The sequence below is a fragment of the Cellulomonas sp. PS-H5 genome, assembly GCF_019265565.1.
In the GTDB taxonomy this organism is placed as follows: Bacteria; Actinomycetota; Actinomycetes; order Actinomycetales; family Cellulomonadaceae; genus Cellulomonas.
In genome coordinates, this window is record NZ_JAHVCI010000022.1 from 1 (window position 1) to 57,285 (window position 57,285).

Annotated in this window: 48 protein-coding genes and 2 tRNA genes (1 of these 50 only partly in view); 20 read left to right on the forward strand and 30 right to left on the reverse strand. The window is 76.2% G+C overall.

Features of this window, described 5'->3' with window-relative positions:
* Nucleotides 1-108 precede the first annotated feature (108 nt).
* Complete coding sequence (locus J5O08_RS10500) at nt 109-657, forward strand: M48 family metallopeptidase (protein ID WP_218706849.1); 549 nt, start codon at nt 109-111, stop codon at nt 655-657.
* 22 nt (nt 658-679) lie between these two features.
* On the opposite strand, the gene J5O08_RS10505 is transcribed toward J5O08_RS10500, so the two are convergent.
* The gene (locus tag J5O08_RS10505; protein WP_218706797.1) at nt 680-2,143 is read right to left on the reverse strand and encodes a zinc-dependent metalloprotease; all 1,464 of its coding nucleotides are present in this window, start codon (nt 2,141-2,143) and stop codon (nt 680-682) included.
* A 126-nt stretch (nt 2,144-2,269) separates the two neighbouring features.
* Here J5O08_RS10505 and J5O08_RS10510 point away from each other — a divergent pair, with 126 nt between their 5' ends.
* Nucleotides 2,270-3,403, forward strand: coding sequence for a PDZ domain-containing protein (locus J5O08_RS10510; RefSeq protein ID WP_308281537.1), 1,134 nt, complete (start codon nt 2,270-2,272; stop codon nt 3,401-3,403).
* A 14-nt stretch (nt 3,404-3,417) separates the two neighbouring features.
* On the opposite strand, the gene J5O08_RS10515 is transcribed toward J5O08_RS10510, so the two are convergent.
* Entirely contained in the window at nt 3,418-3,990 is a 573-nt protein-coding gene (locus tag J5O08_RS10515) for a PPA1309 family protein (RefSeq protein WP_218706798.1), read from the reverse strand.
* A 259-nt stretch (nt 3,991-4,249) separates the two neighbouring features.
* On the opposite strand from J5O08_RS10515, the gene J5O08_RS10520 reads away from it, so the two are divergent.
* From J5O08_RS10520 to J5O08_RS10540, 5 genes are all read left to right on the forward strand, one after another.
* On the forward strand, nt 4,250-7,186 hold the full coding sequence (locus J5O08_RS10520; protein WP_374225969.1) for a UPF0182 family protein: 2,937 nt from the start codon (nt 4,250-4,252) through the stop codon (nt 7,184-7,186).
* Between the two features lie 251 nt (nt 7,187-7,437).
* Nucleotides 7,438-7,511: transfer RNA gene (locus tag J5O08_RS10525), tRNA-Met, on the forward strand.
* Between the two features lie 182 nt (nt 7,512-7,693).
* A tRNA-Met gene (locus J5O08_RS10530) sits at nt 7,694-7,767 on the forward strand.
* 256 nt (nt 7,768-8,023) lie between these two features.
* Nucleotides 8,024-8,572 (forward strand): type IV toxin-antitoxin system AbiEi family antitoxin, encoded by a 549-nt coding sequence (locus J5O08_RS10535; RefSeq protein ID WP_218706799.1) that lies wholly within the window; start codon nt 8,024-8,026, stop codon nt 8,570-8,572.
* Nucleotides 8,569-9,327: a nucleotidyl transferase AbiEii/AbiGii toxin family protein gene (locus J5O08_RS10540; protein ID WP_218706800.1), complete on the forward strand. Its 759-nt coding sequence runs from the start codon at nt 8,569-8,571 to the stop codon at nt 9,325-9,327. The genes J5O08_RS10535 and J5O08_RS10540 overlap by 4 nt, the downstream gene beginning before the upstream one ends.
* A gap of 92 nt (nt 9,328-9,419) precedes the next feature.
* Here the strand turns inward: J5O08_RS10540 and gap are convergent, their stop codons facing one another.
* The 3 genes from gap to J5O08_RS10555 all read right to left on the reverse strand — a co-directional run bounded on the left by gap (nt 9,420) and on the right by J5O08_RS10555 (nt 12,637).
* The gene (gene gap / locus J5O08_RS10545) at nt 9,420-10,424 is read right to left on the reverse strand and encodes a type I glyceraldehyde-3-phosphate dehydrogenase (protein ID WP_218706801.1); all 1,005 of its coding nucleotides are present in this window, start codon (nt 10,422-10,424) and stop codon (nt 9,420-9,422) included.
* A 125-nt stretch (nt 10,425-10,549) separates the two neighbouring features.
* The gene (locus J5O08_RS10550) at nt 10,550-11,506 is read right to left on the reverse strand and encodes a helix-turn-helix domain-containing protein (RefSeq protein WP_308281538.1); all 957 of its coding nucleotides are present in this window, start codon (nt 11,504-11,506) and stop codon (nt 10,550-10,552) included.
* A gap of 36 nt (nt 11,507-11,542) precedes the next feature.
* A complete protein-coding gene (locus J5O08_RS10555) occupies nt 11,543-12,637 on the reverse strand; it encodes an epoxide hydrolase family protein (protein ID WP_218706802.1) in 1,095 nt (364 codons plus the stop codon).
* A 305-nt stretch (nt 12,638-12,942) separates the two neighbouring features.
* On the opposite strand from J5O08_RS10555, the gene J5O08_RS10560 reads away from it, so the two are divergent.
* Nucleotides 12,943-13,527: a GNAT family N-acetyltransferase gene (locus tag J5O08_RS10560; protein WP_218706803.1), complete on the forward strand. Its 585-nt coding sequence runs from the start codon at nt 12,943-12,945 to the stop codon at nt 13,525-13,527.
* Between the two features lie 77 nt (nt 13,528-13,604).
* Nucleotides 13,605-15,182 carry a CYTH and CHAD domain-containing protein gene (locus J5O08_RS10565; RefSeq protein ID WP_218706804.1) on the forward strand — a complete coding sequence of 526 codons (1,578 nt, stop codon included), beginning with the start codon at nt 13,605-13,607 and terminating at the stop codon, nt 15,180-15,182.
* Nucleotides 15,183-15,255: 73 nt separating this feature from the next.
* Here J5O08_RS10565 and J5O08_RS10570 read toward each other — a convergent pair whose 3' ends face one another.
* The gene (locus J5O08_RS10570) at nt 15,256-16,890 is read right to left on the reverse strand and encodes a methyl-accepting chemotaxis protein (RefSeq protein WP_218706805.1); all 1,635 of its coding nucleotides are present in this window, start codon (nt 16,888-16,890) and stop codon (nt 15,256-15,258) included.
* A gap of 173 nt (nt 16,891-17,063) precedes the next feature.
* Here J5O08_RS10570 and ligD point away from each other — a divergent pair, with 173 nt between their 5' ends.
* Complete coding sequence (ligD, locus tag J5O08_RS21345; RefSeq protein WP_308281539.1) at nt 17,064-18,716, forward strand: non-homologous end-joining DNA ligase; 1,653 nt, start codon at nt 17,064-17,066, stop codon at nt 18,714-18,716.
* 152 nt (nt 18,717-18,868) lie between these two features.
* Here ligD and J5O08_RS10580 read toward each other — a convergent pair whose 3' ends face one another.
* The 11 genes from J5O08_RS10580 to J5O08_RS10630 form a co-directional block, all read right to left on the reverse strand.
* A complete protein-coding gene (locus tag J5O08_RS10580; RefSeq protein WP_218706806.1) occupies nt 18,869-19,033 on the reverse strand; it encodes a hypothetical protein in 165 nt (54 codons plus the stop codon).
* Between the two features lie 307 nt (nt 19,034-19,340).
* On the reverse strand, nt 19,341-20,879 hold the full coding sequence (locus tag J5O08_RS10585) for an ATP-dependent DNA ligase (protein ID WP_218706808.1): 1,539 nt from the start codon (nt 20,877-20,879) through the stop codon (nt 19,341-19,343).
* 176 nt (nt 20,880-21,055) lie between these two features.
* The gene (locus J5O08_RS10590; protein ID WP_218706810.1) at nt 21,056-22,636 is read right to left on the reverse strand and encodes a Na+/H+ antiporter; all 1,581 of its coding nucleotides are present in this window, start codon (nt 22,634-22,636) and stop codon (nt 21,056-21,058) included.
* A 101-nt stretch (nt 22,637-22,737) separates the two neighbouring features.
* Complete coding sequence (locus J5O08_RS10595; protein ID WP_308281542.1) at nt 22,738-24,354, reverse strand: family 1 glycosylhydrolase; 1,617 nt, start codon at nt 24,352-24,354, stop codon at nt 22,738-22,740.
* Nucleotides 24,351-26,930, reverse strand: coding sequence for a glycoside hydrolase family 2 protein (locus J5O08_RS10600; protein WP_218706812.1), 2,580 nt, complete (start codon nt 26,928-26,930; stop codon nt 24,351-24,353). Before J5O08_RS10600 ends, J5O08_RS10595 begins: the two co-directional genes overlap by 4 nt.
* Nucleotides 26,931-26,985: 55 nt before the next feature.
* Entirely contained in the window at nt 26,986-29,028 is a 2,043-nt protein-coding gene (locus J5O08_RS10605) for a beta-galactosidase (protein WP_308281543.1), read from the reverse strand.
* Nucleotides 29,021-29,953, reverse strand: a complete 933-nt coding sequence (locus tag J5O08_RS10610) for an ABC transporter ATP-binding protein (protein ID WP_218706813.1) — start codon at nt 29,951-29,953, stop codon at nt 29,021-29,023. Before J5O08_RS10610 ends, J5O08_RS10605 begins: the two co-directional genes overlap by 8 nt.
* On the reverse strand, nt 29,950-30,843 hold the full coding sequence (locus J5O08_RS10615; RefSeq protein ID WP_218706814.1) for an ABC transporter ATP-binding protein: 894 nt from the start codon (nt 30,841-30,843) through the stop codon (nt 29,950-29,952). Before J5O08_RS10615 ends, J5O08_RS10610 begins: the two co-directional genes overlap by 4 nt.
* Nucleotides 30,843-31,853 carry an ABC transporter permease gene (locus tag J5O08_RS10620; RefSeq protein ID WP_254630944.1) on the reverse strand — a complete coding sequence of 337 codons (1,011 nt, stop codon included), beginning with the start codon at nt 31,851-31,853 and terminating at the stop codon, nt 30,843-30,845. Before J5O08_RS10620 ends, J5O08_RS10615 begins: the two co-directional genes overlap by 1 nt.
* A gap of 12 nt (nt 31,854-31,865) precedes the next feature.
* The gene (locus J5O08_RS10625; protein ID WP_147794172.1) at nt 31,866-32,855 is read right to left on the reverse strand and encodes an ABC transporter permease; all 990 of its coding nucleotides are present in this window, start codon (nt 32,853-32,855) and stop codon (nt 31,866-31,868) included.
* 89 nt (nt 32,856-32,944) lie between these two features.
* Entirely contained in the window at nt 32,945-34,660 is a 1,716-nt protein-coding gene (locus tag J5O08_RS10630) for an ABC transporter substrate-binding protein (protein WP_218706815.1), read from the reverse strand.
* A gap of 120 nt (nt 34,661-34,780) precedes the next feature.
* Here J5O08_RS10630 and J5O08_RS10635 point away from each other — a divergent pair, with 120 nt between their 5' ends.
* Together J5O08_RS10635 and J5O08_RS10640 are read left to right on the forward strand one after the other, a co-directional pair.
* Complete coding sequence (locus J5O08_RS10635; RefSeq protein WP_218706816.1) at nt 34,781-36,094, forward strand: ROK family transcriptional regulator; 1,314 nt, start codon at nt 34,781-34,783, stop codon at nt 36,092-36,094.
* A 40-nt stretch (nt 36,095-36,134) separates the two neighbouring features.
* Complete coding sequence (locus tag J5O08_RS10640) at nt 36,135-38,309, forward strand: alpha-galactosidase (RefSeq protein ID WP_218706817.1); 2,175 nt, start codon at nt 36,135-36,137, stop codon at nt 38,307-38,309.
* 51 nt (nt 38,310-38,360) lie between these two features.
* On the opposite strand, the gene J5O08_RS10645 is transcribed toward J5O08_RS10640, so the two are convergent.
* The gene (locus J5O08_RS10645; protein ID WP_218706818.1) at nt 38,361-39,254 is read right to left on the reverse strand and encodes a LacI family DNA-binding transcriptional regulator; all 894 of its coding nucleotides are present in this window, start codon (nt 39,252-39,254) and stop codon (nt 38,361-38,363) included.
* A gap of 59 nt (nt 39,255-39,313) precedes the next feature.
* On the opposite strand from J5O08_RS10645, the gene J5O08_RS10650 reads away from it, so the two are divergent.
* Complete coding sequence (locus J5O08_RS10650; protein WP_218706819.1) at nt 39,314-40,537, forward strand: ROK family transcriptional regulator; 1,224 nt, start codon at nt 39,314-39,316, stop codon at nt 40,535-40,537.
* Nucleotides 40,538-40,624: 87 nt separating this feature from the next.
* Here J5O08_RS10650 and J5O08_RS10655 read toward each other — a convergent pair whose 3' ends face one another.
* Nucleotides 40,625-42,079 (reverse strand): lipase maturation factor family protein, encoded by a 1,455-nt coding sequence (locus J5O08_RS10655; RefSeq protein ID WP_218706820.1) that lies wholly within the window; start codon nt 42,077-42,079, stop codon nt 40,625-40,627.
* Between the two features lie 264 nt (nt 42,080-42,343).
* Here J5O08_RS10655 and J5O08_RS10660 point away from each other — a divergent pair, with 264 nt between their 5' ends.
* Nucleotides 42,344-43,066 (forward strand): PadR family transcriptional regulator, encoded by a 723-nt coding sequence (locus J5O08_RS10660; RefSeq protein ID WP_218706821.1) that lies wholly within the window; start codon nt 42,344-42,346, stop codon nt 43,064-43,066.
* Nucleotides 43,067-43,160: 94 nt separating this feature from the next.
* Here J5O08_RS10660 and J5O08_RS10665 read toward each other — a convergent pair whose 3' ends face one another.
* The 4 genes from J5O08_RS10665 to J5O08_RS10680 all read right to left on the reverse strand — a co-directional run bounded on the left by J5O08_RS10665 (nt 43,161) and on the right by J5O08_RS10680 (nt 45,377).
* Nucleotides 43,161-43,541 (reverse strand): VOC family protein, encoded by a 381-nt coding sequence (locus J5O08_RS10665; protein WP_218706823.1) that lies wholly within the window; start codon nt 43,539-43,541, stop codon nt 43,161-43,163.
* 76 nt (nt 43,542-43,617) lie between these two features.
* On the reverse strand, nt 43,618-44,406 hold the full coding sequence (locus tag J5O08_RS10670) for a YoaK family protein (protein ID WP_218706824.1): 789 nt from the start codon (nt 44,404-44,406) through the stop codon (nt 43,618-43,620).
* A gap of 135 nt (nt 44,407-44,541) precedes the next feature.
* On the reverse strand, nt 44,542-45,030 hold the full coding sequence (locus J5O08_RS10675; RefSeq protein ID WP_218706826.1) for an SRPBCC domain-containing protein: 489 nt from the start codon (nt 45,028-45,030) through the stop codon (nt 44,542-44,544).
* Nucleotides 45,027-45,377: a metalloregulator ArsR/SmtB family transcription factor gene (locus J5O08_RS10680; RefSeq protein WP_218706828.1), complete on the reverse strand. Its 351-nt coding sequence runs from the start codon at nt 45,375-45,377 to the stop codon at nt 45,027-45,029. Before J5O08_RS10680 ends, J5O08_RS10675 begins: the two co-directional genes overlap by 4 nt.
* A 75-nt stretch (nt 45,378-45,452) precedes the next feature.
* On the opposite strand from J5O08_RS10680, the gene J5O08_RS10685 reads away from it, so the two are divergent.
* Nucleotides 45,453-45,839 carry a DUF1304 domain-containing protein gene (locus tag J5O08_RS10685; RefSeq protein ID WP_217616236.1) on the forward strand — a complete coding sequence of 129 codons (387 nt, stop codon included), beginning with the start codon at nt 45,453-45,455 and terminating at the stop codon, nt 45,837-45,839.
* A 27-nt stretch (nt 45,840-45,866) separates the two neighbouring features.
* On the opposite strand, the gene J5O08_RS10690 is transcribed toward J5O08_RS10685, so the two are convergent.
* The 3 genes from J5O08_RS10690 to J5O08_RS10700 are packed head-to-tail and all read right to left on the reverse strand — an operon-like array spanning nt 45,867 to nt 48,935.
* Entirely contained in the window at nt 45,867-46,733 is an 867-nt protein-coding gene (locus J5O08_RS10690; RefSeq protein ID WP_218706829.1) for an ABC transporter permease, read from the reverse strand.
* The gene (locus J5O08_RS10695) at nt 46,720-47,706 is read right to left on the reverse strand and encodes an ABC transporter ATP-binding protein (protein ID WP_218706830.1); all 987 of its coding nucleotides are present in this window, start codon (nt 47,704-47,706) and stop codon (nt 46,720-46,722) included. The genes J5O08_RS10690 and J5O08_RS10695 overlap by 14 nt, the downstream gene beginning before the upstream one ends.
* Complete coding sequence (locus J5O08_RS10700) at nt 47,703-48,935, reverse strand: hypothetical protein (protein WP_218706832.1); 1,233 nt, start codon at nt 48,933-48,935, stop codon at nt 47,703-47,705. Before J5O08_RS10700 ends, J5O08_RS10695 begins: the two co-directional genes overlap by 4 nt.
* Nucleotides 48,936-49,030: 95 nt before the next feature.
* On the opposite strand from J5O08_RS10700, the gene J5O08_RS10705 reads away from it, so the two are divergent.
* Entirely contained in the window at nt 49,031-49,684 is a 654-nt protein-coding gene (locus J5O08_RS10705) for a response regulator transcription factor (protein WP_218706834.1), read from the forward strand.
* Nucleotides 49,681-51,099 (forward strand): HAMP domain-containing sensor histidine kinase, encoded by a 1,419-nt coding sequence (locus tag J5O08_RS10710; RefSeq protein ID WP_218706836.1) that lies wholly within the window; start codon nt 49,681-49,683, stop codon nt 51,097-51,099. Before J5O08_RS10705 ends, J5O08_RS10710 begins: the two co-directional genes overlap by 4 nt.
* Nucleotides 51,100-51,102: 3 nt before the next feature.
* Here the strand turns inward: J5O08_RS10710 and J5O08_RS10715 are convergent, their stop codons facing one another.
* On the reverse strand, nt 51,103-51,585 hold the full coding sequence (locus tag J5O08_RS10715) for an NUDIX domain-containing protein (RefSeq protein WP_308281544.1): 483 nt from the start codon (nt 51,583-51,585) through the stop codon (nt 51,103-51,105).
* Nucleotides 51,586-51,664: 79 nt separating this feature from the next.
* Between J5O08_RS10715 and J5O08_RS10720 the strand changes: the two genes are divergently transcribed.
* Both J5O08_RS10720 and J5O08_RS10725 read left to right on the forward strand, forming a co-directional pair.
* Nucleotides 51,665-52,072, forward strand: a complete 408-nt coding sequence (locus J5O08_RS10720) for a peptidase inhibitor family I36 protein (RefSeq protein WP_218706840.1) — start codon at nt 51,665-51,667, stop codon at nt 52,070-52,072.
* 19 nt (nt 52,073-52,091) lie between these two features.
* A complete protein-coding gene (locus J5O08_RS10725; protein WP_218706841.1) occupies nt 52,092-52,697 on the forward strand; it encodes an RNA polymerase sigma factor in 606 nt (201 codons plus the stop codon).
* 1,205 nt (nt 52,698-53,902) lie between these two features.
* Here the strand turns inward: J5O08_RS10725 and J5O08_RS10730 are convergent.
* Both J5O08_RS10730 and J5O08_RS10735 read right to left on the reverse strand, forming a co-directional pair.
* Entirely contained in the window at nt 53,903-54,769 is an 867-nt protein-coding gene (locus J5O08_RS10730; protein WP_218706842.1) for an NAD(P)H-hydrate dehydratase, read from the reverse strand.
* Complete coding sequence (locus J5O08_RS10735; RefSeq protein ID WP_218706843.1) at nt 54,762-55,478, reverse strand: histidine phosphatase family protein; 717 nt, start codon at nt 55,476-55,478, stop codon at nt 54,762-54,764. The genes J5O08_RS10730 and J5O08_RS10735 overlap by 8 nt, the downstream gene beginning before the upstream one ends.
* 163 nt (nt 55,479-55,641) lie before the next feature.
* Here J5O08_RS10735 and adhP point away from each other — a divergent pair, with 163 nt between their 5' ends.
* Nucleotides 55,642-56,661 (forward strand): alcohol dehydrogenase AdhP, encoded by a 1,020-nt coding sequence (gene adhP / locus J5O08_RS10740; RefSeq protein WP_218706855.1) that lies wholly within the window; start codon nt 55,642-55,644, stop codon nt 56,659-56,661.
* Nucleotides 56,662-56,955: 294 nt separating this feature from the next.
* On the opposite strand, the gene J5O08_RS10745 is transcribed toward adhP, so the two are convergent.
* A protein-coding gene (locus tag J5O08_RS10745; protein ID WP_218706844.1) for a flavodoxin family protein crosses the window boundary here: on the reverse strand, nt 56,956-57,285 show its 3' portion. It continues 276 nt past the right edge of the window; only the last 330 of its 606 coding nucleotides appear in the window; the start codon falls outside the window, past its right edge — the gene reads right to left on this strand; the stop codon is at nt 56,956-56,958.

A 57,285-nucleotide genomic window follows, 5' to 3' on the forward strand; every position in this document is an offset into this window, starting at 1 on the left:
GCCGCCGCCCCGCGCCCCGCCTCCGCCGCCCACGCCGCGAGCGGGCCCGCCGCGACCCCCGCGCCCGACGGCGCCGCCGACGGCGACCCGCGGCTCGGCCCGGTCGAGGTGCGCCGTTCCCGCCGCCGGTCCCGCACCGTCACCGCCTACCGCGAGGGCGGCCGGACGATCGTCGCCATCCCCGCCCGGTTCACCCGGGCGCAGGAGCGCGAGTGGGTGCGCCGGATGCTCGACCGGCTCGCCACCCAGGAGCAGCGGCGCCGCCCGTCCGACGACCAGCTCGTGCGCCGTGCCGCCGAGCTCAGCCAGCGCTACCTGGGCGGCCGCGCCGTGCCGTCGAGCGTCCGGTGGTCCGGCAACCAGGGACGGCGCTGGGGCTCGTGCAGCGTCGGGGACGGCAGCATCCGGCTGTCCGACCGGCTGCGCGGCATGCCCCCGTGGGTCACCGACTACGTGCTGCTGCACGAGCTCGCCCACCTGCTGCACGCCGGCCACGGCCCGGAGTTCTGGGCCGAGCTCGAGGCCTACCCGCGCACCGAGCGGGCGCGCGGGTTCCTCGAGGGCTACTCGTTCGCGGAGCGCGCGCCGGGGGAGGGCGGCGACGCCGGGGAGGCACCCGGCGCCGAGGAGGACGTGGCGGACCCCGAGGCGGACTGACCGCCCCGGGGTCCGGACCGGCTCAGCGGGCCGGCTGGTCGCCGCCGGGGGGCGTCCCCGGCTCGCCGTCCGCCGGACCGCTCGCGGCACCGTCGTCGCCGGGGCCCTCGCCGAGGATCTCCGCCAGCGCCCGGTCCAGGTCCGCGTGCTCGCCCTCGGCCGCGGCCCGCCGCCCGGCGTACCCCGCCGGGTCGTCGAGGTCCTCGGCGGTCGGCAGCAGGTCGGGGTGGTCCCACACGGCGTCGCGCGCCTCCGGCCCCTGCTCGCGGGCGATGCGCGCCCACAGCGCGGCGGCGTCCCGCGACCGGCGGGGCCGCAGCTCCAGGCCGACCAGGGTCGCGAACGTCTGCTCGGCGGGCCCGCCGGCGGCGCGGCGGCGACGGATCATCTCGCGCAGGGCGACGGCGTGCGGCAGGTGGGGGAGCGCGGCCGTGGCGACGACCTCGTCCACCCAGCCCTCGACCAGCGCGAGCGCGGTCTCCAGCCGGGCGAGCGCGGCCTGCTGCTCCGGCGTGGTCTGCGGGGCGAACACCCCGGACGACAGCGCGCCCTGGAGGGCGGCCGGGTCCGTCGGGTCGATGGCCCGCACCGACTCCTCGAGGCTCTCGACGTCGATGGTGATGCCGCGGGCGTAGGCGTCGACGGCCGCGAGCAGGTGGCCGCGCAGCCAGGTGACGTGGGTGAACAGCCGGGCGTGCGCCGCCTCGCGGAGCGCGAGGAACAGCCGCACCTCCTCGAGCGGGATCTCCAGGCCGTCGGCGAACGCGGCGACGTTGCCCGGCACCAGCGCGGTCGCGGGCTCGGCCACCAGCGGCAGGCCCGCGTCGGTGAGCCCGAACACCTCGCGGGACAGCGAGCCGGCCGCCTGGCCGACCTGCATGCCGAACACGAGCGCGCCGAGCTGGCGCATCATCGCGGCGGGGTCGAGGCCGCCGGCGCCGAACCCCGGCGGGAGGTCCATGCCCTCGGGCAGCTGGTCGGCGAGCGTCGCGGCCAGGGCCGTCGACATCGACGTCGCCACCGGCTCGGTCAGCGTGCGCCAGGTCGGCAGGGTCTGCTCCACCCACTCGGACCGGGACAGGGCGCGGACGTGCCCGCCGGCGGGCGGGAGGTCGGTGGCCGCGTCCAGCCACAGCTCCGCGACGCCGAGCGCCTCGGTCGCCTGGCGCTGCTCGGCCGGGCTGAGGGTCGGGTCGCCGCCGCTGACCGCCTGCTGCCGGGCCATGTCGTGGGCGACGTCCCAGTTCACGGGGCCGTCGCCGCTGGACGACAGCATCCGCTGGACCTGGGCGATCACCTGGTTCATCAGCATCGGGTCGTCGGGCAGGCCGGACGCGCGGGCCATCTCCGCGGGGTCGAGGCCCTGCTCGCGCATCTGGCGCAGCGCCTCGTCCGCGCCCGGGCCGAACATCTGGCGCAGCATCTGCTCCCAGGCGGCGCCGTCGGAGGGCTCGCCGGGCTGGCGCGCGGTGGGGTCGTCGGTCATCTCGGTGCTCCCGGGCTCGTCGTGGTGCCACCGTAACCACACCCCCGCGCACCGGGACCCGGTCGTCACCCCCGGTTCGCTGAGGGCGCACGCCACCCTCACGGGTCCGTGCGGCATGATCGTCCGGTGCACGCCCAGCCCGGAACCCCCTCGGACCCCGCCGCGTCGACCGAGGACGTCGCCGAGCCCGCCGCGCCGGTGACCCGGCGCGCCGCGCTGCTGTCCGGCGGCGTCCTGCTCACGGCGGTGCTGCTCGTGGTGCTGCTGCTGATGCCGGTGCCGTACGCGGTCAACTCGCCCGGTCCGACGCTCGACACCCTCGGCGAGCACGACGGCCAGGCGCTCATCACGGTCGACGGCGCCGAGACCTACGACTCGACCGGGCAGCTGCGGCTCACCACCGTGTCCACCACCGGGGGCCCGGGCTACCCGTCCAGCGTGCTGGGCGTGCTGCAGGGCTGGCTGAGCCCCTCGCGGCGGGTGCTGCCGGTCGAGTCGGTGTTCCCGCAGGACGCGACCCAGGAGCAGCTCGACCAGCAGAACGAGGCGCAGATGGTGTCCTCGCAGGAGAACGCCACGGTCGCCGCGCTCGAGGAGCTGGGCTACACCGTCCCGGTCACGCTCACGGTGCACGACGCGGTCGAGGGCTCGGGCGCGGAGGGCGTCGTCGAGGAGGGTGACGTCCTCCTGTCCTACGACGGGACGGCCCTCACCTCGTACGGCCAGCTCATCGACCTCCTCGACGAGACCGACCCCGGGACGACGGTCACGCTCGGCGTGCAGCGCGACGGCTCGGAGGTCGACCTCGACGTCGTCACGGGCGCCCGCGAGGACGGCTCCGGCAGCCAGCTCGGCGTGTACATCGACCCGACGTTCGACCCGCCGGTGGACGTGTCCATCCGGATCGACCAGATCGGCGGTTCAAGCGCGGGCACGATGTTCGCGCTCGGGATCATCGACAAGCTGACGCCCGAGGACGAGGCGAACGGCCAGGTCATCGCCGGCACCGGGACCATGGACCTCAACGGCGCGGTCGGCCCGATCGGCGGCATCCGGCAGAAGATGGCCGGCTCGCTCCGGGACGGGGCCGAGTGGTTCCTCGCGCCCGCGGACAACTGCGACGAGGTCGTCGGGCACGTCCCGGACGGGCTGACGGTGGTCAGGATCGCGACGCTGCACGAAGCGCGCGAGGCCGTCGAGGCGATCGGCGCGGGGGAGGCCGGCGACCTGCCGACCTGCACGGCGGCGGACGCGGGCTGAGCCCCCCGGGGGACTCAGGCGAACGTCGCCCGCAGCCCCTCGACCAGCCCGGGCACGACGTCCTCGCCCTGGCCCACGGCGTCGTCCCGGTCCTCGGCGCGCTGGCGCACCGCGCACCACGACGGCCCGCCGCGCAGCACGCCGACGGCGAGCCGCACGTCCTGCCGCTGCGGGTGCGCGAGCAGCGCCGCCAGCGCGGCGTCGGGGTCCTCGGGCAGGCCCTCCTCGGCCTCCGGCGGCAGCACGATCCGCTCGACCGTGAGCGCGGCGCCGTCGACGCCCTCGGGCCAGGCGATCGCGCCGAGCAGGCCCTCCAGGTCGTCGCTCGCGGGCAGCCCCTCCTGCTCCACCGAGGTGAGGTGGTCGGGGTCGGCGGCCGCGGCGGCCAGCACGTCGGGCGGCAGCTGCGAGGCGAGCGCGGGCTCCGCGTCGAGGGCGGCCTGGGTCCGGACCAGGGCGAACACCCGCACGGGGCCGTCCCAGCCGCCGGTGGCGACGTGCCGCTCGATCTCGACGACCGCCGCCGCGAGGGCGCGCTGGGCGGGGGTGCTGGCGGGGGTGTCCGGGGTCTGCGTCACGGGCGCCATCCTCGCACCCGCGCGCCGCGGTGCCGTCGGCACCCGGCACGGGTGCGTGGGGCGCGGGCTGTGGGAAACTGGGGCCCACCTGGCGCGTTGTGCTGATCGTGCGCGTGCTGGAAGGCGCGTGCACGCGCGATCCGTACCCGACGACGAGGACCTCAAGGCCGTGACCTTCGCCAACCCGTCCGCCCGCCAGCCCCGGGGGCCACGTCCGCCCCGGCCACCGAGAGGCGCCGCCGGCCGTCGTCGGCCCAGCCCGCTCGCGATCACCGTCGTGGTGCTCGCCCTGGTCGTGGTGGCCGTGCTGCTGCTCGCCCAGTTCTGGACCGAGGTCCTGTGGTTCGACCAGCTGGGCTTCTCCCAGGTGCTCTGGACCCAGTGGCTCACCCGCGGCGCGCTGTTCGTCGCCGGCCTGCTCGTCATGGGCGGGGCCGTGTTCTCCAGCCTCGCCATCGGCTACCGCACCCGGCCCGTCTACGCGCCGTCCAACCAGGAGCAGGCCAGCCTCGACGCGTACCGCGAGGCCGTCGAGCCGCTGCGCCGCGTCGTGCTCGTCGCCGGTCCCGCGGTGCTCGGCCTGTTCGCCGGCATCGCGGCCTCCCAGCAGTGGAGCTCGATCCAGCTCTGGATGAACAGCACCGAGGTCGGTCGCGAGGACCCGCAGTGGGGCCTCGACCTGTCGTTCTACATGTTCCAGCTGCCGGGCATGCGGTTCATCGTCAGCTTCCTCATGGCCGTCACGGTGCTGGCCGGCATCGCCGCCGTCGCCACGCACTACCTGTACGGCGGGTTCCGGGTCGGCGGGTCCTCGGGCACCCCGCGCATGACGCGCGCCGCCCGGGTGCACCTCTCGGTGATCGCCGCCGTCCTCATGGTGCTGATCGCGGCCAACTACTTCCTCGACCGCTACTCGATCCTGACGCAGGAGGGCGACCGGTTCGCCGGCGCCTCGTACACCGACGTCAACGCGGTCATCCCCTCCAAGAGCATCCTGGCGGGCGTCGCGCTCCTCGTGGCCGTCATGTTCGTCGTCACCGCGGTGCGCGGCACCTGGCGGCTGCCGGCCATCGGCGTCGGCCTGATGATCGTGAGCGCGGTCGCGATCGGCGGGATCTACCCGGCGGTCGTCCAGCGGTTCCAGGTGAACCCGAACCAGCAGGACGCGGAGTCGGAGTTCATCCAGCGGAACATCGACGCCACCCTCGCGGCGTACGGCCTCGAGGACGTGGAGACCAGCGACTACAACGCCAGCGTCACCGCCGAGCCGGGCGCGCTGCGCGAGGACGCGGAGACCACCGCCTCGATCCGCCTGCTCGACCCGCAGGTCGTGTCGGACTCGTTCCGCCAGCTCGAGCAGATCCGCGGGTTCTACTCGTTCCCCGACACCCTGTCCGTCGACCGGTACGACGTGGCCGACGAGAGCCGCGACACCGTGATCGCGGTCCGCGAGCTCGACCTGGACGGCCTGGACGCCCAGCGCCGGAACTGGACGAACGACGCGACCGTGTACACCCACGGGTTCGGCGTCGTCGCCGCGTACGGCAACACCACCACGTCGAGCGGCGCGCCCGAGTTCTGGGAGGGCGGCATCCCGTCGTCCGGCGAGATGGGCGAGTACGAGCCGCGGATCTACTTCGGCCAGAGCTCGCCGAGCTACTCGATCGTCGGCGCGCCCGAGGGCTCCGAGTGGGAGCTCGACTACCCGGACGACGAGTCGGGCGGCGCGGTGAACACCTCGTTCCCGACCGACGAGGTCTCGGCGGGCCCGGAGATCGGGACGTTCTGGAGCAAGCTGCTCTACTCGATCAAGTTCGGCTCCGAGCAGATCCTGTTCTCCGACCGCGTGACGGCCGAGTCGCAGATCCTCTACGACCGCGACCCCGTCGACCGCGTCCAGAAGGTCGCGCCGTACCTCACGCTCGACGGCCGGGTGTACCCCGCGGTCGTCGACGGGCGGGTCAAGTGGATCGTCGACGGCTACACGACGTCGAACCAGTACCCGTACGCCGCGGCGCAGTCCCTCGAGGACGCCACGGTGGACTCGCTCACCGAGACGTCGACCACCATCGCGGCCCTGCAGCCCGAGAAGGTCAACTACATCCGCAACTCGGTGAAGGCCACGGTCGACGCCTACGACGGCAGCGTCACGCTGTACGCCTGGGACGCCTCCGACCCGGTCCTGCAGGCCTGGAGCAACGTCTTCGACACCTCGCTGGAGCCGGTGTCCGAGATCAGCTCCGAGCTCATGAGCCACATCCGGTACCCCGAGGACCTGTTCAAGGTGCAGCGCACCCTGCTCGGCACCTACCACGTGACCGACCCGGGCCAGTTCTTCTCCGGCAACGACGCGTGGCGCACCCCGAACGACCCGACGGCCTCCGGCCAGAGCGTCGCGCAGCCGCCGTACTACCTGACGCTCGAGATGCCGACGCAGGACGCGGCCACGTTCTCGCTGATGTCCACGTACGTGCCCGCGGGCGGCAACGCCCGTGACGTGCTCACGGGGTACATCGCCGTGGACGCCGAGGCCGGGTCGGCCGAGGGCGAACCGGCGGAGGGCTACGGCAAGATCCGGCTGCTGGAGCTGCCACGCGACTCCACGGTCCCGGGCCCGAACCAGATGAACAACAACTTCTCGTCCAACCCGGACGTGTCGAACGAGCTGAACATCCTGGCGCGCGGCGACTCGCAGGTCATCCGCGGCAACCTGCTCACGCTCCCGGTCGGCGGTGGCCTGCTCTACGTGCAGCCCGTGTACGTCCAGGCGGCGAGCGGCACCCAGTTCCCGCTGCTGCAGCGCGTGCTGGTGTCGTTCGGCGACCAGATCGGGTTCGCGAGCACGCTCGACGAGGCGCTGGACCAGGTGTTCGGCGGCGACGACGGCACGTCCGCGGGCGACGCCGGCAACGAGATCACGCCGCCCGACACGGGCGGGGACACCGGGGACGACACCGGCACGGGCGACGGCACCGCCACGCCCGCGCCGACTCCGGCCCCGACGGGTGACACGGGCGCCGGCGCGGCCGACGCGCAGACCCGGCTGACGCAGGCGATCGACCGGGCCACCCAGGCGTACCAGGACGGCCAGGCCGCGCTCGCGGACGGCGACTTCGCCGCCTACGGCGAGGCGCAGTCCCGGCTGCAGGCGGCCCTGGAGGACGCCGCGGCGGCCGACGCGGAGCTGGGCGGCTCGGGCGGCTGAGCCCGCGACGCACGCACGACGGCGGCGGGCCGGTTCCCCAGCGGGGGAGCGGGCCCGCCGCCGCGTCCGGGCCGGGCGGGTTCGCGCGAGGTCGGCGGTTGCGCCCGAGGTCGGCGGTTGCGCCGGGGGTCGAGCGGCCGGAACCGCCGACCTCGACGCGGCGGGCCGCGCGGCGGACGCCCGGTGTGACCGAGGGCACGGGGGCTGGATTTGGACTGGCCGTCACCCTGGCGTAACGTAGTGATCACCGACGCGGGGTGGAGCAGCTCGGTAGCTCGCTGGGCTCATAACCCAGAGGTCGCAGGTTCAAATCCTGCCCCCGCTACACAGTGCCGATGCAGATCGGTGACGAAGGCCCGGGCCACACGGTCCGGGCCTTCGTCGTTCTCCGCGGGAGCAGCCCTGTGCGCGGGGTGCCGCCGGCAGCGCGCTGTCCCCGGCCCGGACGAGGCCCGGGCGCCCCGAGTAGGTCCCGGCGCCCGGGTCGCGTAGGGTGGGGGACACCGACGCGGGGTGGAGCAGCTCGGTAGCTCGCTGGGCTCATAACCCAGAGGTCGCAGGTTCAAATCCTGTCCCCGCTACACAGTGCCGATGCAGATCGGTGACGGAGGCCCGGACCACACGGTCCGGGCCTTCGTCGTAGTTCACCCGCTCGGGCGCGACCGCGGCGGTCAGGCGGGTCCCGCGGGCCTTTGCGCAGCCGAACCCTGCATTCCGTATCCCCCTGAGCTACACTTTGCAGGGTTCTACCGCGAACAGGAGGTCGCCGTGCCCGATGGACGTCGCGTCATCGCCCGCCGCCCCCTGAGGACCGTCCGTCCGGCGGACCTGGAAGGCGTGTTCGCCAATCCGCGCGCCGCGCTCCGGCGGTTGGAGCACGAGGGTGTCGTCCATCGGCTCGCGTACGGCTACTACTGCGAGGTGCCCGCGGAGGCGGATCCGGACACGTGGCTGCCGTCGCTCGAGGCCGCGGCGATGGGAGTGGCGGTCGCGCGCGGTGGGCCGCCGGATCCGGTGCTCATGGGCATGTCGGCCGCCCGCGTGCTCGGCGCTCTCCCGCGGGCGGTCGCGACGGCGACCGTCGCCGTGGCCGTCGGCGGTCGGCGCCCCGTGCGGTTGGCCGACCGCCCGGCGACGGTGCGGTTCGTCGAGCGGGACACCTCCGCGCTCGACGCCGAGCGCATGTCGCTGGACCTGGGGTCGGCGCTCGTGACGACCCCTGAGCAGACGCTCCTCGACCTCGTCCGGCTGTACCCCGACGACCCGGAGACCCCCGCGGTCGTCCGGGCGCTCTGGTCGGGCGCGGACAGGGCTCAGCTGGAGCACCTCGCGCGGACGTCGCGAGGCGTCGCGACGCTCAGGCGGGCGGAGGTGCTGGTCTCGTGACGCTGGCGGGACCCGAGGTCGCGAGGGTCGCGGCCCAGTTCGGTGCCGATGCCGGTCAGGTCCGTCGGGACCACCTGATCAGCCATGTGCTCGGTGCGCTCGCGGCGGAGATCCCGACGGACGACCTCACCTTCTTCGGGGGGACCGCGCTGTCCCGCACCCACATCCCCGACGGCCGGCTCAGCGAGGACATCGACCTGCTGGCGCTCGGCCCGCGGCCCGACGTGCTGCGGGCGATCGAGGGGGCCGTGCGTCGTGGGGTGCAGCGGAGCCACGGCCGGCCGGCGTGGGATCCGCCGCTGCTCGACACCCGCGGTGCGCAGGCCAGCGTCCTGACCGCCGGCGGGCTGGCGATCCGCGTCCAGGTGCTCGACGGGGCCGGGTACACGTGGCCCACCGAGGTGCGCGAGGTCGAGCAGCGCTACGCCGACGCGCCTCCCGCGAGCATGCGCACGTTCACCGGGCCGGCATTCGCGGCGGCGAAGCTCGCCGCCTGGGTGGAGCGCCGAGCGAGCCGCGATCTCTGGGACCTGGCGCACCTGGCAGATCGAGGCCTCGTCGATGCGGAGGCGGCGAGGCTCTTCGTGCGCCACGGACCGTTCGCCCACCGTCCCGATGCCTGGTTCCTGGCCACACCGCCCCCGGAGGACCAGTGGCACAACGACCTGGCGCACCAGACCCGGTTGTCGCTCTCAGGCGCAGAGGCGCTGGCGAACGTGCGAGAGGCGTGGGAGCGCGCCTTCGACTCGTGGTGACGACGCGTCCGCCGGCCCGTGCCAGGGCGGTCGGCTGAGCACCCGCAGCACGAAGGCCCGGACCGCATGGTCCGGGCCTGCGTCTTCCCGCCTCAGCCCTGCGACCGCCCGATCAGCTCGAGGGTGTCGACCACGCGGTTCGAGAAGCCCCACTCGTTGTCGTACCAGGCGACGACCTTGACGTGCTTCCCGTCGACCCGCGTCAGGTGCGAGTCGAAGACCGACGACGCCGGGTTCCCGACGATGTCGGACGAGACGAGGAAGTCCTCGGAGTACTCGAGCACCCCGGCGAGCGGCCCGGCCGCCGCGGCGCGGTACGCGGCCAGCACGTCCTCGCGGGTGACGTCGCGGGCGACGGTCGCGTTCAGCTCGACCACGGAGCCCACCGGGACGGGCACCCGGATCGAGTCGCCGGACAGCCGGCCGTCGAGCTGCGGCAGCACGAGCCCGATCGCCTTGGCGGCGCCGGTCGTCGTCGGGACGATGTTGACCGCGGCCGCCCGGGCGCGGCGAGGATCGCGGTGCGGGCCGTCCTGCAGGTTCTGCTCCTGCGTGTAGGCGTGCACGGTCGTCATGAACGCGTGCTCGATGCCGGCCAGCTCGTCGAGGACGAGGGCCAGCGGGGCGAGGGCGTTGGTCGTGCACGAGGCGTTCGAGATCACGGTGTGCGCGGCCGGGTCGTACGCGTCGGTGTTCACGCCGTACGCGATCGTGACGTCCGCCCCGTCGGACGGCGCGCCGACGAGCACGGCGCGCGCGCCGGCGTCGAGGTGGCCGCGGGCGGCGGCGGCGCTCGCGAAGCGCCCGGTCGACTCCAGCACGACGTCGACCCCGAGCTCCGCCCACGGCAGGCGGGCCGGCTCGCGCTCCGCCAGGACGGCGATGCGCCGCCCGTCGACGACCAGGTGGTCGCCGTCGACGGACACGGGGCGTCCGAGCCGGCCCGCGGTGGAGTCGAAGGCGAGCAGGCGGGCGAGGGCGGCCGGCTCGGTGAGGTCGTTGACGGCGACGACCTCGAGGTCGCTGCCGCGCTCGAGGAGCGCGCGCAGGACGTTGCGGCCGATGCGTCCGAAGCCGTTGATGGCGACGCGGGTCATGGGATCCTCCCGGTGGTGTCCGTGGGTGACGCCACCAGCCTCGGCGTGCCGGCGCGGCGCCGACAGCGGCGCGGGCGCCATGGTCCGCACGGATCTCGCCAGCCTCCCGGGCGGGTCGCGCCGCGCTACTCGCCCCGCGCGAACGTCCGCCGGTACTCGCTCGGCGTCGTGCCCAGCACCCGCTGGAAGTGCCGCCGCAGGTTCGCGCCCGTGCCCAGCCCGACGTCGACCGCCACCTGCTCCACGGACCGCTCCGAGCGCTCCAGCAGCTCACGGGCGACGTCCACGCGCGCCCGCAGCACCCACTCCATCGGCGTGTACCCGGAGTCCTCGACGAACCGGCGCGAGAACGTCCGCAGCGACACCGCCGCGTGCCGGGCGAGCGCCTCCAGGGTCAGCGGGTCCCCGAGCCGGTGCAGCGCCCACTCGCGCGTCGCCGCGAACCGCTCGCCGAGGGGCTCCGGGACGCTCCGCGGCACGTACTGCGCCTGGCCGCCGGAGCGGTAGGGCGCGGCGACGAGGCGGCGGGCGGCGTGGTTCGACGGGGCGACGCCGAGGTCGCGCCGGATGAGGTGCAGGCACAGGTCGATCCCGGACGCCGCACCCGCGGAGGTGAGGACCTGGCCCTCGTCGACGAACAGCACGTTCTCGTCGACGGTGACGCGCGGGTACCGGGCGGCGAAGGCCCGCGTGTAGTGCCAGTGCGTGGTGGCCCGGCGGCCGTCGAGCAGCCCGGTGGCGGCCAGCGCGAACGCGCCCGTGGAGATCGCGGCGAGGTCGGCGCCCCGCGCGTGGGCGGCGAGCAGCGCGGCGACGACGGCCGGCGGCGGGTCCTCCTGGTCGGGGTGCCGGTAGCCGGGGATGAACACGACGTCGGCCCACGTCAGCGCGTCGAGCCCGTCCGCGACGTGGTACGACAGCCCGTCGCCGCCCCGGACCAGACCCGGGGCCGGACCGCACACGCGGACCTCGTACGGCATGCTCGGCCGGTTCGTGAACACCTGGGCCGGGATGCCGACGTCGAGCGGCTTGGCGCCCTCGAGCACGAGCACGGCGACGCGACGGAGGCGGGTGGCGGCCACGGCGCCAGCGTAGGGCGCTCCCGGGTCCCGCCCCGCTCAGTCCTGCCGGCGGAGCTCGACCGCGCGACGCACCCCCCACAGGTAGTCGGCCGGTCGCTCCCAGGCGGCGAAGTGCCCGCCGTGGTCGTGCTCGCGCCAGTCCGCGACGGCGAAGAACCGCTCGGCGAACCGGCGCGGGGCGTTGACGAGGTCGTGGCCGAACACGGTGAACACGGTGGGTGCCTCGATGCGCGGCCAGTCCTTGGCGCCGCCGGCGGCGTACGGGGCGAAGGACGTCCCGATCGAGCCGGTGAACCAGTACGCGCTGACCCAGGTCAGGGCCTCGTCCGGGGTGAACGCCCGTGCCAGGTCGCCGTCGGAGTCCGTCCAGTCCACCAGCTTCTCGGCGATCCACGCCGCCAGGCCCGCGGGGGAGTCACCGAGCCCCACCGCGAGCGTGCCCGGCCTGGTGGCCTGCTCGTGCATGTAGCCGCCCCGCTCCGCCTGCCACCGGTGCCCGTGCGCGACGTACGCCCGTTCCTCGTCCGACAGGTCCTCGGGCAGGTCGACGAGGAAGTGGTACTGCGAGACGTCGGTGAGGTGCAGGGCGGTCACGGCGTCGGGGTGCCGGGCGGCCAGCGCCTCCGCGACGTCGCAGCCCACGTCGCCCGCCGACAGCACGTAGCGCTCGAACCCCAGCTCGCGCAGCGCACCCGCGACGGCGTCGGCCATGGCGACGGCGGACAGGCCACCCCCGTCGACCGGCGCCGCGAACGGGAACCCGGGCAGCGCCGGGACGACCACCGTCAGGTCCGCCAGCCCGGGCAGCACCCGCTCGAAGCGCAGCACCGAGTCGGGCCAGCCGTGCAGCAGGACCACGACCGGGGCGTCGGGCGCGCCGCGGCGCACGATCGCCCGCACCGGGACCGACGCGTCCTCGGTCTCGAACCAGGGCTGGGCCGCGATCCGGTCCTCGTGCGCGCGCCAGTCGAACCCGGTGCGCCAGTGCGCGAGGAGCCCGGCAAGCAGGTCGGCGTCGACGCCGGTCGGCCGACCCAGGGCGGGAGTCGGCACGGTGCGGGTCCGGGCCAGCCGGTCGGTCAGGTCGTCGAGCGCGTCCGGGGAGACCCGGACGAAGGCGTGCTCGCGCATGCGCGTCCCCTCGTCGGTCGTGGTGCCGTCCTGCGGTCGGGACCAACCTGGCACCGAGCACCGACACCGGACCACCCCGCGGCGGCGGAGACGTGGCGGAGCGGGCGCCGAGCCGTGCTCGACGCCCGCTCCGGGAGCCGCTCGGAGGCGGCGGAACGCCGTCCACGCCGTGCCGTCGCCGGGTCGGGGGTGGGATCGCTGGGCGGACCCCGGGGAGGTGACGCGGGGGGCGGGCGACCCGCGCCGACGGACCCGGCGTCCGAAATCCGGGGACGGCGGCGCCGCCCCGCCGTACCGTGGCGCTCGTGCTGCTGCGCCGCGAGGGACCGACCGACCACGACGCCGTCCGCGCTGTGCACGCGGCCGCGTTCGGCGACCACGGCGCCACGGTCGCCGACCTGACGGACGACCTGCGGGCCACGCTGCTCGACGGGGCCGGTGCCGGCCGCCCCGGGGCGCCCGGCACGGTTCGCGGAGGGTCGTGGGTCGCCGCCGCGCCGGACGGGACCGTCGCCGGCCACGTGATGCTGACCCCGGCCCTGGTGGACGCGCCCGCACGCCTGGTCGACGTGCTGGTGCTGAGTCCGCTGGCGGTGCACCCGGACCACCAGCGGCGGGGGACCGGCGCCGAGCTCGTCGCCCACGCGCTCGTCGAGGCGGAGGCGCAGGGCGCGCCGCTGGTGTTCCTGGAGGGGAACCCGGGGTACTACGGGAGGCTGGGCTTCCACCCCGCGGCCCCGGAGGGCTTCCGGAAGCCGTCGCTGCGGATCCCCGACGCCGCGTTCCAGGTGGCCCGGCTGCCCGATGCCCGGCCGTGGATGTCCGGCACGCTGGTGTACCCGGACGTGTTCTGGAGGCACGACGCGGTGGGTCTGCGCCCGGCACCCTGACGCACGCAGCCCGCTCGGCGGGACGACCCCGTGGCGGCACGGTCGCCGGGGCGACGGTCCCGGGATAGAACGGGGGCATGGCTGACGTGCACCGCGAGATCGAGCGCAAGTACGCCACCGGCCCGGACGTCGAGCTCCCGGCGCTCACCGAGCTGCTGGCCGGCGCCGCCGGGCTGCCCGACGGGGGCACGCCGGTCGCGACGAGCGACGACGCCGTCGAGCTGGTCGCGACCTACTTCGACACCGCCGACCTGCGGCTGTCCGCGGCCGGGCTGACGCTGCGCCGGCGCACGGGCGGCGACGACGCGGGCTGGCACCTCAAGGTCCCCGCCGGCCCGGACGAGCGGTCCGAGGTCCGGCTGCCGCCGGGCCGGGCCGTGCACACCGTCCCGGCCCCGCTGCGCGCGTTCGTGCACGCCGCGACGCTGGGCGCGACGCTCCGGCCGGTCGCCGAGGTGCGCACGTCGCGCGCGGTGCACCGGCTGGCGGACGCGACCGGCCGGGTGCTGCTCGAGCTGGTCGACGACCGGGTCACGGCGCGCCGGGTCCGTCCGTCGGGGTCGACGGGGGACGTCGTCGGCGCGCCCGAGGAGTGGCGCGAGGTCGAGGTCGAGCTGGTCGAGGGCGCGGGCGACCTGCTGGACGCGGTCGAGGAGCGGCTCGCCGCCCTGGGCGTGCGCCCGGCGGAGCAGCGCTCCAAGCTGGAGCGGGTGCTCGGGCCGGCCGACGAGCACGCGACCACCCGCGGCCGGCCGACGCCGAAGTCGCCCGCCGGGGACGTCGTCGTCGGCTACGTCGCGGACCAGCTGGACCGGCTGCGCGAGCAGGACCTGCGCGTCCGGCTCGGCGCCCCCGATGCGGTGCACCAGATGCGCGTGGCCGCCCGGCGGGTGCGCAACGCGCTGCGGACGTTCCGCCGGCTGTTCGAGCCGGGTGTCGTGCGGCCGCTGCGGGACGAGCTCGGCTGGCTCGCGGACGTGCTCGGCCGGGCCCGCGACGCGGAGGTGCTGCGCGAGCGGGTGCGGTCCGCGGTCGAGGGTCCCGGCGCGGAGGAGGCCGTCGGCTCGGGGACGCACGCGGCCGCGGTGGCCGCGGACGCGGAGCTCGGCCGGGCGGCGCGGGATGCGCTCGACGCGCTCCTCGGCGAGCTCGACGGTGAGCGGTACCGGCTGCTGCTGCGCGACCTGGCGGCGTTCGTGGCCGAGCCGCGGTACTCCGCCGACGGCCGGCGGCGGGCTCGGCGGGTGCTGCCCGCCCAGGTGGCCCGGCGGGACCGGAAGGTGCGGCGCCGGCTGCGGCGCGCGCGCCGGGTGCCCGAGGGACGGCGTCGCGACGACGCGCTGCACGACGCCCGCAAGGCTGCCAAGGCCGCCCGGTACGCGGGGGAGGCGGTCGCGGGCGTGCTGGGCGAGGACGCCGCCCGGTACGCGCGCCGGATGGAGGACCTCCAGGAGGTGCTCGGCGAGCACCACGACTCGGTGGTCACCCGGGCGCGGCTCCGGGACCTCGCCCGGCACGCGCCGAGCACCGAGGTGGCGTTCCTGTACGGCCGGCTGCACGCCCTGGAGGAGGTGCGCGGGCGGGAGACCGAGCGGGCGGCACGCGGCGTCGCCCACGCGGCGGACAAGCGCAAGCTCCGGCGCTGGCTCGGCTAGTCGCACCCGCGGCGGCCGAGGTCGAGGGCGTCCCGCCGCTGGCAGGAGGATCCCTCGACCTCGCGCGCGCGGCTCAGACCCGGAAGCCGCCCACCAGCCGCTGCAGGTCCGTGGACATCTCCGCCAGGGACGTCACCGCCCGGCGGGACTCGGCGGCGCCCTGGGTGGTGAGGTCCGCCGCGCCCGCGACACCCGCGATGTTGCCGGCGATCTCGCCGGTGCCGGTTGCCGCCTCGGCGACGCTCCGGTTCATCTCGGCCGTGGTGGCCGTCTGCTCCTCGACGGCCGACGAGATGGACAGCTGGAAGTCGTTGATCTGGGTGATGATGCCGGCGACGTCGTCGATCGCCGCGACCGCGCCCGCGGTGTCCGCCTGGATCGACTCGACGCGGCGGGCGATGTCCTCGGTCGCCCGCGCGGTCTCCTGCGCGAGCTCCTTGACCTCGCCGGCGACGACCGCGAAGCCCTTCCCGGCCTCGCCCGCGCGGGCCGCCTCGATGGTGGCGTTGAGCGCCAGCAGGTTGGTCTGCTCCGCGATCGAGGTGATCAGCTTCACCACGTTGCCGATCTCCTTGCTCGACTCGCCCAGGCGGTCGACGGTGGCCGTCGTCGTCCCCACGGCGGACACGCCCCGGCCGGCGACCTCCGCGGCCCGGGACGCGCTCCGGGCGATCTCCTGGATCGAGGCGCCCATCTGCTCGGACCCGGCCGCCACGGTCTGGACGTTCCGGGACACCTGCTCCGCCGCGGCGGAGACGACGCCCGCCTGGGCGGCCGTCTCCTCCGCGGAGGCCGCGATCTGCCCGCTGCTCGCGGACATCTGCTCGGCGGCGGAGGCGAGCGCCGTCGACGACCGGTCGATGGTGCCGATCACCCCGCGCAGCGTGCCGACGGCCGCGTCGAGGGCGGCGCCCATCCGGCCGACCTCGTCGCGGCTCGTCAGGCCGGACGTCACCGTGAGGTCGCCCTGCTCCAGCGCGGCGGCCACGACCTGGACCCGCTGCAGGCCCCGCACGATCGACCGGGCGACGAGGGCGGCCAGGCCCAGGGCGAGTGCCGTGCCGGTGACGAGCAGCACGACCACGAGCGTGCGGCTCGTCCGGTAGTCGGCACCGGCGCGGTCCACCGCCGCGGCGGCGTCGGACTCCTCGCGCTCGACGAGCGCGGTGGCGCTCGCGGACATCGCGTCGATGATGGGCTGGGCGACCGTGTCCCGGGCCTCGGCGAACGCCGCGGTGTCGTGCGCGCGGCTGGCGACGAGCAGCTGGCCGTCGCGGACCTCGAGGTAGTCGGCGAGCGCCGCCTCGAAGTCTCGCAGCGCGCCCCGCGAGTCGTCGTCGAGCGGCAGGGCGGCGTAGGCGGCGAGCGCCTCGCGGAGCTCGGCCTCGCTCGCGGCGATCCTGTCCTCGAACCGGGCCATGACGGCGTCGTCGGTGGACAGCGCGTGGTTGGTCACGTCGAGCCGCATCTGGACCATCGCCCGCCGCAGGGTCGCGGCCTGCTGGAGGCCGACCACGTTCTCGGCGTACATGGCGGTGGTGGCGGCGTTCGTCGACCCGAGCGCCACGAGGCCGACGACCCCGACCAGGGCGCCGACGGCGGCCGCGAGCAGGACGGCGGCGAGGATCCGGGCGCGGACGCCGCGGTCGCCGAGCCAGGACAGGACGGACGGGCGCCGGGCGCCCACGGTGACGGTGGTGGTGGTCACGGGATCTTCCTCCGGGCGTGCGCACGGGGCGCCCCCTGCACCCCGGTGCCCGACCCATCGGCAGGGCGGCCGCCGAGGCCTGGGACTTTGGTCCCAGACGCGTCGGCGCGCGCGCCGCGGCGGACTCCGTCACGCTGGGTCCGGACGTCCGAGCCGGGGAAGGGGTGGTCAGCGTGCCGGAGCGGCGGCGCCGCGCGACGTCGGCGAAGAAGGGCGCGGCCCCGGAGCGCGGGCTGGAGACCTACCGGTCGATGCGCGACTTCGACCGCACCGCCGAGCCCGCGGGCGCCGCGACCCCGGCCCCGACGGACCCAGGCGCCCCGCGGCGGTTCGTCGTGCAGCGGCACCGCGCCCGGCGGCTGCACTACGACGTGCGGTTCGAGGTCGACGGCGTGCTGGTGTCCTGGGCGGTGCCGCGCGGCCCGACCCTCGACCCGGACGTGCGTCGCATGGCCGTGCACGTCGAGGACCACCCGCTGGAGTACGAGGACTTCGAGGGCGTGATCCCGGCGGGGGAGTACGGCGGCGGCGACGTCATCGTGTGGGACCGCGGCACCTGGGAGCCGCACGGCACCGACGACCCGGCGGCGACGATCGCCGCGGGCGAGCTGCACGCCGACGTCCACGGCGAGAAGCTGCGCGGCCGGCTGGTGCTGGTGCGCCGCGGCGAGCCGGGCGCGGACGGCAAGGAGCAGTGGATCCTCGTGCACAAGCACGACGAGCACGCCGAGAAGGGCTGGGACGCCGAGGACCACCCGCGGTCCGTGCTGAGCGGCCGGACGAACGACGAGGTCAAGGCCGACCCCGACCGGCTGTGGCGCTCCGACCTGCCGGCGGCGGAGGCGTCCGTCGACCTGCGGGCGCCGCAGGCCGACCCGCCGACCGACGACGAGCTCGCCGCCCTCGACGACCTCGGCCCGAACGGCGGCACCTGGGAGGTCCACGGTCGCCGCCTGAAGGTGACGAACCTCGACAAGGTGCTGTTCCCGGCGCGCGACGGCGAGGAGCCGGTGACCAAGCGCGAGCTGCTCCGGTACGCCGCGCGGGTCGCGCCCGTCGTGCTGCCGTACCTGCGCGGCCGTGCCCTGAACATGCACCGGTTCCCGCAGGGCGCCGGCACCGCGGGGTTCTGGCACAAGGAGCTGCCGTCGCACGCGCCCGACTGGCTGCCGCGCTGGGACAACCCGGAGGCCGACGAGGACGACAGCCGCACCTACCTCGTCGTCGACGAGCCGGCCGCGCTGATCTGGGCGGCCAACTTCGGGGCGCTGGAGTGGCACGCGTGGACGTCCCGGACCGACGCGCCGCGGCAGCCCACCTACGCGCTCGTCGACCTCGACCCGGGTCCGTCGACCGCCTGGGAGGACGTGCTGCTGCTCGCGCGGTTGCACCGGGACGCGTTCGAGCACCTGGGCGTGCGCGCCGTGCCCAAGGTGACGGGGCAGCGCGGGATCCAGATCTGGATCCCGGTCGCGACCGGCCCGTCGTTCGACGACACCCGCGCCTGGGTCGAGCGGGTCTCGCGGACCGTCGGCGCGGTGGTCCCGGACCTGGTCAGCTGGAAGTGGGAGGTCAAGGCGCGCGGCGGGCAGGCGCGGCTCGACTACACGCAGAACGCGATCAACAAGACGCTGGTGGCGCCGTACAGCCCGCGGGCGCGTGCGGGGGCGCCGGTGTCGGCGCCGATCACCTGGGACGAGCTCGACGAGCCGTGGCTGCGGCCGGACGCGTTCACGATCCGCACGGTGCTGGACCGGGTGGCGGAGCGGGGCGACCCGTTCCGGGCGCTGCTCGGGCAGGGGCAGGTGCTGCCGCGGCTGGCATGACCGCACGGCACCCGCCGAGCGGGCGTCCAGGGCGACGAGGTCGGTGGAACGCGACGAGGTCGTCACTCGTGAGTGGTGACGACCTCGTGCGGATGTGACGACGTCGGCGCCCGGGACCCGGCGGTGCGGAGCCGGGCGCGCCGCCGTGCGGGTCAGTGGCGGCGGCGCGCCGCCGCCAGGGCGGCGAGCGGACGGCGGTGCCGCGGCCGGCGTCCGGGGTCGTCGCCCCGGGCGGCCTGCGAGCGCCGGTGCTCGAGCCGGTGCTCGAGCTCGCGCTCCTGCTGGCGGTACACGACGAGGAACAGGTCGGGGTGCACGGGGTCCTCCTGCACGGTACGGGTGGCGGGTCACGCCACCGGCTGGGTCGCCGCGAGGGAGGCGGTCGCGTCCTCGCGGCCCGTGGACCGGGGGTGGTGGTCCACGCCTCCATCCTCTCGTGCACGGACCCCGACGAGACCGCTGACCTGGGGGTGGATCACCCGTCCACGCGCCACGGCGGCCCGGGGCGAGCGGGTGCGGAAGGGACCAGGGTCCCGGTCCGCGGGTGACGTCCGCCGCGGTCCGGTCCGGTGCCCCCGCCCCGGCCTCGTCCCACCGGTGCCGGCCCGCCCGCGCCCACCGGCCTCAGCCCGCCGGTGCCGCCAGCGCCCGCACGGTCTCGATCGTGTCCGCCTCCGCCGCCGTCTTGTCCTCGCGGTACCGCAGGACCCGCGCGAACCGGAGCGCCAGCCCGCCGGGGTACCGGGTGGACCGCTGCAGCCCGTCGAACGCGATCTCCACCACCTGCTCCGGCCGCAGCGTCACGGTCCAGCCGTCGTCGGCGACCTCGAGCTCCCGGAAACGCGCCGTCTGCCACGCGAGCATCTCGTCCGTCATGCCCTTGAACGTCTTGCCGAGCATGACGAACCCGCCGTCGCCGTCCCGCGCGCCGAGGTGGATGTTGGACAGCGAGCCGACCCGGCGGCCGGAGCCGCGCTCGACGGCCAGCACCACCAGGTCGAGGGTGTGCCGCGGTTTGACCTTGACCCAGGCACCGCCGCGGCGGCCGGCCTCGTAGGGCGCGGCGGCGTCCTTGACGATGACGCCCTCCTGCCCGGCGGCGACCCAGCCGGTGAACGCCTGCTGCGCGACGTCGGGGTCGGCGGTGACGACGCGCTCGACGGCGTGGTCCGGGGCGATCGCGTCGAGGACGGCCAGGCGCTCGGTCAGCGGGGCGTCGAGCAGGTCGACGCCGTCGCGGTGCAGGACGTCGAAGAAGAACGGGTGCAGCGCGGTGGTCGCGGCGAGCTCGGCGTCCCGGGTGGCGCTGCGCGCGGCGGTCTCCTGGAACGGGCGCGGCCGGCCGGCGTCGTCCAGGGCCAGGGCCTCGCCGTCGAGCACCGCCGATCGCACCGGCAGGGCCAGCGCCGCCGCGACGACCTCGGGCACCCGCGCGGTGATGTCGTCGAGGCTGCGGGTGTAGACGCGCACGTCGTCGCCGTCACGGTGCACCTGGATCCGGATGCCGTCGAGCTTGGCGTCCACGACGACCGCCCGGCCGTCGAACCCCGCGACCGCGGCGGGGACGTCGGGCGCCGAGGCGGCGAGCATCGGCCGGACCGGGCGGCCGACGGCCAGACCGAAGGCGTCCAGCGCGGCGCGGGCGGCCTCCGGGTCCGATGCCGCCAGGGCCGCCTCGGCGACCGGCTCGCTCGCGCCCGCGAGCATGGCGGCCCGGCGCACCGTCGCGACCGGCACGCCGGCGGCCTCGGCGACCGCGTCGAGCAGCAGCGCGTCCAGGGCGCCCTGCCGCACCTCGCCGGAGACGAGGCCGGCGAGGAACCGCTGCTCGTCGACGGTGGCGGCGCCGAACAGGTCGGCCGCCAGCGCGGCCCGCGCGCCCGCGGAGCCCGGGCCGGACAGCCCGGCCATCCGCTCGAACGCCGCGTCCACCGCGAGCACGTCCAGCGACGGTTCCGCGGCGGGCGGCGGCAGGTCGCGCAGGGACCGCCAGCCGAGGCCCGTGCGGCGCTGCCGCAGCTCACCCGCGAGGTAGCGCGCGACCACGGGCACCTCCTCCGGGCCGGTGCGGCGGAGCAGGTCCACGAGCAGCGCCCGCTTGGCGAGACGCGAGCGGGTCGCGGCCAGGCCCGCGCTGGTGGCGGCGACGTCGGCGAGCAGCACGTCCGTCATCCTGCCGCCGACTACCGACACCCGCCCGCGGGCGACGGGAGCGGCGCCCCGGCCCGGCTCCGGCCCGGCCCGGCGGCGACCCCACCCGATCGTCGCGAAGCGCACGCCAGGATCCGGTGGCGTCGCGAGAACCGGGTGGGGATGGCGGACGGTGGCGGGCGCCTGAGTCACTCCGGGGAGAGCGCGCCGCGCGTGAGCCGGACCTCCTCCGCGTCGAGCTGCGCCTGCACCTCGCGCAGCACGATGTCGTCGATCGTCCGCTCGTCGCGCAGCCGCACCACCGCCGCGCGCTTGTGCGCGAGCACCGCGAGCCGCAGGGCGTCGAAGTCCGCCTCGCGCGGGCGGCCGTCGTCCGCGGGCCCGTCGCCGGCCTCCGCCAGCGCCTCCGCGTGCATCCGGTACTCCGCCTCGAGCTTGGCGACGACCTTGCCGGTCAGCCCGAGCCGCTCGGCCTCGACCGGGAGGGCGTCCAGCGCGGCCCGGGTCGCGACCTTCTCCGCGTGGTGCCGCTCGCTGTCCACGCCGTCGTCGACCGGCAGCCGGGCCCAGCGGACGACCGCCGGCAGCGTGAGACCCTGGATCAGCAGCGTCGCGAGGATGACGCCGCCGGTGACGAAGATGATGACGTCGCGGCCGGGGAACGGCGCTCCGTCCCCGGTGGTCTCGGGCACGCCGAGCGCGGCGGCCAGCGAGACCGCGCCCCGGAACCCCGCCCACGCGCCGGGCATCCGGTGCCGCCAGGACACCCGCCGGGTGCGCTGCACCGGGCGGCGGTCGAGCGCGCGGACGACGTAGGGCGTCGTGTGGAACCACAGCATCCGGGCACCGATCACCGCCCCGAACGCGGCCGCGGTCCACCCCAGCGCCTCGGCGAGCCGGGCGGAGGTCAGCCCGTCCGCGGCGGTGACGAGCTGCATCCCGACGAGCACGAACAGCGCCCCGTTCAGCACGTGGCTGACCACCGCCCAGAACGACTGCGACTGCACGCGGGCGGCGGCGGGGATGAGGCGCGGCCCGCTCTGGCTGAGCAGCAGGCCGGCGACCACCACGGCGAGCACCCCGGACGCCTCGACGAGCTCGGCGAGCAGGAACGCGGCGAACGGGGTCAGCACGCTGATCACGCTCTGCTGGATCGCCTCGTGCATGCGCTCGCGCAGCTGGACCGCCAGCCACCACACGGCCACCCCCGCGGCCGCGCCGCCGAGGTAGGAGAGCGTGAACCGCCCGGCGAGGTAGCCGCCGGTGACCGGCTCGGCGACGGCGTGCACCGCGATCGCGTAGATCACCAGGGCGGTGCCGTCGTTGACCAGGCTCTCGGCGCGCAGCGTGGTGAGGGTGCGGCGGGGCATGCCGCGGGCGACCCCGGCGACGGCGGTGGCGTCGGTCGGCGCCAGCACGCCGCCGAGGATCCACGCCGGGCCCCACGGCATCCCGAGGGCGTGCAGCACGACGGCGACCACGCCCGCGGTCACCACCACGAGCAGCACGCTGGACAGGACGATCACCCGCAGGTTCGCGCGGATCTCGCGCAGCGACGTCGTCAGGCTCTCCCAGTAGAGCAGCGCGGGCAGCACCACGAGCAGCACCAGCTCCGGCGGCACCGTGAGCCCGCGGAACGCGGGGAGGAACCCGAGGCCCACCCCGAGGACGAGCAGGACCAGCGGCGGCGCGACGCCGAACCGGCGCCCGAGGGCCGTGCCGGCGAGGAGCGCGAGCAGCACGACGACGATGAGCTCCAGCGTGAGCACGGTGCCTCCTGCGGCGGGCGGGCACCGGTCGCCCAGGTCGGCGGCCGGGTGGGACGGGACGAGGATGCTCGCGCCGTCCCGACCCGGCAAGAGGGAACGGCTCAGCCGGCCCCGGCCCCGGCCCCGGCACCGGCTCCCGCGCCGGCGCCGGCACCCGCCGCGGCCCCGCCCCCGGCTCCCGCCCCGGCAACGACACCTGCGCCCGCGCCCGCCCCGCCGGCCACCGCCCCGGCTCCCGCCCCGGCAACGACACCTGCGCCCGCGCCCGCCCCGCCGGCCACCGCCCCGGCGACCGGCGGCAGCACGCCCGTGGTCGCGAGCCGCCGGTACCAGTGCCCCGAGTCCTTCACGGTGCGCGCCATCGTCGCGTAGTCGACGTGCACGATCCCGAACCGGCGCTCGTACCCGTACGCCCACTCGAAGTTGTCCAGCAGCGACCACGCGAAGTAGCCCCGGACGTCGGCCCCGGCGTCCAGCGCCGCGCCGACCGCCTCGACGTGCGCGTGCAGGTAGGCCACCCGGTCGGCGTCGTGCACGCCGCCGTCGGGCGCGACGACGTCGGGGTAGGCCGCCCCGTTCTCGGTGACGTGCAGCGGGAGGTCGGGGCGGCGGCGGTGCAGGTCGACCAGCAGCTCGGTCAGCCCGGACGGGTCGACGACCCAGCCCATCGCGGTCCGCGGGCCCGGCTGGTGCCGCCAGCGGACGCCCTCGACGAGGTTGGCGGGCGGCCGGGTCGCGCCCGCGGGCGAGGCCGCCTGCACGTCGGCCTCCGCGGGTGCGCCCCCGCCCGGCGTCGAGCCGTCCGCCCCGACCAGCGCGGTCGTGTAGTAGTTCACCCCGAGCGCGTCCAGCCGCGCCCGGACCAGGTCCAGGTCGCCGTCGCGCACGAACGACCAGTCGGTCAGGTGTGCCGTCTCGGCGACGACCTCCTCCGGGTAGGCGCCGTCGAGCAGCGGACCGAGGAACACCTCGTTCGCCACCCGGTCCAGCCGCGCCTTCGCCGCCGCGTCCGCGGGCGCCGCCGACGCGGCCCGGTTCACCTGGAGGTTCAGCGTGATCGACACCGGCGCCGCGTCCCCCACGGCGGCGCGCACCGCGCGGGCCCCGAGCCCGTGCGCCAGGTTGAGCGTGTGCACCGCGGCGAGCGCCCGGGCGGGGTCCTGCACGCCGGGGGCGTGCTCGCCGGACGCGTACCCGAGGTAGGCGGAGCACCACGGCTCGTTCAGCGTGGTCCACAGCGCGACGCGGTCGCCGAGCGCGCCCGCGACGAGGCCCGCGTAGTCGGCGAACCGCCACGCGGTGTCCCGCTCGGGCCAGCCGCCGGCGTCCTCCAGCGCCTGCGGGAGGTCCCAGTGGTAGAGCGTGACGACCGGGTCGATGCCGTGCGCGAGCAGGGTGTCGGTCAGCCGCCGGTAGAAGTCCAGCCCGGGCTGGTTCGCCGGCCCGCGCCCGGTCGGCTGCACGCGGGGCCACGCGACCGAGAACCGGTAGGCGCCGAGCCCGAGGTCGGCCATCAGCGCGACGTCGTCGGCGAACCGGCGGTAGTGGTCGGTGCCGAGGTCGCCGGTGTGGCCGCCGAGCACCGCCCCGGGGGTCCGGGAGAACGTGTCCCAGATCGACGGGCCGCGGCCGTCCGCGTCCGTCGCGCCCTCCACCTGGTACGCGGCCGTGGCGGCGCCCCAGAGGAAGCCGTCGGGGAACCGGCGCGCCCCGCTCACCGGGCCGCCTCGAGGTCGGCCTCGAGGTCGGGCTCGCCGGCGAGCGGGTCGCCCGCGAGCGGCACGCCCCGCAGGTCGTTCGCCGACCGCAGCACCGGCGCGGCCGTCAGGTCGGCCAGGTCGAGCACGGCGTCCGTCGTCACGTGGAACGTCGCCCGCTCGCCCGCCAGCAGCGTGACCAGGGCGTCGTCCACGAGCGCGTCCGCCGCGAGCCGGTCGGCGTGCAGCGTGACGTCGGCCGCGTAGGACCGCGCGACGACCTCGACCCGGTAGCCGCCGGGCTCGCGCGCCGCGGTGGCCCGCACCGCACCCGGGTCGAGCCGCAGGTCGACGTCCTCGACGAACGCGTGCGTCGCCCGCCGCTCGGAGCCGCCGTCCGGCAGCCGCGCCGCCAGCACCTCGCCGGCCGGGTCGCGGGGCGTCGCCAGGTCCGCCGGCAGCGGCACGACGGCCACCGACCGCGGCTCCACCGCCACGGGCACGCCCGCCGCCGCGGCCGTCACGCCGCCGAGCGTCTCCCGGCGCAGGTGCGCGGTGCCGGACCAGGGCTCGTCGGTGTCGTTGGTCGCGACCAGCACGACCCCGCCGTCGCGCTCGGCGAGGAGCAGCGTGCGCGGGGCGCCGGCGGCGCGCAGCGCGTACCAGAGCGGCTTGGGCCGCTCGGCGGAGTCGACGGCCGCCCAGGACGTCACCGGCCAGCAGTCGTTGAGCTGCCAGACGATCCAGCCCGCCGTGCGCGGCCACCAGGCGCGGTAGTGCTCGACCGCGTGCCGGACGGCGCGCGCCTGGTTGAGCTGGGCCGCCCAGTGCCAGTCGGCGAAGTCGCGCGGGACGCCCAGGTGCGGCGCCATGCCGCGGTCGAGCTTGCCGTTGCCGTCCTCGGCCTTCTGGTGCACGAGGAACACGGGGTCCTCCTGCGGCACGGGCGCGTCGGCGAGCGGACCGCCGTCGGCCGCGTGCACGGAGTCGACGAGGGTGCGCCAGGCCGGCGGTCCCTGGAACCCGAACTCCGAGCAGAACCGCGGGATCTCCGAGCGGTAGACCGTGTAGTCGACGCGGTTCCACACCTCCCACTGGTGGTGCGTGCCGCGGTCGGGGTCGTTGGGGTGCACGTCCTCGGGGTCGCGGCGCGGGGTGAACGGGCTGTTGGTGGCGTACGGGCGCGTCGGGTCGAGCTCCGCCAGCACGGCGGGGAACAGCTCCTCGGCGTACCACCGGCCCCAGGTCGCGTCGCCGAGCTGCGCCTTCCAGCCCCAGTCCTCGTGGCCCCAGACGTTCTCGTTGCCGCCGTTCCACAGCACCAGCGACGGGTGCGGCATCAGGCGCACCACGTTCTCCCGCGCCTCCGCCTCGATCTCGGAGCGCAGCGGCTCCTCCTCGGGGTACGCCGCGCAGGCGAGCAGGAAGTCCTGCCAGACCAGCAGGCCGCGCTCGTCGCACGCCTCGTAGAAGTCCTCGGACTCGTAGATCCCGCCGCCCCAGACCCGCAGCAGGTTGAGGTGCGCGTCCGCCGCCTGGTCGAGCCGGCGCACCAGGCGCTCGCGGGTGATCCGGGTCAGCAGGTGGTCGTCGGGGATCCAGTTGGCGCCGCGCACCGCGACCGGGCGGCCGTTGACCACGAGCGTGAACCGGGTGCCGTGCTCGTCGTCGGCGGTGTCCAGGGCGACCGACCGGAAGCCGACCCGCCGGCGCCAGGTGTCCAGCGCGGCGCGGTCGCCCCCGTCGATCCCCGTGAGCGTGACGTCCAGGTCCACCAGCGGCTGCTCGCCGTGCCCGACCGGCCACCACACGGGGGCGTCCGGGACCGCGAGCTCGACGGCCGCCGCGGAGTCGCCCGCCGGCACGGTCACGGAGGCCGACACCCCCAGCACCGCCGCGCGGACGGTCAGCGCGGCGTCCGGGACCAGCCCCGACCGCTCCACGTCCACGTGCACCGCGACCCGGCCGGTGCCGTCCGCGTCGAGCGTGACCAGCGGCCGCACCCGGGCCAGCCGGGCCACCGACCAGCGCTCGACCCGCACGGGCTTCCACAGCCCGGCGGTGCGCAGGTCCGGCCCCCAGTCCCAGCCGAACGAGCACGCCATCTTGCGCACGAAGTTGTACGGCACCGGGCTGTACGCCGACGGCCGGTCGCCCAGCGCGTCCCGCACCTCGTCGGCGTAGGCAGTGGCGGACCGCAGGTCGACGGTGAGCGCGCGCGGTGCCCCGTCCGCCAGGTCCCGCACGTCGTAGCGGTACGACCGGTGCATGTTCGCCGTCGTCCCGAGCACCCGCCCGCCGAGCGCCACGGTGCCCACGGTGTCGACGCCGTCCAGCACGAGGTCGACCCGCTCGCCGTCGGCGGCGGGCTCCAGCGCGAGCGCGCGCTCGTACCGCCAGTCCGTGCCGTGGAACCAGCGCACGGACTCCTCGTGCGCGTCGAGGTAGGGGTCGGGGATGAGGCCCGCGGCGAGCAGGTCGGTGTGCACCGAGCCGGGCACCTCGGCGGCGAGGGGGCCCGCGGCCAGGACGGCGTCGGGCACGGGGCCGGCGGTGGCGGTGACGGTCCAGCCGTCGGCGAGGGTGTGGTGCTGCACGGGTGCTCCCGGGTGTCGCAGGGGTGGCTCAGGGTGGCGCAGGGGTGTCGCAGGATCAGCGGCGCTCGCGGACGACGCGCACGCCGCCCGCCGGCACCGTGGTGACGGGCCCGACCTCCGCGCCGGTGAGCAGGTCGGTGCCGGACGCGGTGGCCTTGCGGTCCGCGTCGGCGTGGTTGAGCAGGAACAGGTAGGAGGACCCGGCGCCGACGCGGCGGACTGCCTCGACGCCGGGGTCGGCCTCGGCGGTGCTGGGCAGCCCGGCCTCCTCGACGAGCCGCGCGGCGACCCGGTCGACGGCCTCGCGGGGCAGCGCCGCCCCGACGTACCAGGCGGTCCCGCCGCCGGGGAGGGACCGCCGGGTCACGACCGGCCCGCCCGCCAGCGACGACGTCGCGTACCGGACGACCGCCTCGGCGCCGTCGAGCTCGACCCGCTCGGACCAGTCCGCGACCTCCGCGCCGTCGTCCAGCCGGACGCGCTCGCCCGCCTGCAGCGGGTAGAACTCGTCGGTCCACGCGCCGAGCACGTCCTGCAGGGCGCCCAGCCCGGGCCGGACCCGGCCGGTCGGCTCGCAGACCCCGGACAGGTAGGTGACCAGCAGCGTCCCGCCGCGCTCCGGCACGGCGCGCAGCCGGTCCGCCTCCGCGTCGGACAGCACCTGCAGCGTCGGCACCAGCACCAGGTCGTAGCCGGCCAGGTCGGTCCCGGGCGGCACCACGTCGCACAGCACCTGCCGCTCCCACAGGGCGCGGTGCCAGGTGCGCAGCTCGCGCCCGTACCGCAGCGCCCGGTGCGGCGTCAGCCCGTGCTGCAGCGCCCAGCCGGCCGGGTCGTCGACGACCATGGCGGCCCGCGCGGGCTCGACCACCGAGCCCTGCACCTCCGCGAGGGCCCGCAGGTCGCGCCCCAGGGCGACGACCTCGCGCCAGATCCGGGACCGGGTCCCGGAGTGCGGCACCATCGCGGAGTGGAACTGCTCGGCCCCGGCGGTCGAGGCGCGCCACTGGAAGAACAGCGCGCCGTCGGAGCCGCGGGCGACGTGGCCCAGGGCGTTCCGGGCGATCTCGCCGGGGTCCTTCGCGCGGTTGCGCTGCTGCCAGGAGGGCGCGCCGGTCGAGTGCTCCATGAGCAGCCACGGCCGACGACCCGCCGACATGCCGCGCATCCGGTCGCCGGCGAACGCGAGGTCCTGCTCCCGGTCCGGGTCGTCGACCAGCGTGTAGTGGTCGTTCGCCACGACGGCGGTGTGCGGGGCCCAGGACGCGTAGTCGACGACCTGCGCGCCGGGCCCGACCATCATGTTCGTGGTCACGGGCGCGTCGGAGTGCCGCTCGAGCACCTCCTTCTCGGCGAGGTAGTGCGCGAGCAGCGCGTCCGAGGAGTACCGCTCGTAGTCGAGGTACAGCCCGGGGTTCGGGGCCCCGTGCTTGCCGCGCGGCGGCAGGATCTCGTCCCACGCGCCGAACCGGTGCCCCCACTGCGCCGTGCCCCACGCCGCGTTCACCGCGTCGAGGGACCCGTACCGCGCCCGCAGCCAGTCCCGGAACGCCGCGGCCGACACGTCGCAGTAGCAGCGCGCGTTGCCGCCGCCGAGCTCGTTGCTCACGTGCCACAGCCGCACGGCGGGGTGCCGGCCGTACCGCTCCGCCAGCGCCTCGACGTACCGCAGCGCGTACCGCCGGAACACCGCGCTGCTCGGGCACCACGCCAGCCGGCCGCCGGGCGGCTGCTGGTAGAGGTCGGCGTCGTACGGCAGCACCTCGGGGTGGGCGGTGTGCAGCCAGGACGGCGGCGCGGCGGTCGGCGTGGCCAGGTCGATCGCGATGCCGTGGGCGTGCAGCAGCTCGACCACCTCGTCGAACCAGGTCCAGTCGAACGCGCCGTCGGCGGTCTCGACCAGGCCCCAGGAGAACACCCCGAGGGTGACCAGGTTGACCCCGGCCTCGCGCATCAGGGTGACGTCCTCGTCCCAGACCTCGCGGGGCCACTGCTCGGGGTTGTAGTCGCCGCCGTAGGCGAGGCCGTCGACCAGGTGCACCGGGGGCGGAGCGGCGGCGGGCGGCGGCGGGACGACCGCGCTGACGAACTCAGGCACCGGCCCGCACCCCGCCCGCGGCGTGCGCGGCGGCCGCCTCCGCCTCGTCGATCGGCACCCAGGCGCCCAGCGTGTGGTCGTAGCAGACGGAGTTGTCGATCGCGTCGCGCGCCACGGCGGTGTCGCCCTCGCGCCCGACGCTGCCGACCCGGTCCGGGTCCGGCGCCGCCATCGCGAGCAGCTTCGTGTAGTCGTGGTGCGGGTCCAGGATCACGGCGTCCGCCGGCCCGCGCTCCACCACCCGGCCGCGGTAGAGCACCAGGATCTCGTCGGAGAAGTGCCGCGCGGTCGCCAGGTCGTGCGTGATGTAGAGGACGGCGAGGTTGTCCTCGCGCTGCAGCCGGCCGAGCAGGTTGAGCACCCCGAGCCGGATCGACACGTCGAGCATCGACACCGGCTCGTCGGCGATCAGCACCTGCGCGCCCGGGGCGAGCGCCCGGGCGATCGCGACGCGCTGCCGCTGCCCGCCGGACAGCTCGTGCGGGCGGCGCGCGGCCATGTCCTCCGCGGGGTGCAGGTTGACCCGCTCCAGCATCTCCAGCACCCGGGCGTGGGTGGACGCCGCGTCGTGGGTGCGGCGGTGGATCCGCAGCGGCCGGGCGACGTGGTGCTCGACCGAGTGGAACGGGTTCAGCGAGGCGAACGGGTCCTGGAACACCATCTGCACGTGCCGCTGGTACACCGAGCCCATCACGGGCGTCCGGTCGTCCAGCTGCACGTCGATCCGCCCGGCGGACGGCTTCTCCATCCGGGTGAGCAGCTTGGCGATCGTCGACTTCCCGGAGCCCGACTCGCCCACCAGGGCGACGGTGCGCCGGGGCACCAGGTCGAACGACACCCGGTCGACGGCCCGCAGGGTGCTGCGGCGCAGGCCGGAGCGCAGGGCGTAGTCCTTGGTCAGGTTGGTGACGTGCACGCTGGTCATGCCGAGGCCTCCTCGGGGTCGACGCCCTCGCGGATGAACGCGCCGCGGTCGCCGGACAGGCTCGGGAACGACCCGAGCAGCCGGCGGGTGTAGGGGTGGGCGGGGGAGCGGTGCAGCTGGGCGGCGGTCTCCAGCTCGACGATCTCGCCGGCCAGCATCACCGCGATCCGGTCGCTGATCTCCAGCAGCAGCGGCAGGTCGTGCGTGATGAACACGACCGCGAAGTCGAGCTCGTCCCGGAGCCGGACGATCTCGCGGAGGATCTCCCGCTGCACCACGACGTCGAGGGCGGTGGTCGGCTCGTCCATGATCATGATCTGCGGCTCGAGCAGCATGGCCATCGCGATCATCACGCGCTGCCGCATGCCGCCGGACAGCTCGTGCGGGTAGGACCGCAGCCGCCCGGGGTCGACGCCGACCCGGGTCAGCACCTCGGCCGACCGCTCCCGGCGCTGCGCCCGGGACAGCCGGGCGTGCGCGCGCAGCGTGTCGTCGAGCTGGGCGCCGATCGTCCGGACCGGGTTGAGCGAGTTCATCGCGCCCTGGAACACCATCGACAGCTGCGACCAGCGGAACCGGCGTAGCGGCTCGTCGTCCAGCCCGAGCAGGTCGACGTCGCCGCCGTCCCGGTCGTGGAACACGACCGAGCCGGACGCGATCCGGGCCGGCGGCTGGTGCAGCCGGTTGATCGCGTACGCGAGCGTCGTCTTGCCGCAGCCGGACTCGCCGGCCAGGCCGAGGATCTCGCCGCGGCCGAGCTGCAGGCTCGCGCCCTTCACGGCGGTGACGGGCTCCTCGACGTCGTAGACGACGGTGAGGTCGGTGACGGTGAGCACGGGGCGGCGCGCGGGCACCGCGGCGTGCGGGACCTGGTCGGTGAGCGTGGTCATCAGGCGGCCTTCCTGGCGACGCGGGCGGCCGCCTTCGCGCGACGGCGGGCGGTGCGGGCGTTCTTCAGGCGGGGGTTGATGATCTCGTCGATCGAGAAGTTGACCAGGGACAGCCCCATGCCGAACAGCGCGATGACGAGGCCGGGCGGGACGAACCACCACCAGGCGCCGAGCGGGAGCGCGAAGCCGTTCTGCGCGTAGAACAGCATCGTGCCGAGGGTCGAGGCGTTCGAGGCGCCGAGGCCGAGGAACGACAGGCCGGCCTCGCCGAGGATCGCCGCGATCACCGCGTACACGAACTGCGACGCGAGCACCGGCAGCAGGTTCGGCAGGATCTCCACGCCGATGACCCGCCACGGCTTCTCGCCCGACAGCCGGGACGCGGCCACGTAGTCGCGGGACCGCACCGACAGGGTCTGGGCGCGCAGCACCCGGGCCGAGGCCGCCCACGACGTCAGGGCGAGCACCACCGCGATCGTCCACAGCCCGCGGCTCTCCCGGGGCACGAAGCCCGAGATCACGATGACCAGCGGCAGGCCCGGGATCACCAGGAACACGTTCGACAGCAGGGAGAACCCCTCGTCCGCCGCGCCGCCGAGGTAGGCGCCGTAGATCCCGAAGAACGCCGAGAGCAGCGTGGCGAGCACGCCGACCATGAGGCCGATCTGCAGCGAGCCGCGGGTCGCGTGCGCCAGCTGGGCGAGCACGTCCTGGCCGGTCTGGGTGGTGCCGAGCCAGTGCTCCGCCGACGGCGGGGCCAGGCCGACGTCGCTGATCGCGTCGGGGTCGCCGACCAGGTACGGCCCGACCACGCCGAGCAGCACCACCCCGGCGATCAGCACGAGCCCGGTGGCGAGCCACGGGGTCATGGTCGGCAGCAGCATCCGCCACGCGGGGCGGGCGCGGGTCCCCGTCGGGCGGGGCTCGGGCGCGTCGGTCGGCGCGGTGGTCTCGACGGGGCCGCCGGGCCCCTCGACGGCCACCTGCACGTCCGGTCCGATGTTGGTCATCGCCGGCTCCCCTCAGCCCTTCGCGCGGGTGCGCGGGTCGATGAGGCCGTACAGCAGGTCGACGACGAGGTTCGCGCCGAGCACGGCCAGGGTGATGAACAGGAACACGCCCTGCATGAGCGCGTAGTCGTTGTTGGTGACCGCGGCGAGCAGCCGGGACCCGATGCCGGGGTAGGAGAACACCTGCTCGGTGACCACGGACCCGGAGACGACGAAGCCGAGCGAGATCGCGAAGCCCGCGACGGACGGCAGCACGGCGTTGCGGGCGGCGTAGTTCCGCATCACCTGCCCGTGCGGCAGGCCCTTGGCGCGGGCGGTCAGCACGTAGTCCTCGGACAGCGTCGACACCATCATGTTGCGCATCCCGAGCAGCCAGCCGCCGATCGACGCGACCACGATGGTCAGCGCGGGCACGAATCCGTACTCGATCGCCGAGCCGATGAACTCCGGCGACCAGCCGGGGTCGAGCACGACGTCGTAGCCGCCCTGGGACGGGAACCAGCCGAGCACCCGGGACAGCAGGTACACCAGCACCAGCGCGAGCCAGAAGTACGGCACCGCGGCGAGCAGCGTCGTGAGCGGCACCGCCGAGTCCAGCCAGGTGCCGGGACGCCAGCCGACGAACGCGCCGAGCAGCACGCCGATGGTCGCGGCGAGCACCGTGGCGATGCCGACCAGGACGACGGTCCACGGCATCGACGTGCCGATGACCTCGCTGACCGGGGTGGGGAAGTAGGTGACCGAGACGCCGAGGTCGCCGTGCAGCAGGTTCGACAGGTAGGTGCCGTACTGCTGCAGCAGGGAGTCGGTGGTGTCGCCGCCCAGCAGGGCGGAGTACGCCTCCCGGGTCTCGGGGGTGACCGTCCCGCCGCGCTGCTGCAGCTTGGCCAGCAGGATGTCGACCGGGTTGCCCGGGAGCAGGCGGGGGATGAGGAAGTTCAGGGTGACGGCGGCCCACAGGGCGACCGCGTAGAAGCCGAGCTTGCGCAGGACGTAGTTCACGTCGCGACCCTTCCGACGGCGGGGGAGACCGGGGCGGGACCGGGCCGGGCGGCTGCGCGGGTGGCGCGGGCCGCCCGGCCCGGGTCGCCTCAGCCGGCCGCCGGCTCCAGGCGCTTGAAGATCTCCGCGGCGTCGAACGCGGACCACACCGCCGGGAAGGCGTACATGTCGTCCTCGGTGGGCCAGCCGGTGAACCCGCCGACGTTCCACTCGCTCGTGGTGCCGCCGGTGAGGATCGGGATGTACGGCATGTCCTCGACGACCGCGGCCTGGATGGTGTCGAAGTACGGCTGCCGTGCGTCGGCGTCGTCCAGCGGCATGGTCTTGAGGGACTCGAGCGCGGCGTCCACGTCCGGGTTCGCGTACCGGGAGTAGTTGTTGCCCGCCGCCTCGCCGACCGGGGCGCCCGTCGCCGAGGAGAAGAAGTACGTGTACAGGTAGTACGGGTCGGGCGCCGGGCCCTGCCAGAGCGAGTCGATCGCGAGCTGGAAGTTGCCCTGGGTGCGGCGCTCGGTCCACTCGTTCCACGACGACTGCGCGGTCTGCACGTCGATGCCGGCGGCCTTGGCCTGCTGCGCGATGGTCTGCACGGCGGTGATGTAGTCGGTCCAGCCGGTGACGACCTCGACCGTCACGGTGAGCCGCTCGCCGTCCTTGGCGTAGATGCCGTCGGAGCCCTTGGCCCAGCCGGCGGCCTCGAGCACCGCGGCGGCGCCCTCGGGGTCGGCCTTCTCGGGGGCGACCGGCTCCTCGACGTCGGCCGAGATGGTGGCCTGCTGCGTGGAGGTGAGCGCGAACGTCGGCGAGATCTCGGACGCCGTCTCCTCGAACGCGAGCTGGTTGAGCTGCGTGCGGTCCATCGCGAGGTACAGCGCGTGCCGGACGGCCGGGTCGGTCTGGGGGCCGGAGCAGCCGAGCTCGACGCTGGAGCAGGTCGCGAGCACCATCTGGTTCTGCGCGGCGGTCAGCGTGTCGTAGCCGGGGAAGTTCTCGGCGACGTTCTGGATGTCCGGCACCGGGCCGGTCTGCCAGTCGATGGTCCCGTTCGCGATGCCGTCGGCGCCCGCGGTGTTGCCGGACAGGGACAGGAACCGGATGGTCTTCACGGCCGGCTCGCCGCCCCAGTAGTCGGGGTTCGCGGTGTAGGTGAAGGCCTGCGGCTTGAAGTCGCCGAGCACGTACGCGCCGGTGCCGACCGGGTCCTCGACCACGTCGGCGGTCGGGTCGACGTCGGCCCACAGGTGCTCGGGGACGATCGGCACCCCGGACAGGACGTCCGGGCCCTGCACGAACGCGGGCGCCTCGAACGTGAAGGTGACGTGGGTGTCGTCGGTCGCGCTCGCGGTGCCCGCGTAGCCGACGTTGTTGATGGCCGGGGTGCTCGCGAGCAGGTCGTAGGTGAACACCACGTCGTCGGCGGTGAACGGCTCGCCGTCGCTCCAGGTGACGTCGTCGCGGAGCGTGACCTGCAGCTCGGTGCCGTCGTCGTTCCAGGTGTACTCGGTGCCGAGCAGCGGCACCGGGTCGGACTCGGCGGCCTTGTTGATGAAGAACAGCTGCTCGTAGATCGCGCCGAGCCCGCCGATCCGGGACGGGGAGAACGGGTTGAAGTTGACCTGGTAGTCGCCGGACTGGCCGGTGTAGGCGACGAGCGTGCTGCCGTCGCCCGAGGCGCCGGTGCTGCCGGAGCCGCCGCCGTCGCCGCCGCTGCACGCGGCGAGGAGGGCGAGCGTCGCGGCGCCGGCGACGAGCGGGACGACGCGGCGGGCGCGGCGCCGGTGCGTGCGTGCTGACCTGAGGAACATCGCTGGTCCTTTCCACCCGTCGCGGCCGACGGTCTGGTCGTGGCCGCGTCGTCGCGGCCCGGGGAAACGCAGGCATATCGTTACGTGCTTAAATTAAGCATGTCAAGATATGGTCGGGACATGCGAGCACCTCGTGCCGCGACCGGGGCGCTCGTCCTCGACCTGATCCGCACGCACGGCACGGTCAGCAGGGTCGAGCTCGCCGACCGGTCCGGGCTCACCGCGGCGACCATCACGCACGTCGTGCGCGACCTCATGGGCGAGGGCCTGGTGCACGAGGTCGGCCGGGTCACCGGCGGCGTCGGCTCGCCCCGGCGGCTGCTGGAGCTGGACGCCGGGGCGTGGTTCGCGGTCGGCGTGCAGCTCGACCGGTGCGCGAGCAGCGTCGTCGTCACCGACTTCGCGGGGCGGCGGGTCGCGTCCACCGGCGTCCGCGGCGTGGGCCGGGGGGCGCCCGACGACACCCTGCCCGTGCTCGCCCGGCACATCGACCTGCTGCTCGCGGGGGCGGGGATCCCGCGCGACCGGGTGCTCGGCGTCGGGCTGGTCACCCACGGGCCCCAGGACCGCGCGGCCGGCGCCGTGCTCACCGGGCAGCCGACGCCGGAGTGGCGGGACTACCCGCTCACCGGGACGCTCTCCCGGCTGCTCGGGCTGCCGGTGCTGCTGGAGAACGACGCGACCGCCGCCGCCGTGGGCGAGCAGTGGGTCGGCGCGCTCGACGTCGACACCTTCGGCGTGCTCTACATGGCGACCGGCGTGGGCGGCGGCGTGATCGCCGGCTCGGAGGTGTACCGCGGCGGCACCGCCAACCCGGTCGAGATCGGGCACGTGCCGGTCGACCCCGCGGGGCCGGCGTGCGCGTGCGGCAACGCCGGGTGCGTGGAGGTGCTGGCGGGGCCGGGCGCGGTGGTGGCGGCCGCGCTGCGGGACCGTGCGCTCGCGGACCGGCTCGGGCTGACCGGCGGGGGAGACGCGGTGCTCGCCGACTTCCAGCGGGTGGCGCGGGCCGCGGTCGCGGGCGACGCGGCGTGCGCGGCGCTGCTCGCGGCCTCCGCCCGGCACCTCGGCACCGCGGCCGTGACGCTGATGAACCTGTTCGACCTCGACACCGTCGTGCTCGCCGGACCCGCGTTCGGCGTCGCCGGGCCGCTGTACGTCGCGGGGGTGCAGGCGGTCGTCGACGCCGGGGCGCTCGCGCGGCTGCTGCGGCCGGTGCGGGTGCGGCTCTCCCGCGACGTGCGGGTGTCCGCGGCCGTCGGCGGGGCGCTGGTGGTGCTGCGGTCGCCGCTCGGGCGGCCGGGGGTCGCTGCGGCGTCGGGGGTGTCGGCTGCGCACGGTGCTCCTGCCGCGCACGGTGCTCCCGCCGCGGCCGGAGCGTCCGCCGCGTCCCGTGCGTCCGCCGCGTCCGCCGTCTCCGCCGTCCCCGTGTAGACCCCCGTCCGACCCGACCGTCCGACTCGAAGGAGAGCCCGTGACCGACCCGACCCCCACCCCCGCGACCGACCCGGCGTCCTGGACCCTGCTGCGCCGCGACGGCGTCGCCGTCGTCCTCGCCCACCCCCGCGACGGCCTGCCCCAGGTGCAGCACTGGGGCGCCGACCTCGGGCCGCTTGCCCCGGCGGACCTTCCCGGGCTGCGGGCCGCCGCGGACCGGCAGACGCCCCCGGGCACGCTCGACGCCGCCGGGCACCCGTCGCTGCTGCCGCAGGACACCGACGGCTGGCCGGGTCGCCCGGGGCTGCAGCTCGTACGCGACGGCGTGCCGCTCACCCCGCGGTGGCGGCCCGAGCCGCCGGTCGCGGACGAGGACGGCCACGCGGTCGAGGTGATCGCGCGCGACGCCGCCGCCGGGCTGGTGCTGCGCTCGCGGCTGCACCTGGAGCCCGGCGGGTTGCTCGGGATCGACCACCGGCTGGAGGTGGCGCCCGACGCGCCCGGCCCGGTGGAGGTGCAGGCGCTGGAGGCGGCGCTGCCGGTGCCCACCCGCGCGGACGTGGTCACCACGTTCGCCGGCCGGTGGACCCGGGAGAAGGTGCCGGCGACCGGCCCGCTGCCGCGCGGCTCGCTGGCGCGGCAGACGCGGCGCGGCCGCCCGGGCCACGACCACCCGTGGCTGCTGGCCCTGTCCGCCGCGGCGCCGCGCGACCGGGACGGCGAGGTCTGGGCAGTGCACCTCGCGTGGCCCGCTGACGCCACGTACCGCACCGACCGGCTGCCCGACCAGCCGACGCTGCTCGGCGCCGGCGAGCTGCTGCGGGCCGGGGAGGTCGTGGTGGCGCCGGGGGAGGCGTTCGCGGCGCCGACGGCGTGGTTCGCGTGGTCCGGCGCGGGCCTCGACGGCGTGTCCGCGCGGTTCCACCGGTACCTGCGCTCCCGCCCGCAGCACCCCTGCACCCCCCGGCCCCTCGTGCTCAACACCTGGGAGGCGGTCTACTTCGACCACGACCCGGCGACCGTGCTCCGGCTCGCGGAGCGGGCGGCGCGGATCGGCGTCGAGCGGTTCGTGCTGGACGACGGCTGGTTCCTCGCGCGCCGCGACGACACCCGCGGGCTCGGCGACTGGGTGGTCGACCGGGCCGTGTGGCCGGACGGGCTCGGGCCGCTCGCGGAGCGGGTGCACGCCCTCGGCATGCAGTTCGGCCTCTGGTTCGAGCCCGAGATGGTCAGCCTCGACTCCGACCTGGCGCGGGCGCACCCGGACTGGCTGCTGCACGCCCCCGACCGGGTCCCGGACCCCGCGGGGCTGTCGTACCGCACGCAGTACGTGCTGGACCTCGCCCGGCCGGAGGCGCGGGCGCACGTCCTGGGCCAGGTCTCGGCCCTGGTGGCGGAGCTCGGGATCGACTTCATCAAGTGGGACCACAACCGCGACCTGGTCGACGCCCGGCACGACGGCCGGCCCGGCGTCGACGCGCAGACCAGGGCGGTGCTGGGGCTGATGGCGGAGCTGAAGGCGCGGCACCCGGGCCTGGAGATCGAGTCCTGCTCCTCGGGCGGCGCGCGCAGCGACCTCGGCGTGCTGGAGGTCGCCGACCGGGTGTGGGCGTCGGACTCGAACGACGCCGTCGAGCGGCAGGACATCCAGCGGTGGACCGGGCTGCTGCTGCCGCCGGAGCTCGTCGGCGCGCACGTCGGGCCGCCGACCTCGCACAGCTCCGGCCGGACGCTCGACCTGTCGTACCGGCTGGCGACGAGCCTGATGGGCTCCGCCGGCTTCGAGTGGGACGTGCTGTCGTGCTCGGACGAGGAGGTCGAGGTGCTCACCCGGTTCGCGGGGCTGTACCGAGAGCTGCGGCCGCTGATCCACACCGGGACCGCGGTGCACGCGGACGTGCGGGACCCGGCGCTCCGGGTGGTGGGCGCGGTGGCGCCCGACGGCTCGGCGGGGGTGTGGACCGTCGCGACCGTCGCCGCGCTGGAGGACGCCCGGCCGGAGCCGGTCCGGCTGCACGGGCTGCGCCCCGACGTGCGGTACCGGGTGCGGGTGCGCGACGAGGTGGGCGCCGCGCGGTGGGGCTGGATCACGCCGCCCTGGCTGGCCGCGGGCGAGGTGACGCTGCCGGGCCGGGTGCTCGGCGAGGTCGGGCTGCAGATCCCCGCGCTGTGGCCGGCGCAGGCGCTGGTGCTGCACGCCACGGCGGTCTGAGGCGACGGCGCGACGCGCGGGGCGGGGACCGGGGTCGCGCACCGCCCCCGCTCAGCCGCCCGGCGGGACCGGCACGCCGCTGGGCGGCGGCGCCGTCGAGCCGCGCGCGACCACCCGCACCCCCGGGGTGCGGGTGGTCGCCGGCGGCCCGCCCGCCACGGCCCGCAGCAGCACCTCGGCGGTGAGCGCGCCGAGCTCGTGCACGTCGCGGCTCACCACGGACAGCGGCGGGTGCGAGATGCGCACGTTCGCCGAGTCGTCCCACGCCAGCACCGACAGGTCCTGCGGGACTCTCACCCCGAGCCGCGCCGCCTCGCGCAGGCCGGCCAGCGGCATCAGGTCGTTGTCGTACACGATCGCGGTCGGCGGCTCGGGCAGCGCGAGCAGCTCGGCGGTGCGCAGGGCGCCGCTGGCCGCGCCGTAGTCGCCCTCCCGGTGCACCACCGCGATCCCGGCGGCGGCCGCGGCCTCGTGGAACGCCCCGGCGCGCACCCGGGTGTGCCGGTACCGCTCCGGGCCCGACACCCAGCCCACCCGGCGGTGGCCGAGGTCCGCCAGGAACGCGACCGCGGTGCGCATCGCGTCGTCGTTGTCGTAGTCGACGACCCACCGGCCGTCGCCCGGCTCGCCGCCGAGCAGCACGGACGGCAGCCCGAGGTCCCGGCAGACCTGCTCGCGGGGGTCGTCGGCCACCAGGTCGGAGATCACCACGGCGTCGACGAGCCCGTCCCGGGCCCAGCGGCGGTAGGCCACCAGCTCGGCGTCGAGGTCCGGCACGACGTGCACGAACACGCTCGCGCCGTGCGCGTCGAGCTCCTCCTCCATGCCCGCCAGCAGGTCCGTGTAGAAGGGCTCCAGCGCGCCGTCGTCGTCGGCCGGCAGCAGCGCCAGCCCCACGCGGACGCCGCTGCCCGGCCGCCGGTCGGGCGGCGTCGGCGTCGTCATGCGGGCAGCATCGCACGCCGCGCGCGGCGGCAGTGTCCCGCCGTGCCATGCTGAGCAGCATGGACGGCGTCGAGGTCGGGCAGGGCGCCGGGCGGCGGGGCGGCCGCGCGCCGTCGACCACCCGCTCCCGGGTGCTCGACCTGGTCCGCACCCGCGGGCCGATCAGCCGGGTCGAGCTCGCGGAGCTGACCGGGCTGACCCAGGCGGCGATCTCGCACGCGGTGCGCGCGCTGCTCGACCAGGGGCTGCTCCGGGAGAGCGGCGCGCGCGAGTGGACCGGCGGCAAGCCGCGGGTGATGCTCACGCTCGACCCGCTGGCCCGGTGCGCGGTGGGCGTACAGCTCGGCGCGGACTGGCTGGTGGTCGTGCTCATCGACGCGCGCGGCGCCGTCGTGGCCCGGACCCGGGTGCGCGGCGCGCGCGACGAGGACCCCGAGGCGGTCGTCATCGGCATCGCCGGGGAGATCGACGTGCTGCTCCGGGCCTCCGGCATCGGGCGGGACCGGGTCGCCGGCGTGGGCCTCGCCGTCCCGGGCACCCTGGACCTCGACGCGGGCGCCATCACGGTCTCCCGCTCGCTGCACCGGTGGCAGGGCTTCCCGGTACGGGCTGACCTCGCGGAGGCCGTCGGGCTGCCGGTGGTGCTGGACAACGATGCGACCGCCGCGGCCGTCGGCGAGTACTGGGCCGGCCGCACCGCCGGGTCGGTCGCGCACTGCACGCTCTACATGGGCGCGGGCATCGGCGCGGGCGTGGTCGTCGGCGGCACCGTGCACCGCGGCGCCAGCGGGAACCCGGGGCCGCTGGGCCGGATGCACCTGCACCGCACCGGGCACGACGCCGGGCCGACGCTCGAGGAGCTCGCCGCGCCGCACGCCGTCGCCCGGCGGGCCCGGGAGGCGGTGGCCGCGGGCCGCACGACCACAGCGCGGCTCAGCGCGGACGGCGACCCGATCACCGACTTCGGGGCTCTGGCCACCGCCGCCGTCCAGGGCGACCCGCTCGCGCTCGAGCTCGTCGAGGACTCCGCGGAGTACCTGGCGGACGCCGCCGTGACCGCCGCGAACCTGCTGGACGTCGACTCGGTGGTGCTGGCCGGACCGGCGTTCAGCACGGCGGGGTCGCTGTACGCGCAGGTGGTCGAGCGCCGGCTGCGGGCCGAGCTGCACGCCGCGGACCGGCACGGGGTGCGCGTGGCGCTCGCGGCGCACGTCGCGGACGCGGCGGCGGTCGGGGCCGCGGCGCTGGTGCTGCAGGAGGACCTGGCGCCGCGGCGGGGGTGAGGCGCCGGGCGCTGCGCGGTTGCGGGCCGGGGTGGTGCCGGGGCCGGGTCGTCGGCGGCGGAGCGGCGCCGGGTCAGCGACGTCGGGTCAGCGGCGCCGGGTCAGCAGCTCCAGGCTCACCGCGTCGACCAGCAGGCCCTTGTCGGCGCGCACCCACCGGTCGCCGGTGGCCCGGTGCTCCGCCGGGGTGGCGAACCGGTACCCGTACAGCCGCGCCCGCACCCACCGCGGGCGCTCGCCGCCGAACGGGTCGTGCGCCAGCAGCCGCAGCGTGGGCCGGTCGGCCTCCAGCAGCTTCGCGAGGAACGGCACGAACCAGCGCAGCTGCGCCGCCGACCCGAGCGCCAGGAACCACATCAGCCAGTCGAGGCGCAGGTGGTACGGCGCGTACTGCCGGGGCAGCCGCCGGACGTCGCCGGGCTTGCCGCGGAACCCGTACTCGAGCCAGGTCGCGGCCTCGGGGTCCTCGTCCCGGGTGCCCTCCACCACCACCTCGGTGCGCCGGCGCGTGATCGTGCCGAACGCGCCGTAGGCGTTGACGAGGTGGAACGGATTGAACGACGCGTTCATCCGCTGGTTCCGCGACACCAGGTTGCGCGCCGGCCAGAACGACAGGACGACGCACAGCGCGGTGACGGCGAGCACGACGGCGACGAACCAGGGTGGCGGGTCGGCCCGCGGCGCGCCGGTGCGGACATCGACGCCGACCAGCCCGAGGACCGCGGCCCAGGACCGGTCGTCGACCGCCGAGGCCGCCAGCACGATGGTCAGCCAGTTCAGCCAGGCGAAGTTGCCGGACAGCACCAGCCAGAGCTGCGTCACGATCATCACCGCGGCGGCCGTGCCCGCCACCGGGCCCGGGACCAGCAGCCCGAACGGCACCACCAGCTGCGCGACGTGGTTCGCCGCGACCTCGACGCGATGCAGCGGGCGAGGGAGCAGGTGGAACAGCCGGCTCGCGGGGCCCGGCATCGGCTGGGTCTCGTGGTGGTAGTACAGCGCCGTCAGGTCGCGCCACGCGGGGTCGCCCCGCCACTTGATCAGGCCCGCGCCGAGCTCCAGCCGGAACACCAGCCACCAGAGCAGCGCCAGGACGGTCCACGGCGGGGCCACCGCGGCCGAGCCGAGGAATGCGACCAGGAACCCGGCCTCCAGCAGCAGCGACTCCCACCCGAACCCGTAGAACGTCTGCCCCACGTTGACCACCGACAGGTAGAGCACCCACAGCACCCCGAACGCGAGCAGCGGCAGCCACGGCGGGCCCTGCTGCGGCAGCCCGGCGACCAGCGCCGTGGCCACGAGGAGACCGACCCAGCCCGCGGCGACCAGCAGCCGGTCGGAGTACCGCCAGGCGAACAGGCTCGGCGCGGCACGGAACGGCACCCGCTCGGTGAACGCGGGGACGGGGAGCAGGCCGCGCTCGCCGAGCAGCGGGCGGAACTGGCGGAGCACGTTCACGAACGCGAGCACGTAGACGGCGGCGACCCCGCGCTGCGCGACCGCGCGGGCGATCGTGTACCCCTCCCCGCCGAACCACTCCACCGCCCCGCCCCTTCCGTCCGCGCCGTGCCGCCGCCGCGCTCAGCCTCGCCCCGCCCCGCCCCGCCCCGCCCCGCCCCGCCTCCCAGCGTCGCCCCCCTCGCCGAGATGGCAACTCTCGGCTGTCTACGGGGGGCACGAGACAGCCGAGAGTTGCCATCTCGGCGGGACGGGTGACCGGGCGCGGCACGCGGCGCGTCGCGGCGTGCCTCGCGGCGTGCACGAGAGGGGTTCACAAGGGAGCGGTAGCGATATATCGTTAGCGTCATGCGATACAACGACACACACGATGAGTTCGAGAGCGAGGGCCGCGACGAGCGGTCCGGTCGCGGCCCGCACGGGTCGCACGAGGGGCACCGCGGTCGCGGGCGGGGGTTCGGCGGCCACGGGCCGCGCGGTTTCGGCCCGGGCGCGGGGTTCGGACCCGGCGGAGGCTTCGGCCCGGGGGGTCCCGGCGGGTTCGGCCCGGGCGGGTTCGGACCCGGTGGGCGGCGCGGCCGGCGACCGCGCGGCGACGTCCGCAACGCCATCCTGCTGCTGCTCGCCGAGCAGCCGATGCACGGCTACCAGCTGATGGAGGCCATCGCGGAGCGCAGCGACGGCCGGTGGCGCCCGAGCCCCGGCGCCGTCTACCCGACGCTGAACCTCCTGGAGGACGAGGGTGTCGTGACGCTCACGGCCTCGGCGGGGCGCAAGCTCGCGACGCTGACCGAGGAGGGCCGCGCCCTCGTCGAGCGGGACGCGGCGTCCTGGCCCGACCCGTTCGCGACCGGCGACGCCGAGCAGGGCGTGGACCTGCGCGCCGAGGTCGGCCCGTTGCTCGAGGCCGTCCGGGCTGTGGGGCGCGGCGGGACCGAGGCGCAGCGGGTGCGCGCGGGCGAGATCCTGGCCGAGGCGCGCCGGTCGGTGTACCGCGTGCTGGCGGGCGACGACCCGGCCGCGCAGCCGGACGCCGGTACCGCCGCCGACCCGGAGGGCCCGGCCGTCTGAGGCCTGGGCGCTGCGGCGGGGGCGCGGGACCGCGCCGGCACGGCTCCGCGCGCGGGAGGGCGACCTCCGCGCGGGTGCGACCCGCCGGTCGCCGTCAGGGCCAGACGTGCGCGTGCTCGGCGAAGTCTGCCGGGTCGCTGTGCACCGGGATCACGCACAGCAGGTGGCCGCCCGGGACGCGCAGCGTCCGGCAGTCGAGCCAGCCGCCGACCTCGACGGCGCCCAGGTCCAGCAGCCGCGCCGTCTCGGCGGCGACGTCGTCGGTCTCCATGTCGAGGTGGTAGCGCGCCGGTCCGCCGATCGACTGCACCGCGGCGACCAGCCCGGGGATGGGGTCCTCGAGGTGCGTGAACTGCTCCTCGTCCGGCACCGACCACGAGGCCACGCCGGTGGCGGCCGACCAGAAGCGCGCCGCGGCGGCGGCCTCGGCGTGCGGGGCGTCGATGAGCAGGGTCGAGATCCGGCTGCGGTGCACGGGCATCCTCCTCGATGTCCCGACGGACGGTAGCGCTCCCACCGCCGCGACCACCAGTCCCGCGAGTTCGAGCCGGTCAGTCGCCGTCGGCGCCGACGCCCGCGGGCACCGGGCGGGCGACGTCCGGTTCCGCGCCCGACGGGGACCGGTCCGCCGGCGCGGTGCCGCCGCGCGCCGCGTTCGTGCCCTCGGCCCCCGTCCGCCGCGTGTGCGTCTCGATCGCGGCCAGCACCACGGCGAGCACCGCCGCGGCGAGCAGCGTCGCGCGCGTGCCGAGCGCGTCCGGCGCGCTCGCCACCGCGCCGATCCCGGCGCCGCCCGCGAACGCCAGCACGATCACGGCGAGACGCAGGGCGACCACCCGCTGGGTCCGGTCGTACCCGCTGAGCCACTCGTAGGCCGCGGTGACGAGGGTGCGCAGGTTCCCGGTGGTCATCGTCGTGCTGTAGGTGGTGTCCCGGACGAGCCGGAAGGTCGTGACCTGCAGCGCGGCGACGAACGCGACCGCCATGGTCGTCACGAGCGTGGGCACCGAGCGCGGCAGCCCCGCGACGGCGACCAGCACGGCGATCTCGGCGAGCAGCACCACTCGGGTCGGGTCGTCGAGCCCGGGCAGCCGGCGGTGCGCCGCCAGCCACTCCGCCGCGACCAGGCCCAGCACGAACGCGCCGATGATCGGCAGGTAGCCCGCCGCCTGGGCCCACTGGCCCTGGGCGGCGTGGATCGCCACGAAGACGACGTTGCCGGTCTGGGCGTTGGCGAACACGCCGCCGTGCGCCACGAACGTGTAGGCGTCGAGGAAGCCGCCGACGACGGCGAGCGCGGCCCCGGTCGCGGGGTGCTCGGGGCGGGTGCGGACCCTCACGGCGCGCGCCGCCCCTCGGGGGTGGTGCGGGTCGGTCGCTGCCGGGTCACGCCGCTCACGCTCCCAGTATGCGCCCAGTCGTCCCATGACTTGGTGGGACCACCGGCCCTGACCGGCCCGCACCGCCCCGCGGGCTCAGCCCTCTGCGAGCAGCGCCGGGATCTGCCCGACCGCCTCGCGCATGCCCTCCTCCATCCCCATCGCGATCACCTGGGCCATCGCCTCGGCGTCCGGGAACCGCGTGGTGATGGTCATGCGCGTCCCGCCGTCGACGGGCGTGAGCTCGGTGCGCATCACGGCGGCGGGCATCGCGTCGTCCGGGTTGCCGTCGGCGTCGGAGAACCCGTCCTGGATCTCGATCGAGCGCGGCGGGTCGACCGCGAGCACCCGCCACCAGCCGTGCGCCCGCGTCCCGTCCGGGCCGGTCATGTAGTACCGCGACTCGGCGCCGGGCGTGAGGTCGTGGGCGGGGAAGGTCGCCGGCCACCCCGGAGGGCCCCACCAGCGGCCGAGCTGCTCGCCCTCGGACCACAGCCGCCACACCCGCTCGGGCGGGGCGGCGAGCTCGGTCACCACGGTGAGCGTCAGCGCGTCGGTGTCCTTGATGGTGTCCACGACGGTCATGAGTCGTCCCCTTCTCGCGTGTCCCCGAGGAGCTCTGCCATGCGGTCGATGCGGCCGCGCCAGATCTCCTCGTACCGGTCGAGCAGCCGTGCGGCCGCCCGGATGGTCGCGACGTCGGCGTGGACGACCTGCTCGCGCCCGTGCCGCTGCTTGGTCACGAGGTGCGCGCGCTCGAGCACCGCGACGTGCTTCTGCACGGCGGCGAAGCTCATCTCGTAGGAGCGCGCGAGGGCGGTCACCGACGCCTCCCGGCGCAGCACCCGCGTGACGATGTCGCGGCGGGTGGCGTCGGCCAGCGCGGCGAACACCCGGTCCACCTCGTCGGGTTCCAGCTGACGTACAACCATGTGGTTGTACGTTACTCGCCTGTGGTCCGGGTCACAAGACCCCGCGGTGGCCCGCGACGCGGCAGACTGGCCCGCATGATCGCCGCCGGACTGGTGCTCGCCGCGCTCGCGGCCCTGGTGCACGTGTACATCTTCACGCTCGAGTCGTTCACGTGGACGTCCCCCCGGACCCGCGCGACCTTCGGCACGACGCCCGAGGGCGCCGAGGCCACGAAGGAGCTCGCGTTCAACCAGGGCTTCTACAACCTGTTCCTCGCGGTGGTCGCGGCGGCGGGGGTCGTCGCGACCGCGACCGGCGCGGACGCCGTGGGCGCGGCGCTGGTGCTGGCCGGCACCGGGTCGATGCTGGCGGCCGCGCTCGTGCTCGTCCTCTCCTCGCCCGACAAGGCCCGGGCGGCCGCGGTGCAGGGCGCGTTCCCGCTCCTCGCGGTCGTCGCCACGGTCGTCGGCCTGCTCGCCTGAGCCGGGGTCCGGGCCGGACCGACCGGCCTAGGACGTCACGTCCGCTGTGGTGAACCGCGCCCACGCCAGCGCCCCGAACACGGCCACCCACGCCGCCTGCACCGCGAGCCCCGAGCCGACGACGCCCCAGTCGACCTGCACCCGCAGGAACTCGGCGAAGTCGAACCAGTGGTGCGTGAGCAGCCCCGGGTGGATCGCCGAGAGCTGCGGCAGCGAGTCCAGGACCGTCGACACCACGGCGACCACGACCGTCGCGGCCATCGCGCCGACGGGCACCTCGGTGAGCGTCGAGAAGAACAGCCCGACCGCGACCAGCCCGGTCAGCGACAGCCCGACGTACGCGACGATCCCGGCGACCCGCACGAGCCCCTCGCCGACGGGCACGGTGCTGCCGGACAGCAGCACCACGTCGTGCACGCCGAAGTAGGCCGCCCCGATCAGCAGCCCGGTCACCGCGACCGCGAGCACCGCGGCGGCGGCGAACGCCAGCGCGGCCAGAGCCTTCACGGCCAGCAGCCGCGTCCGGGGCACGGGGACCACGAGCAGGTAGCGCAGCGTGCCGGCGGACGCCTCGCCGGCGACGGCGTCGCCGGACGCGATGCCGATGCACAGCGGGAGCAGGAACGGCAGGCAGAGGAACAGCGCGGCGACGACCAGGAACAACCCGTTCCCGGTGACCTGCGCCAGGAAGGCGGGGCCCTGCCCCGACAGCGCGCTGTCCCGGGTGACCAGCAGCACCGTGCCGATGACGACCGGCACCAGCGCGAGCCCCGCGAGCAGCACGAGGTTCCGGCGCCGCCCGAGCACCAGGCGCAGCTCGGACCGCAGCAGGCGGGCGAACGCGACCGGCGCGGGCGCGGCCACGGGGGCGTCCAGCACCTCAGCGCGCGACATCGAAGCCCTCCCCGGTCAGCTCGACGAACACCTGCTCCAGGCTCGGCCGGTCGACCTCGAGGCCGACCAGGTCGACGCCCGCGTGCACGAGCGCGGCCGACACCTTCTCGGGCGGCGTCGGGCCGAGCGCCGCGGTGAGCCGCGCCGTCCCCGCACCGCCCGGCAGCGCCCGCCCGTCGCGGGCCACGTCGGCGAGCCCCAGCCCCCGCAGCACGTCCGCGGCGGCGCCGGCCTGCGCGGCGCGGGTGGTCACGGCCAGCCGCGCGCCCTTGCGGTCCGTCAGCGCGGCCCGCTCGCCCTGCAGCAGCAGCCGGCCGCGGCTCATGATCCCGACGTGCGTGCAGACCTGCTCGATCTCGGCGAGCAGGTGCGACGACACGAGCACCGTCGCGCCCCCGTCGGCGAGCTCCCGGACCAGGTGCCGCACCTCGCGGGTGCCCTGGGGGTCGAGGCCGTTGGTCGGCTCGTCCAGCACCAGCAGGTCCCGCGGCTGCAGCAGCGCGGCGGCCAGGCCGAGCCGCTGCTTCATGCCGAGCGAGTACTGCCGGTAGGGCTTGGTCGCCGCCGCCCCGAGACCGACGCGGTCCAGCGCGGCGTCCGCGCGCCGGCGGCTGGTGCGCGGGTCCGCCGTGGCGTCCCCGGCGTCCAGTCGCGCCAGGTTGGCCCGCCCGGACAGGTACGGGTGGAACGCGGGCCCCTCGACGAGCGCGCCGACCCGGGGCAGCACCCGCGCGGCCTCCTCCGGCATCGCCGCGCCGAGCAGCCAGGCGCGCCCGGCCGTCGGGTGGGCGAGGCCGAGCAGCATGCGGATCGTGGTCGTCTTCCCGGACCCGTTCGGCCCGAGGAACCCGTACACGGCGCCGCGAGGCACGGCCAGGTCCAGGCCGTCGACGGCGACCTGGCCGCTCCGGAACCGCTTGGTCAGGCCGGCGGTCCGGACGGCCAGGTCGCCGTCGTGGTGCGCGTCGCTCATGCCGCGGCGCGCAGGGCGTCCGCCGGCACCGAGCCGACCAGCACCCGGCCGTCGTCGGTGATCAGCACCGACAGCAGGGTCGAGCTGAGCAGCCGGCCCTCGGGGACCGCGGTGGTGAGCTGGTCGTAGAGCGCCGTGGTGTCGAGCGACGGCCGGCCGGGGGTGCCGTCCTCGTCGCTCGGGACGAACTGCTGCACGAGGTCCTGCGCCTCCTCGGAGCCGAGCACGCGCTCCGCGCCGGGGACGGTGGCGAGCGAGGCGGCGTCCCCGCCGACCAGGCCCGCGACGTCGACGTCGCTCAGCGTGACGACGGTCGACCAGCCGGAGCCCGCGACCGCGACGCCGTCGAGGAGCGGCGGGACGGTCCCGGGGTCGGCCGCGCCCTCCGGCACCTCCGGCAGCGGCACGACCACGTCCTCGGTGGCGGCGCCGGCGGGGGCGGAGAACGCCAGCACGGAGTCGTCGGGCGCGGTGAACTGCACGTCGGTGAACCCGACCTCGAGCGAGGGGGCCGCGCCGTCGGAGGTGGACCAGGTCTGGACCCGCAGCGGCTGGGCGGTCTCGGCGTCCACCGCGACGACGACCCGGGACACGAGCGTCCCGTCGTCGGTGGGGCTCACCACGAGCTGGTAGGCGTCCCGGCCGGCGACCGTCGTCGGGCTGTCGACGGTGACGTCGGCGTCCTGCTCGGCGAGCGCCAGCACCTGCGCGGCGGCCGCCTCGGGGGTGGGCAGGTCGGCGGCTCCGGCCGCGGCGGCCCGGTCGGCGAGCGCCTGGTACCGCGCCACGTCCGCGGGGTCGAGCGTGTAGTGCGTGACCGCGTCGTCGGTGGACGAGTAGGTCCACGCCTCCGCGCCGTCGTGCACGACCGAGTACTCCGAGGTCGCCCCGAGCAGCGAGACCCGGGACCGCTCCGCGCCGTCGGACCACACCCGCAGCGTGGAGGAGCCGCCCAGCAGGTTGAGCGGGTCCGCGCCGGTCATCTCCGCCGGCAGCTCGGGCAGGCCCAGGCGCGCGGTGTAGACGACGGTGCCCTGCACGGGCGTCGGCTCGGCGTCCGCGACCCTGCTCAGCAGCTCCTGCGGGGTGAGCGCCGGGAGGTCGGCGTCGCCCGAGGAGGCGAGCGCCGGGACGCCGACCGCGGCGGCCACCGCCACGGCGACGACCCCGGGCACGGCCCAGCGGGCACGGGGGGAGAGGGTGCGGCGGGGGCGCTCGGTGTCGGCCATGACCCCACTGTGCGCCACCCGGCCTGAGGCGGCGCTGAGAACGCCGCGGCCGGTCGGGGGCGGCCGTGCGCCGCCCGCGGTGCGATGCTGCGGGGGTGCGGGTGCTGGTGGTGGACGACGAGCGCGGGCTGGTGGACGCCCTGCGCCGCGGGCTGACGGCCGAGGGGTTCGCGGTCGACGTGGCGTACGACGGCGCCTCCGGGCTCGATCTCGCGACCGACCGCGACTACGACGCGATCGTGCTCGACGTGATGCTGCCGCGGCGCAACGGCTACGACGTCGTCACCGGCCTGCGCGCCGCCGGGGTCACCACCCCGGTGCTGCTGCTGAGCGCGAAGGACGGGGAGCACGACGTCGCGGACGGGTTGGACGTCGGGGCCGACGACTACCTGACCAAGCCGTTCTCGTTCGTCGTGCTCGTCGCGCGGATCCGGGCGCTGCTGCGCCGGCCGCCGCAGGTGCGGCCCGCGGTGCTCACGGTCGGCGACCTGGTGCTCGACCCCGCCGCGCGCGCCGTGACCCGGGCCGGGGAACCGGTCGATCTCACGGCGCGCGAGCTGGCGCTGCTCGAGTACCTCATGCGGCACGCGGACCGGGTCGTCGGGAAGGTCGAGCTGCGGGACCACGTCTGGGACGGGCCGGGCGAGGACGGCAACGTCGTCGAGGTGTACGTGGGGTACCTGCGCCGCAAGCTCGGGCGGGAGGCGATCGCGACCGTCCGCGGCGCGGGCTACCGGGTCGCGGGGTGAGCGGCAGCCGGCCGCGGCGGGCTCGGTGGTCGCTGCGCGCCCGGCTCACCGTGCTCACGGCCGGGCTGCTGTGCGCCGCGCTGGTCGTCGGGGCGGTCGTGCTCAGCACGGTGCTGTCCCGCGGGCGGGTGGCGGCGCTCGACGAGGTGGTGCGGGCACGTGCGGAGACCGTGTCGGCGCTGGTGGCGAGCGACCAGGTCCCCGAAGCGCTGCCCGTGGCCGAGCCGGGGGAGATCGTCCAGGTGCTCGACGCCGGTGGCCGGGTCGTCGCCACGTCGCCGACCGCCAGCCGGACCCTGCCGGTGCTCGCCGGGGACGCGCTGGCGGACCTGCGGGCACGGGCCGCTGCGGCGCCGGGCGAGGCGGTCGTCGGCGGGACCGAGGCGTCCGCGTACGACCGCGCGGCCCGGGCGGCGGTGGTCGCGCCCCCCGGTGCCCCCGACGGGACGGTGGTGGTCGCGACGGTCCCGGTGGCCGAGGTCGAGGGGCTGGTCCGGGCACTCCGCCTGGCGCTCGCCGGCGTGGTGCCGGTGCTGACCGCGCTGTTCGCCGCCGCGATCTGGGTGGCCCTCGGGCGCGCGCTGCGGCCGGTCGAGCGCCTGCGGTCCGCGGCGGCGCAGGTGGCGCGGGTCGGCGGACCCGGTTCGCTGCCGGACCCCGGCACCGACGACGAGGTCGGCGCGCTGGCCCGGACGCTCAACGAGATGCTGGACCGGCTCGAGGAGGCGGCGGGCAGGCAGCGCGCGTTCGTCGCGGACGCCGCGCACGAGCTGCGCACCCCGCTGGCGGCGCTGCGGGCCCAGCTCGAGGTGGCCGGCACGCACCCGGAGGCGTACGCGCCCGGGGAGCTCGTCGAGGGCCTCGGCGACCAGGTGCGGCGGATGCAGGCGCTGGTCGACGACCTGCTGCTGCTCGCGCGCCTCGGGTCGCGCCCGGTTCCGGACGCCGTCGTGGACCTCGCCGAGGTCGCGCGGGAGGCGACGGCGCTCGCGGCGGCCGGGGCCGTGGGTGCGGAGGCGCTCGGTGCGCCCGCGGCGACCGGCGCGCCGGCGCGGCCCGTGGCGCTCGAGGTGGTCGGCGCGGGGCGGGCGCGGGGGGACGCGGCGGCGCTGGGCCGGGTGGTCCGCAACCTCGTCGACAACGCGATCGGGCACGCGGCGGGGTCGGTGCGCGTCGAGGTCGCCGACGGGCTGGTGGCGGTCGTCGACGACGGCCCGGGGGTCGCCGCGCCCGACCGGGAGCGGGCGTTCGCGCGGTTCGTGCGCCTGGACGCGGCGCGGGCGCGCCCCGGTGGCGGCAGCGGGCTCGGGCTGGCGATCGCCCGGGAGATCGCGCGGGAGCACGGGGGCGACGTGGTCCTGGCCGACCGGCCCGACGGCGCGCCCGGCCTGCGGGCGGAGCTGCGGCTGCCCTGACGCTCAGGAGGGCAGCGACACGACCGCCGGCAGGCCGCCGTCGCGGACGCCGTCGAGCACCAGCCGCTCGTGCGGCACGACGAGCTCGGGGAGCGCGCCGAGGGGGAACCAGCGCATCTCGACGGCCTTGTCCGGCTCGGCGACCGCCGGGTCGCCGGACCAGCGCCGCGCGACGAAGAACCAGTCGCAGCGCTGCTCGACCTGCGGCCCGCCCCGCTCGAACCGGTGCAGCGACGTCACGGGCTCGAGGTCCGCCGGGTCGATCCGCACGCCGGCCTCCTCCGCCGCCTCGCGCACCGCCGCCTCGTGGACGGACTCGCCCGGGTCGACGTGCCCGGCGAGCGTCGCCCACCGGCCGTCCATGTAGCCGGTGCCGTGGCGGAGCTGCAGCAGCACCTCGTCCCCGCGGAGCAGGAGCACGTAGGCGGCGGCGACGAGCAGCGAGCGGTGGCCCAGGTGGTCGTCGGGTGCGTAGCGGTCGGTCACGGGGCACGACTCTGCCATGCGGGCCGTCGTGTGACGCATCTCACAGGCGGCGCGCGTGACAGGCTCGGAGCATGGCGGGATGACACCCCATGTGCAGCCCACCACCGCCCGTCGCCTCCGCGCCGCCCTCGTCGGCGTCGTGGCGCTCGGCGTGTCCGCGCTCGCCGCACCCGCGAGCGCGGCGGACGACGACCCGGGGCCCGTGGAGGTGACGGGGTACAGCGCCAGCCAGTGCGCGGCCGGGCGGTTCTGCCTCTGGAGCGGCACCGGGTACTCGGGCACGTTCTGGTCCACCGGCACGTCGGGGCTGCAGGCCACGTCGATCGCGAGCGCCGGCTCCGTCTGGAACCGGATGGCCGTGGACGTGCGCACGTACTCCGGGTCGGGTGGCACCGGCGGCGTCACCTGCTGGAACGCCGGGGCGCAGACGCCGACGACGTCCGTGGGCAGCCTCTCGGTCCGTACGATGACTGCGACGACATGCTGACGAGCGACCTGAGGACGGCGTGGGGGCAGGGGGCGACGAGGGCGCGGACGGCGCCCTCGCGGGTGACGGCGACGCCGACGCGTTCGCCGCTGCCTACCGCCTGCTCGCGCCCCAGGTCCGCGGGTACGCCCGCCGCCAGGTCCCGGACGACCTCGCCGAGGACGTGGTCGCGGAGACCTTCCTGGTGCTGTGGCGCCGGTGGGCCGACGCGCCCGTTCCCGCCGCCGAGCTCCGGCCCTGGGTGTTCGGCGTCGCCCGCAACAAGGTCAAGCACGCCCACGAGCAGCGCAGCCGCCAGCTGCGCACCGTCGCGGGCGTCGCGGCGGCCGAGCCCACCCGGGCGCCGGTCGCGGACCCGTCGGACCGGCTTGCCGGCGACGACCTGGCCCGGTGGCTGCTCGCCCAGCTGCCGCCGGCCGAGAGCGAGGCGATGTCGCTGACCGTGTGGGCCGGGCTCACGCCGAGCGAGGCGGCCGAGGTGCTCGGCTGCTCGCTCACCGCGCTCACCTCGCGGCTGTCCCGGGCCCGCGCCCGGCTGGCCGCGGTGCTCGACGGCACGACGCACGACGGCAGCACCCACGACGGCACGACGCACACCTCAGGACCCGGGGGGAGGGACCGATGACCGACGACGACCGCGACGCCGAGCTCCGCGGCGCCCTCGCCGAGGCGGACGCCCTGCGGGGCCTGCTCGCCGCGCACGGCGTCGGCGCCCCGGCGCCGGCCGCCCACCCGGGCGACGAGGAGCTGCTGGCCCGGATCCTGGCGACGGACCCGTCGGCACCGGTCGGTGCCGGCGGCGACGCCGGGCCCGCACCGGCCCCGGTCGTCCCCCTGCGCGCCTCCCGCGCCGACCGCGCCCCGCGCCGCGCCCGCCGCTGGGTCGCCGCCGCCGCAGGAGTCGCCGCGGCCGCGGTCGGCGGCACCGTGCTCGCCCTGCTCCCGCTGCACGACCCGCCGACCGCGGTCGCGAGCGGCTCCCCGCCGATGCTCGCCTACCCCGTCACCCCGGAGGAGCTGGCGGCCGGCGGGGGCGAGCCGGCGCACGACACGCTGCTCGAGCTCGCGGACGCCGCGGCCGCGCACCCCGACCCCGAGCCGGCCGGCGACGTGCAGCACGTGCTGGCGCAGGCCTGGTACCTCAGCACGGTCGTCGGCGGCGACGGCACCCCGACGTCGACGGTCGACCCGGTGGTCCGGGAGACCTGGTTGAGTCCCGACGGGTCGCTCGTCGCGCTGGAGTGGCGCGGTCAGCACCTGGGCGAGGACGGGCTGCTCGCCGCGGTCGACACCACGCCGGCGGACGCGGCGGTGGACCGGATCCCGGCGGGGACGTTCGACCCCGGGCTGTTCAGCGCGATGTCCGACGACCCGGCCACGCTGCGCGCCGAGCTCCTCGAGGCGGCTGGCGGCGCGGCGATCGGCTGCGGCCCCGACACGACCTACGCGGCGTGGTGCCTCTACCAGGCCGCCGCGATCGTCTCCGACGGGTACGTCCTGCCCTCGACGTTCGAGTCGACGCTGTGGACGGTCCTGGCCGACGAGCCGGGCGTGACGCTCGCCGGCGAGGTGACCGACCGGACCGGGCGGCGCGCCGTGGCGCTCGGCGTCCCCGGCGGTCCGCCGACCGGCATCGAGGCGGTGCAGGTGCTCCTCGTCGACGCGGGCACCGGGCGGATGTCCGGGCACGAGGAGGTCACGCTGCGCTCCGAGCCGGCCGGCATCGACGAGCCCACCGTCACCCAGTTCCGGTACGTCGTCGGCGCGGACCTCGTCGCCGAGCCGGGCGGGGGCCGGGCGGGCGACGGTGCCGCGCCGGACGCCGCGCCGTCAGGCCTGCAGCTCGACCAGGACGGCCGGGACCTCGTCCGCCAGCTCGCGCGCCAGGTAGCCCAGCGGTCCGACGCGGGCGGCGAGGCGGTCGCCGGCGGACCCGTGGACGGCGGTGCCCCAGCAGGCGGCCTGCTCGGGAGGGGCGCCGCCGGCGAGGAGACCCGCGACGGCTCCCGCCAGCACGTCGCCGCTGCCTGACGTCCCGAGCCCGGGGTAGCCGGTCGCCGACGCCCACCGCCGCCCGTCCGGGTGCGCGATCGTCCCGGCGCAGCTCACGACCGCGCCCCACCGCTCGGCCACCCGGACCGCCGCGTCGTCCGGGTCGACCTCGTCGACCCCCAGCAGCCGCGCCGCCTCGGTCGTGTTCGGGGTGAGCACCGTGCGGCCCTCCGGCAGCGCGACCTCGTCCCGCAGGCCCGGCAGCACGCCGAGCGCGAAGGCGTCGAGCAGCACGGCCGCGTCCCGGCCGGCGAGGGCGCCGAGCACCGACCGCACCAGGGCCGCGGCGCCCTCGGGCTCGTCCAGCCCCGGGCCCACGACGACGGCGTCGGCGCGCTCGAGCTCCGCGGCCAGGTGCGGCGGCGTCGCGCCGGTGGGGGAGCCGTCGGCGTCCTCCGGCAGCGCCAGCACGCCGGCCTCGGGCGTGGCCACGGCGAGCGGCGCCGCGACGGACTCGGCCACCGCGAGCGTCAGCCGCCCCGCGCCGATCCGGAGCGCCGTCACGCCGGCGAGCGCCGCGGCGCCCGGGGTGCGGCGGGCGCCGCCGACGACGAGCACGCCGCCGCGCACGTCCTTGGCGCCGTCGCGCGCCGGCAGCGGCCAGCCGCGCAGCAGCGCCGGGGTGAGGGCGGGCGCGTCACTCATCGCCCTGCCCCGGGTGCTCGGTGACCTCGGCGCCGCCGAGGTGCGCGACGTCGTCGACGACCTCGGCGCGCCACCCGTCCGGGCCGCCGACCAGGACCGTCACGGACGCGTTCCGCACGCTGTGCTCGGCGACCTGCGCCATCAGCTCGTCCTCCGTCAGCCCCTCGCAGACGTACCGCAGCAGCCAGATGACGGCGTCGTGGCAGACGACCAGCACGCGCCGGCCCGCCTCGCGCCGCTCGATGTCCGCGACGGCCGAGCGGAGCCGCAGCGCGACGTCGGCCCAGGACTCCCCACCGGGCGGCCGGAAGTACATCTTCCCGAGCCGGTCGCGGCGGGCGGCCTCGTCCGGGAACCGGGCGTCGACCCCGTGGCTGGTGAGGCCGTCGAGGATGCCGAGCTCCCGGTCCCGCAGCCGCTCGTCCACGACCGTCCGCAGCGGCAGGCCGGCCTTCTCGAGCGCCAGCTCGGCGGTCCGCCGGGCCCGGACGTAGGGCGACACCCAGAGGACCTCGGGGGCCTCCTCGGGCGGCAGCGTGGCGAGGTGGGCGCCGAGCGCGCGGGCCTGCTCCTCCCCGGTGCCGGACAGCGGGGTGTCGGCGTCGCGCCAGGGCACGCCGACCGTCTCGGCGCCGGCGCGCTCCGCGCGGGTCGCGGCGACGTTGCCCTCGCTCTCCCCGTGGCGGACGAGCACGAGTCTGCTGGTCATGACCCCACCGTCGCAGGACGCCTCGCGGGCCGCATCCGGACGCGGTCGGTCCCGGGGGTGGGCCCTCGGTCCCTGCCGGAGCGCCGGGCGGCGGCGATACGTTCTCGTGACAGCGTTCACAAGGTGGTGGACGCGCGGCGTGAGGAGAGCTGCTGTGCCCGAGATGATGAAGGCCGCGGTCGTCCGCGACCTCGGCGCCCCGCTGGTCGTCGAGGAGCGCCCGGTGCCGGTTCCGGGTCCGCACGAGGCGCTGGTCCGGGTCGACTACTCCGGCGTGTGCCACACCGACCTGCACGCCGCGCGCGGCGACTGGCCCGTGAAGCCGTCGCCGCCGTTCGTGCCCGGGCACGAGGGGGCGGGTCGGGTGGTCGCGGTCGGCTCCGAGGTGCGCGGCGTCCGAGAGGGCGACCGGCTGGGCAACGCCTGGTTGGCGACGGCCTGCGGGACGTGCCGGGACTGCCTGCGCGGCTGGGAGACGCTGTGCACCGGGCAGCAGAACTCCGGGTACTCGGTCGACGGCTCGTTCGCCGAGTACATGCTCGTCGACGCGCGGTACGCGCCGCGGATCCCCGAGGGGGTCGACGCGGCCGGCGTCACGGCCCTGCTGTGCGCGGGCGTCACGGTCTACAAGGGCCTCAAGGTCGCCGACGCGAAGCCGGGGGACTGGGTGGTGGTCTCCGGGATCGGCGGGCTCGGGCACATGGCGATCCAGTACGCCGCCGCGATGGGCTACCGGGTGATCGCCGTGACGGGCTCGGAGGCCAAGCGCGCGTCCGCGCTAGAGTACGGCGCCGAGCTGGTGGTCAACCACCGCGACGGCGACCCGGGGGAGGCGGTGCACGACCTCGTGGGCGGCGCGCACGCGGCGCTGGTCACGGCGGTCAGCGAGTCGACGTTCCCGCAGGCGCTGTCGATGCTGCGCCGCGGCGGGACGGTGTCGCTGGTCGGGCTGCCGCCGGGCACCTTCCCGCTGTCGATCTTCGACACCGTGCTGCGCGGGCTGACCGTCCGCGGGTCGATCGTGGGCACCCGGCTCGACATGCAGGAGGCGGTCGACTTCTACGCGCGCGGGCTCGTGCGCACCAAGTACGAGCTGCGGCCGCTCGACGCGGTGAACGACGTGTTCACGCGGATGGAGACCGGCACGATCGACGGGCGGGTGGTCCTCGACATGGGGCTGTGACCGGCCGTGACTTGATGTGATCTAGGTCACACGACGGCGACGTGACGGATCGGCGTTCCCTGCGGACTACACGGGTGACGCGCACGGCGGGTGTGGAGGGCACCGGCCGGCGCGCGGCGGCACCGTCCGAGCCCGCAGGGGGCGGCTCGGCCGGCACCGCCGCACCCGATCGGCCCCCGGGAGCAGCGCTCCCGGGGGCCGTTGCGGTTGCGCGCGCGGATGCGCGGGGGCGAAGGAGGCCGGCGGGGTCGCCGGTGAGGCGGCCGGTGCACGGCCGTCGCGGACGCCGCCGCGTCAGGACGCGGGCGGGCCGAGCGGGGTCGCGGCCAGCGCGCGGGCCACGCCCACCAGGTTCTGCGCCATCGCGCGCCCCGTCGACCGGCTCCACTCGTGGCCCTCGTCGGTGCCGGAGTAGTCCGGCCCAGGGCCCGGCCCGCGGTTCCAGTAGGTCCAGCCCTGCGGTGCGACGGTGAAGCCGATGTCCACCAGCGCGCCGGCGATCTCGGAGATGACGTGGTGCGCGCCGTCCTCGTTGCCGGTGACGACCACCCCCGCGACCCGGTTGTAGGCCACCGGGCGGCCGGCGTCGTCCGTCTCGGAGATCATCGCGTCCATCCGCTCCAG

Excerpts from the sequence above, each read along its gene's own strand:
- J5O08_RS10650 (WP_218706819.1), top strand. The coding sequence starts at position 39,314 with ATGGACGGCGTCGAGGTCGGGCAGGGCGCCGGGCGGCGGGGCGGCCGC.
- J5O08_RS10730 (WP_218706842.1), bottom strand. The coding sequence starts at position 54,769 with ATGAGTGACGCGCCCGCCCTCACCCCGGCGCTGCTGCGCGGCTGGCCG.
- J5O08_RS10675 (WP_218706826.1), bottom strand. The coding sequence starts at position 45,030 with ATGACCGTCGTGGACACCATCAAGGACACCGACGCGCTGACGCTCACC.
- J5O08_RS10695 (WP_218706830.1), bottom strand. The coding sequence starts at position 47,706 with ATGAGCGACGCGCACCACGACGGCGACCTGGCCGTCCGGACCGCCGGC.
- J5O08_RS10615 (WP_218706814.1), bottom strand. The coding sequence starts at position 30,843 with ATGACCACGCTCACCGACCAGGTCCCGCACGCCGCGGTGCCCGCGCGC.
- J5O08_RS10700 (WP_218706832.1), bottom strand. The coding sequence starts at position 48,935 with ATGGCCGACACCGAGCGCCCCCGCCGCACCCTCTCCCCCCGTGCCCGC.
- J5O08_RS10610 (WP_218706813.1), bottom strand. The coding sequence starts at position 29,953 with ATGACCAGCGTGCACGTCACCAACCTGACCAAGGACTACGCCCTGCGC.
- J5O08_RS10635 (WP_218706816.1), top strand. The coding sequence starts at position 34,781 with ATGCGAGCACCTCGTGCCGCGACCGGGGCGCTCGTCCTCGACCTGATC.
- J5O08_RS10515 (WP_218706798.1), bottom strand. The coding sequence starts at position 3,990 with ATGGCGCCCGTGACGCAGACCCCGGACACCCCCGCCAGCACCCCCGCC.
- J5O08_RS10680 (WP_218706828.1), bottom strand. The coding sequence starts at position 45,377 with ATGGTTGTACGTCAGCTGGAACCCGACGAGGTGGACCGGGTGTTCGCC.
- J5O08_RS10565 (WP_218706804.1), top strand. The coding sequence starts at position 13,605 with ATGGCTGACGTGCACCGCGAGATCGAGCGCAAGTACGCCACCGGCCCG.
- J5O08_RS10685 (WP_217616236.1), top strand. The coding sequence starts at position 45,453 with ATGATCGCCGCCGGACTGGTGCTCGCCGCGCTCGCGGCCCTGGTGCAC.
- J5O08_RS10620 (WP_254630944.1), bottom strand. The coding sequence starts at position 31,853 with ATGACCAACATCGGACCGGACGTGCAGGTGGCCGTCGAGGGGCCCGGC.
- adhP (WP_218706855.1), top strand. The coding sequence starts at position 55,642 with ATGATGAAGGCCGCGGTCGTCCGCGACCTCGGCGCCCCGCTGGTCGTC.
- J5O08_RS10690 (WP_218706829.1), bottom strand. The coding sequence starts at position 46,733 with ATGTCGCGCGCTGAGGTGCTGGACGCCCCCGTGGCCGCGCCCGCGCCG.
- J5O08_RS10735 (WP_218706843.1), bottom strand. The coding sequence starts at position 55,478 with ATGACCAGCAGACTCGTGCTCGTCCGCCACGGGGAGAGCGAGGGCAAC.
- J5O08_RS10555 (WP_218706802.1), bottom strand. The coding sequence starts at position 12,637 with ATGCGCGAGCACGCCTTCGTCCGGGTCTCCCCGGACGCGCTCGACGAC.
- J5O08_RS10630 (WP_218706815.1), bottom strand. The coding sequence starts at position 34,660 with ATGTTCCTCAGGTCAGCACGCACGCACCGGCGCCGCGCCCGCCGCGTC.
- gap (WP_218706801.1), bottom strand. The coding sequence starts at position 10,424 with ATGACCCGCGTCGCCATCAACGGCTTCGGACGCATCGGCCGCAACGTC.
- J5O08_RS10645 (WP_218706818.1), bottom strand. The coding sequence starts at position 39,254 with ATGACGACGCCGACGCCGCCCGACCGGCGGCCGGGCAGCGGCGTCCGC.
- J5O08_RS10720 (WP_218706840.1), top strand. The coding sequence starts at position 51,665 with ATGACACCCCATGTGCAGCCCACCACCGCCCGTCGCCTCCGCGCCGCC.
- J5O08_RS10660 (WP_218706821.1), top strand. The coding sequence starts at position 42,344 with ATGCGATACAACGACACACACGATGAGTTCGAGAGCGAGGGCCGCGAC.
- J5O08_RS10505 (WP_218706797.1), bottom strand. The coding sequence starts at position 2,143 with ATGACCGACGACCCCACCGCGCGCCAGCCCGGCGAGCCCTCCGACGGC.